Annotated in this window: 51 protein-coding genes, 2 tRNA genes and 3 rRNA genes (2 of these 56 only partly in view); 38 read left to right on the forward strand and 18 right to left on the reverse strand. The window is 55.8% G+C overall.

The features are described from left to right. Both ettA and M2119_RS04975 read left to right on the forward strand, forming a co-directional pair. Positions 1-1497 carry the 3' portion of an energy-dependent translational throttle protein EttA gene (gene ettA / locus M2119_RS04970; protein ID WP_280803846.1) on the forward strand. 186 nt of this gene lie to the left of the window's left edge, so only the last 1497 of its 1683 coding nucleotides appear in the window; its start codon lies off the left edge, out of view; the stop codon is at positions 1495-1497. Positions 1498-1506: 9 nt separating this feature from the next. Beyond that, complete coding sequence (locus M2119_RS04975) at positions 1507-1995, forward strand: acyl-CoA thioesterase (RefSeq protein ID WP_280803847.1); 489 nt, start codon at positions 1507-1509, stop codon at positions 1993-1995. A 69-nt stretch (positions 1996-2064) separates the two neighbouring features. Here M2119_RS04975 and M2119_RS04980 read toward each other — a convergent pair whose 3' ends face one another. Then, entirely contained in the window at positions 2065-2562 is a 498-nt protein-coding gene (locus M2119_RS04980; RefSeq protein WP_280803848.1) for a hypothetical protein, read from the reverse strand. Continuing rightward, positions 2552-2743, reverse strand: coding sequence for a helix-turn-helix transcriptional regulator (locus M2119_RS04985; protein ID WP_280803849.1), 192 nt, complete (start codon positions 2741-2743; stop codon positions 2552-2554). Before M2119_RS04985 ends, M2119_RS04980 begins: the two co-directional genes overlap by 11 nt. Before the next feature lie 225 nt (positions 2744-2968). On the opposite strand from M2119_RS04985, the gene M2119_RS04990 reads away from it, so the two are divergent. After that, positions 2969-3646, forward strand: a complete 678-nt coding sequence (locus M2119_RS04990; RefSeq protein ID WP_280803850.1) for a DUF3800 domain-containing protein — start codon at positions 2969-2971, stop codon at positions 3644-3646. A gap of 32 nt (positions 3647-3678) precedes the next feature. Here the strand turns inward: M2119_RS04990 and M2119_RS04995 are convergent, their stop codons facing one another. Then, entirely contained in the window at positions 3679-4110 is a 432-nt protein-coding gene (locus M2119_RS04995; protein WP_280803851.1) for a Rieske (2Fe-2S) protein, read from the reverse strand. After that, on the reverse strand, positions 4110-5000 hold the full coding sequence (locus M2119_RS05000) for an acyl-CoA thioesterase (RefSeq protein ID WP_280803852.1): 891 nt from the start codon (positions 4998-5000) through the stop codon (positions 4110-4112). The genes M2119_RS04995 and M2119_RS05000 overlap by 1 nt, the downstream gene beginning before the upstream one ends. Positions 5001-5062: 62 nt before the next feature. On the opposite strand from M2119_RS05000, the gene M2119_RS05005 reads away from it, so the two are divergent. Further along, positions 5063-5695: a hypothetical protein gene (locus M2119_RS05005; protein ID WP_280803853.1), complete on the forward strand. Its 633-nt coding sequence runs from the start codon at positions 5063-5065 to the stop codon at positions 5693-5695. On the opposite strand, the gene M2119_RS05010 is transcribed toward M2119_RS05005, so the two are convergent. The 3 genes from M2119_RS05010 to pepN are packed head-to-tail and all read right to left on the reverse strand — an operon-like array spanning position 5696 to position 9324. Further along, positions 5696-6085 (reverse strand): globin, encoded by a 390-nt coding sequence (locus M2119_RS05010; RefSeq protein ID WP_280803854.1) that lies wholly within the window; start codon positions 6083-6085, stop codon positions 5696-5698. Continuing rightward, on the reverse strand, positions 6085-6774 hold the full coding sequence (locus tag M2119_RS05015; protein WP_280803855.1) for a mechanosensitive ion channel family protein: 690 nt from the start codon (positions 6772-6774) through the stop codon (positions 6085-6087). Before M2119_RS05015 ends, M2119_RS05010 begins: the two co-directional genes overlap by 1 nt. A gap of 3 nt (positions 6775-6777) precedes the next feature. Next, positions 6778-9324, reverse strand: a complete 2547-nt coding sequence (gene pepN / locus M2119_RS05020) for an aminopeptidase N (RefSeq protein WP_280803856.1) — start codon at positions 9322-9324, stop codon at positions 6778-6780. 64 nt (positions 9325-9388) lie between these two features. On the opposite strand from pepN, the gene M2119_RS05025 reads away from it, so the two are divergent. From M2119_RS05025 to M2119_RS05035, 3 genes are read left to right on the forward strand one after another with little or no spacing between them, the layout of a single operon-like run. Continuing rightward, a complete protein-coding gene (locus tag M2119_RS05025; RefSeq protein WP_280803857.1) occupies positions 9389-9880 on the forward strand; it encodes a ribose-5-phosphate isomerase in 492 nt (163 codons plus the stop codon). A 9-nt stretch (positions 9881-9889) separates the two neighbouring features. After that, a complete protein-coding gene (locus M2119_RS05030) occupies positions 9890-10864 on the forward strand; it encodes an Fpg/Nei family DNA glycosylase (RefSeq protein WP_280803858.1) in 975 nt (324 codons plus the stop codon). A gap of 3 nt (positions 10865-10867) precedes the next feature. Further along, positions 10868-12352 carry an amidohydrolase gene (locus M2119_RS05035; RefSeq protein ID WP_280803859.1) on the forward strand — a complete coding sequence of 495 codons (1485 nt, stop codon included), beginning with the start codon at positions 10868-10870 and terminating at the stop codon, positions 12350-12352. On the opposite strand, the gene M2119_RS05040 is transcribed toward M2119_RS05035, so the two are convergent. The 3 genes from M2119_RS05040 to M2119_RS05050 form a co-directional block, all read right to left on the reverse strand. Next, a complete protein-coding gene (locus M2119_RS05040; protein ID WP_280803860.1) occupies positions 12349-13638 on the reverse strand; it encodes a Y-family DNA polymerase in 1290 nt (429 codons plus the stop codon). The genes M2119_RS05035 and M2119_RS05040 overlap by 4 nt on opposite strands. Then, positions 13631-14068, reverse strand: coding sequence for a LexA family protein (locus M2119_RS05045; RefSeq protein ID WP_280803861.1), 438 nt, complete (start codon positions 14066-14068; stop codon positions 13631-13633). Before M2119_RS05045 ends, M2119_RS05040 begins: the two co-directional genes overlap by 8 nt. 136 nt (positions 14069-14204) lie before the next feature. Continuing rightward, a tRNA-Gly gene (locus M2119_RS05050) sits at positions 14205-14278 on the reverse strand. Between the two features lie 128 nt (positions 14279-14406). On the opposite strand from M2119_RS05050, the gene M2119_RS05055 reads away from it, so the two are divergent. Together M2119_RS05055 and tig are read left to right on the forward strand one after the other, a co-directional pair. Next, a tRNA-Pro gene (locus M2119_RS05055) sits at positions 14407-14484 on the forward strand. Between the two features lie 40 nt (positions 14485-14524). Further along, on the forward strand, positions 14525-15901 hold the full coding sequence (gene tig / locus M2119_RS05060) for a trigger factor (protein WP_280803862.1): 1377 nt from the start codon (positions 14525-14527) through the stop codon (positions 15899-15901). Positions 15902-15962: 61 nt separating this feature from the next. Here the strand turns inward: tig and M2119_RS05065 are convergent, their stop codons facing one another. Then, positions 15963-16607, reverse strand: coding sequence for a LysE/ArgO family amino acid transporter (locus tag M2119_RS05065; RefSeq protein ID WP_280803863.1), 645 nt, complete (start codon positions 16605-16607; stop codon positions 15963-15965). A gap of 106 nt (positions 16608-16713) precedes the next feature. Here M2119_RS05065 and M2119_RS05070 point away from each other — a divergent pair, with 106 nt between their 5' ends. The 5 genes from M2119_RS05070 to M2119_RS05090 all read left to right on the forward strand — a co-directional run bounded on the left by M2119_RS05070 (position 16714) and on the right by M2119_RS05090 (position 20910). After that, complete coding sequence (locus M2119_RS05070; RefSeq protein ID WP_280804457.1) at positions 16714-16965, forward strand: zf-TFIIB domain-containing protein; 252 nt, start codon at positions 16714-16716, stop codon at positions 16963-16965. A 180-nt stretch (positions 16966-17145) separates the two neighbouring features. Beyond that, complete coding sequence (locus M2119_RS05075) at positions 17146-17733, forward strand: ATP-dependent Clp protease proteolytic subunit (RefSeq protein WP_280803864.1); 588 nt, start codon at positions 17146-17148, stop codon at positions 17731-17733. Positions 17734-17760: 27 nt separating this feature from the next. Next, positions 17761-18393, forward strand: coding sequence for an ATP-dependent Clp protease proteolytic subunit (locus M2119_RS05080; protein WP_280803865.1), 633 nt, complete (start codon positions 17761-17763; stop codon positions 18391-18393). A 147-nt stretch (positions 18394-18540) separates the two neighbouring features. Continuing rightward, a complete protein-coding gene (gene clpX / locus M2119_RS05085) occupies positions 18541-19836 on the forward strand; it encodes an ATP-dependent Clp protease ATP-binding subunit ClpX (protein ID WP_280803866.1) in 1296 nt (431 codons plus the stop codon). A 123-nt stretch (positions 19837-19959) separates the two neighbouring features. Then, entirely contained in the window at positions 19960-20910 is a 951-nt protein-coding gene (locus M2119_RS05090; RefSeq protein WP_280803867.1) for a methylenetetrahydrofolate reductase, read from the forward strand. 61 nt (positions 20911-20971) lie between these two features. Here the strand turns inward: M2119_RS05090 and lexA are convergent, their stop codons facing one another. After that, positions 20972-21646: a transcriptional repressor LexA gene (lexA, locus tag M2119_RS05095; protein ID WP_280803868.1), complete on the reverse strand. Its 675-nt coding sequence runs from the start codon at positions 21644-21646 to the stop codon at positions 20972-20974. Positions 21647-21915: 269 nt separating this feature from the next. Here lexA and M2119_RS05100 point away from each other — a divergent pair, with 269 nt between their 5' ends. The 6 genes from M2119_RS05100 to M2119_RS05125 all read left to right on the forward strand — a co-directional run bounded on the left by M2119_RS05100 (position 21916) and on the right by M2119_RS05125 (position 26389). Then, complete coding sequence (locus tag M2119_RS05100; RefSeq protein WP_348520943.1) at positions 21916-22365, forward strand: hypothetical protein; 450 nt, start codon at positions 21916-21918, stop codon at positions 22363-22365. 82 nt (positions 22366-22447) lie between these two features. Then, positions 22448-23542, forward strand: coding sequence for a histidinol-phosphate transaminase (locus tag M2119_RS05105; RefSeq protein WP_280803869.1), 1095 nt, complete (start codon positions 22448-22450; stop codon positions 23540-23542). Between the two features lie 19 nt (positions 23543-23561). After that, complete coding sequence (gene hisB / locus M2119_RS05110) at positions 23562-24170, forward strand: imidazoleglycerol-phosphate dehydratase HisB (protein ID WP_110233659.1); 609 nt, start codon at positions 23562-23564, stop codon at positions 24168-24170. Then, the gene (hisH, locus tag M2119_RS05115; protein ID WP_280803870.1) at positions 24167-24799 is read left to right on the forward strand and encodes an imidazole glycerol phosphate synthase subunit HisH; all 633 of its coding nucleotides are present in this window, start codon (positions 24167-24169) and stop codon (positions 24797-24799) included. Before hisB ends, hisH begins: the two co-directional genes overlap by 4 nt. Before the next feature lie 27 nt (positions 24800-24826). Beyond that, on the forward strand, positions 24827-25561 hold the full coding sequence (priA, locus tag M2119_RS05120; RefSeq protein WP_280803871.1) for a bifunctional 1-(5-phosphoribosyl)-5-((5-phosphoribosylamino)methylideneamino)imidazole-4-carboxamide isomerase/phosphoribosylanthranilate isomerase PriA: 735 nt from the start codon (positions 24827-24829) through the stop codon (positions 25559-25561). Between the two features lie 9 nt (positions 25562-25570). Beyond that, entirely contained in the window at positions 25571-26389 is an 819-nt protein-coding gene (locus tag M2119_RS05125; RefSeq protein WP_280803872.1) for an SseB family protein, read from the forward strand. Between the two features lie 24 nt (positions 26390-26413). On the opposite strand, the gene M2119_RS05130 is transcribed toward M2119_RS05125, so the two are convergent. Continuing rightward, entirely contained in the window at positions 26414-28081 is a 1668-nt protein-coding gene (locus tag M2119_RS05130; protein ID WP_280803873.1) for a YhgE/Pip family protein, read from the reverse strand. 3 nt (positions 28082-28084) lie between these two features. Next, positions 28085-30835 carry an MMPL family transporter gene (locus M2119_RS05135; RefSeq protein ID WP_280803874.1) on the reverse strand — a complete coding sequence of 917 codons (2751 nt, stop codon included), beginning with the start codon at positions 30833-30835 and terminating at the stop codon, positions 28085-28087. A 100-nt stretch (positions 30836-30935) separates the two neighbouring features. On the opposite strand from M2119_RS05135, the gene M2119_RS05140 reads away from it, so the two are divergent. Further along, a complete protein-coding gene (locus M2119_RS05140) occupies positions 30936-31610 on the forward strand; it encodes a TetR/AcrR family transcriptional regulator (protein ID WP_280803875.1) in 675 nt (224 codons plus the stop codon). Here M2119_RS05140 and M2119_RS05145 read toward each other — a convergent pair. Beyond that, the gene (locus M2119_RS05145) at positions 31607-31921 is read right to left on the reverse strand and encodes a DUF1844 domain-containing protein (protein ID WP_280803876.1); all 315 of its coding nucleotides are present in this window, start codon (positions 31919-31921) and stop codon (positions 31607-31609) included. The genes M2119_RS05140 and M2119_RS05145 overlap by 4 nt on opposite strands. A 285-nt stretch (positions 31922-32206) precedes the next feature. On the opposite strand from M2119_RS05145, the gene infC reads away from it, so the two are divergent. From infC to M2119_RS05230, 17 genes are all read left to right on the forward strand, one after another. Continuing rightward, complete coding sequence (infC, locus tag M2119_RS05150) at positions 32207-32959, forward strand: translation initiation factor IF-3 (protein ID WP_280804459.1); 753 nt, start codon at positions 32207-32209, stop codon at positions 32957-32959. A gap of 49 nt (positions 32960-33008) precedes the next feature. Beyond that, positions 33009-33203, forward strand: coding sequence for a 50S ribosomal protein L35 (gene rpmI, locus M2119_RS05155; RefSeq protein WP_110233635.1), 195 nt, complete (start codon positions 33009-33011; stop codon positions 33201-33203). 31 nt (positions 33204-33234) lie between these two features. Beyond that, entirely contained in the window at positions 33235-33615 is a 381-nt protein-coding gene (rplT, locus tag M2119_RS05160; protein WP_280803877.1) for a 50S ribosomal protein L20, read from the forward strand. A gap of 17 nt (positions 33616-33632) precedes the next feature. Continuing rightward, entirely contained in the window at positions 33633-34436 is an 804-nt protein-coding gene (locus M2119_RS05165; RefSeq protein ID WP_280803878.1) for a TrmH family RNA methyltransferase, read from the forward strand. Between the two features lie 48 nt (positions 34437-34484). Continuing rightward, the gene (gene pheS, locus M2119_RS05170; RefSeq protein ID WP_280803879.1) at positions 34485-35525 is read left to right on the forward strand and encodes a phenylalanine--tRNA ligase subunit alpha; all 1041 of its coding nucleotides are present in this window, start codon (positions 34485-34487) and stop codon (positions 35523-35525) included. Beyond that, positions 35525-38065 carry a phenylalanine--tRNA ligase subunit beta gene (gene pheT / locus M2119_RS05175; RefSeq protein WP_280803880.1) on the forward strand — a complete coding sequence of 847 codons (2541 nt, stop codon included), beginning with the start codon at positions 35525-35527 and terminating at the stop codon, positions 38063-38065. Before pheS ends, pheT begins: the two co-directional genes overlap by 1 nt. A gap of 60 nt (positions 38066-38125) precedes the next feature. Further along, positions 38126-39169, forward strand: a complete 1044-nt coding sequence (gene argC / locus M2119_RS05180; protein WP_280803881.1) for an N-acetyl-gamma-glutamyl-phosphate reductase — start codon at positions 38126-38128, stop codon at positions 39167-39169. Continuing rightward, positions 39166-40335 (forward strand): bifunctional glutamate N-acetyltransferase/amino-acid acetyltransferase ArgJ, encoded by a 1170-nt coding sequence (gene argJ / locus M2119_RS05185; RefSeq protein ID WP_280803882.1) that lies wholly within the window; start codon positions 39166-39168, stop codon positions 40333-40335. Before argC ends, argJ begins: the two co-directional genes overlap by 4 nt. Positions 40336-40356: 21 nt before the next feature. Continuing rightward, positions 40357-41250: an acetylglutamate kinase gene (gene argB / locus M2119_RS05190; RefSeq protein WP_280803883.1), complete on the forward strand. Its 894-nt coding sequence runs from the start codon at positions 40357-40359 to the stop codon at positions 41248-41250. Beyond that, positions 41250-42173 (forward strand): ornithine carbamoyltransferase, encoded by a 924-nt coding sequence (argF, locus tag M2119_RS05195; RefSeq protein WP_280803884.1) that lies wholly within the window; start codon positions 41250-41252, stop codon positions 42171-42173. Before argB ends, argF begins: the two co-directional genes overlap by 1 nt. A 25-nt stretch (positions 42174-42198) precedes the next feature. Then, positions 42199-43638, forward strand: a complete 1440-nt coding sequence (argH, locus tag M2119_RS05200) for an argininosuccinate lyase (protein WP_280803885.1) — start codon at positions 42199-42201, stop codon at positions 43636-43638. Beyond that, positions 43639-44928 (forward strand): tyrosine--tRNA ligase, encoded by a 1290-nt coding sequence (gene tyrS, locus M2119_RS05205; RefSeq protein WP_280803886.1) that lies wholly within the window; start codon positions 43639-43641, stop codon positions 44926-44928. 573 nt (positions 44929-45501) lie between these two features. Then, positions 45502-47022: ribosomal RNA gene (locus M2119_RS05210) — 16S ribosomal RNA — on the forward strand. A 424-nt stretch (positions 47023-47446) separates the two neighbouring features. Further along, positions 47447-50562, forward strand: a 23S ribosomal RNA gene (locus M2119_RS05215). Between the two features lie 131 nt (positions 50563-50693). Next, positions 50694-50810 (forward strand): 5S ribosomal RNA (rrf, locus tag M2119_RS05220). Together the 16S, 23S and 5S rRNA genes form the textbook arrangement of a ribosomal RNA operon. Positions 50811-50917: 107 nt before the next feature. Then, positions 50918-53005, forward strand: a complete 2088-nt coding sequence (locus M2119_RS05225; RefSeq protein ID WP_280803887.1) for a primosomal protein — start codon at positions 50918-50920, stop codon at positions 53003-53005. Then, on the forward strand, positions 53002-54081 hold the full coding sequence (locus M2119_RS05230) for an HAD-IIA family hydrolase (RefSeq protein ID WP_280803888.1): 1080 nt from the start codon (positions 53002-53004) through the stop codon (positions 54079-54081). The genes M2119_RS05225 and M2119_RS05230 overlap by 4 nt, the downstream gene beginning before the upstream one ends. 53 nt (positions 54082-54134) lie before the next feature. Here the strand turns inward: M2119_RS05230 and M2119_RS05235 are convergent, their stop codons facing one another. The 3 genes from M2119_RS05235 to M2119_RS05245 all read right to left on the reverse strand — a co-directional run. Then, the gene (locus tag M2119_RS05235; RefSeq protein WP_280803889.1) at positions 54135-55793 is read right to left on the reverse strand and encodes a solute symporter family protein; all 1659 of its coding nucleotides are present in this window, start codon (positions 55791-55793) and stop codon (positions 54135-54137) included. Continuing rightward, positions 55790-56107 carry a DUF485 domain-containing protein gene (locus M2119_RS05240; RefSeq protein ID WP_432418515.1) on the reverse strand — a complete coding sequence of 106 codons (318 nt, stop codon included), beginning with the start codon at positions 56105-56107 and terminating at the stop codon, positions 55790-55792. The genes M2119_RS05235 and M2119_RS05240 overlap by 4 nt, the downstream gene beginning before the upstream one ends. A gap of 86 nt (positions 56108-56193) precedes the next feature. Further along, positions 56194-57671 carry the 3' portion of a propionyl-CoA synthetase gene (locus tag M2119_RS05245; RefSeq protein WP_280803891.1) on the reverse strand. It continues 457 nt past the right edge of the window, so 1478 of the gene's 1935 nt are visible here — the last part of the coding sequence; its start codon lies beyond the right edge, outside the window; the stop codon is at positions 56194-56196.

Raw genomic sequence — 57671 nt, forward strand, 5'->3', positions numbered from 1 at the left:
AAGCTCAGCCCCGGCTACTCGGTTGGCATCCTCATGCAGGAGCCAGAACTCGATGAAAACAAGACAGTTCTGCAGAACGTGCAGGACGGTGTTGGCGAGATCATGGGCAAAATCAACCGTTTCAATGAGATTTCTGCCGCCATGGGTGAGCCGGATGCAGACTTTGACACTCTTCTGGCCGAGATGGGTACCTTGCAGGAAGATATCGACGCCGCCAACGGTTGGGATCTTGATTCTCAGTTGGACCAGGCCATGGATGCACTGCGTTGTCCTCCAGGCGACTGGCCTGTAGACAAGCTCTCCGGTGGAGAGAAGCGCCGTGTTGCGCTCTGCAAACTGCTCCTGCAGAAGCCTGACCTCTTGTTGCTCGATGAGCCCACAAACCACCTCGATGCGGAGTCAGTGCTCTGGCTCGAACAGCACTTGGCCAAGTATCCCGGTGCTGTCCTGGCCGTCACACACGACCGTTACTTCCTCGACCACGTCGCGGAATGGATCGCAGAAGTCGACCGCGGACACCTGTACCCGTATGAGGGCAACTACTCTACGTACTTGGAGAAGAAGCGCGACCGTTTGGAAGTACAGGGCAAGAAGGACGCCAAGCTCTCGCGTCGTCTCTCTGAAGAGCTCGAGTGGGTCCGCTCCAACGCCAAGGGACGCCAGGCCAAGTCGAAGGCACGTCTTGCTCGTTATGAAGAGATGGCTGCGGAGGCAGAAAAGACGCGCAAACTGGACTTCGAAGAAATTGTGATTCCTGCAGGTCCCCGTCTGGGCGCTGTTGTCCTCGAGGTCAAAAACCTCAAGAAGGGCTTTGGTGACCGCACCCTCATCGACGGTCTGTCCTTCTCGCTTCCTCGTAATGGCATTGTTGGAATTATCGGGCCGAACGGTGCCGGTAAGTCGACCCTGTTCAAGACCATTGTGGGCATGGAAGAACCAGACAGTGGTGAAGTTAAGATCGGTGAAACCGTCAAGATTTCCTACGTTGACCAGAGCCGTGGCGGTATTGACCCTAACCTCAACCTGTGGGAGGTCGTCTCTGATGGTCTCGACTTCATTCAGGTCGGGAACGTCGAAATTCCTAGCCGTGCCTACGTCTCCACTTTTGGCTTCAAGGGTCCAGACCAGCAGAAGAAGGCAGGTGTGCTCTCCGGTGGTGAGCGTAACCGTCTGAACCTCGCGCTGACGCTCAAGCAGGGTGGAAACCTTCTTCTGCTCGATGAGCCCACCAACGACTTGGACGTGGAAACTCTCGGAAGCCTCGAGAACGCACTGCTCGAATTCCCCGGTTGTGCTGTGGTCATCACACACGACCGGTGGTTCCTTGACCGCATTGCCACCCACATTTTGGCTTATGAAGGTACCGACGAAAACCCCAGCTACTGGCACTGGTTTGAGGGTAACTTCGAGTCCTATGAGGCCAACAAGATTGAGCGCCTCGGTGCTGACGCGGCCAAGCCACACAGCAGCACCTACCGCAAGCTCACGCGCGACTAAAGGATTCTGATGCGTTTACACATCCCCACGAACATCCGTTGGTCTGACCTGGATGCCTATGGGCATGTGAATAACGCCGCCATGTTTGGCCTACTCGAAGAAGCGCGTATTCACGCATTCTGGGCAGGGGATTCGGGGCACGGTGACGATCACTTGGCTACCCGCATTCTCGAAGGTGGGCCTACGGCTGACACCTTCACCCTCATTGCACATCAAGAGATTGAATACCTCGCACCTATTCCGTATATGCGTGAGCCCCTGGATTTGCAGATGTGGCTCGGTCACGTCGGGGGAGCAAGCCTCGAAGTGTGTTACGAAATTTACTCGCCGACGCAAACAGCGACTGCAGAGAACCCGCAGCAGCTCTTTGCCAAAGCAACGACGACCATTGTGCTGGTTGATGCGAAGACCACAAAACCACGTCGAATGACGGAAATTGAACGTGAAGCCGTCGCGCCCTATGTGGGCGACACGCTGAGCTTCAAGCGCCGAACATAGTTGATTACCAGCCAGAGAGGTCCCGTGAGTTTTCAAGGGGACCTCTCTGGTTGGAGGTAAACGAAGGAACTACTTCACTTTTCGCGTTACGGCAAACACGCTCGACAAGACAGCGATCACTCCGAAAATAGCTAAAACATAAACGGAGGTGTAGCTGAAGTAATAAAATGCGCTTGGGGAACAGAAATGGTCAGTTGTTCCTTGGGGAACGATACAGCTTGAGAAAGCAATGTCATCTGTGTACCACGCGTATCCGCTGTAGAACAGAATGCTGGCGAATATAGCGAATATCAAGGCTAGGGTTAGTTTGCCAACGAGGCTAAATCCCCACTCGACCTGCTTGGCTTCGCGTTCATCTCTGGGGTTCAACATCAAGATGCGCTCAAAAGGAGTGCTTGATTTTCTTTTTGCGAGAAAGCTGAGCGCCAGCAAGATTATTCCCAGGATGATTGCTGGTATCGAAATATTTGGGGATTCAAAAACGATGAATTCAATCCCGAAAATAATGGCGATAATCCCAAGGAGAACGGGAAATGCTGAACTGTTTATCCGGCGTTTAGTCAACATGGAACACCTCTTCTACATTTGATTCGAAATAGCGTGCTATTCGGATTGCGAGCTCGAGTGAAGGAGAATATTTCTCTGTTTCAATGGCGTTAATCGTTTGGCGTGAGACGCCTAACAGCTCTGCCAGATCGGCCTGAGATAGTTCCGCTTTAGCTCGAAGATCGCGGAGTGAACTTTTCATATGTAAAGCTTGCTTTACATCATCGATTATGTCAAGCAGGCTTTACATATTAATTTCCACAGAAATTGAAAAATCAAAGACAAAGCTTTGAGCGGTGCCTGTTATAGTTATCTCGTTGGGCTGGTCGAGAGACCCGGGTCCACATCAAGGCGAAGGAAGTCCTTCGCTACACAAAAATGACGGTGGATTTTCCTCCGTCATTTTGTTTTGGCGAATGGGGTAGCGGTGTCGACGCTAAGTATTTTCGTCGATGAGTCGGGGGACTTCGGCGAATCAGACATTGGGTACTACGTTGTTTCAATGGTTTTCCATGAACAGAAACAACTACTCCAAAAACATTTGGATCTACTGCAAGAGAAGCTCAGCTACACAGATATGGGTGACCACACTGTTCACAGTGGTGCGGCAATTCGGGGTGAAGCGGAATATCGAAATATTTCACTGAATGTTCGCAAGGCAGTCGTTGATCGACTTTTTTCATTTGTTCGTAGCGCACCCATTTATCACGAGACACTCTTTTTCAGACGGAAAGATGTGAAGGACCGTCTTGCCCTGGAAGCAGCAATTTCGAGAGGTCTGGGTGGTTTTCTTCAAGAACTAAGCACTTATTTTCGCGGTTTTGAAAACGTCATCATTTATTACGACAACGGCCAAGCGGAACTCACCAGAATTCTCAATGTTGTTATGAATGCATATTTTTTGAACGTTGAATTTCGAAATGTTGCACCATCTGAATACCGACTTTTCCAAGCTGCTGATCTTTATTGCACTCTTGAGCTTCTTAGAGGAAAAGACGAAGACAATGCATTGACGAAGTCGGATCTCTATTTCTTTGAGTCTGCTCGAAATCTGCGCCACCAATATCTAAAGAAGATCTCGAGAAAGAGACTTCCTGGAAATTAATCGAGAGCAGAGAGGCTGATTCTCCAGCGTACTTACGCGGTATAAATCACGCCGTCGGTGACAACAACGGCATATTGCTGTAGGAGTTCTTGTGCAGGGCCACCGGTGGGTTTACCTGTGCTCATGTCATAGGTGGCCTGGTGACAGTCGCACACGATTTCTTTATCGCGACAACCCACGAGGCACCCTTGGTGTGTGCAGACGGCACTGAATGCCTTGAATGCACCCTCTCTCTCCTGTGTCACAACCATCGGGGTGCCCTGAACAGTGAAATTTGCACCACCCCCGACGGGGACGTCCCCCGCGGGTCCTACTTCGAGGCCAGATTGAGTGACCATTGTCGAGGTCGCCGTTTGATCTGCCGAGCATCCTGTGAGCACCACCGCGACGCCGGCTGCCCCTAGTGCGCTCAGGCCGAGGAGTTCACGGCGTGTGAGCTGGGGAGTGAGATTACGAGCTGCCATTAGATCTCCATTCCGGGAACGCGAATCATTCCTTCTTGTGCGACAGATGCCAGAAGTATTCCTTCGCGGGAATAGATCCGACCTTGAGTTAAACCGCGGCCGCCTTGCGCACTCGGGGATTCTTGGACATAGAGAACCCACTCGTCGATGCGTCCAAAGCGGTGAAACCACATGGCGTGGTCGAGGCTTGCCGTTTTAAGTCCGGGCGTGGACCACGCAACACCATGCCGACGCAGGATGGGTTCGAGCAGGGTGTAGTCGCTGGCATAGGCGAGGGCAGCTCGGTGGAACGCAGGGTCATCGGGCAGGGCAGACAAGCTGCGCATCCACACCGCTTGGTGGGCCACATGGGAGCCGTTGACAGTGAGGTAAATGGGGGATTCAACGTGACGCAGGTCAATCGGGCGCTGAGTGGCCCAATACTTTGCCACGGGGTGATCAACGTCTCCGAGCACTGATTCCACGGTTGGCAGGGTTTCAGGGTCGGGAATATCGCTGGGCATTTCGATGAAATGATCCAGTCCTGGATCTTCCACTTGGAACGAGGCAATCATGGAGAAGATGGGGGCGCCGTTTTGATAGGCCTGGGTGCGACGAGTCGAGAAAGAGCGACCGTCGTGAATGCGATCCACCGAGAACGTAATGGGTTGGGTGGCATCACCGGCTCGCAAGAAGTAGCCGTGCAGAGAGTGCACGGGGCGTTCTGGGTCAACCGTGTTCGACGCGGCCACGAGGGACTGTGCCATGACCTGGCCGCCATAGACGCGGCCGTGCGGCATGTATTGGCTGGGGGCAGTGAAAACATCCTCCCCGTTGACGCTGGGCTCGGTGGCCAGGCTCAGCGTGGCGAGAAGAGCCTCTGTATTGGGGTGGGATGACACAGGATGCATGAGTCCTCAACGGGTTCGGTGCGAAACGCAGAAGTGATTCATTCGCTAGTTTAGGTTGAGACATGACGAATACGGTGACCCTCGCGAGCGAGCATGATTCTGCAGACCTCAAGACGTTCCTCGAGCGTGCTGATCGGCTCGGGTGTGAACATGTCTGGCTTATCGGTGCCGGCACTGCTCTCGTGGCGTATGTGGCTGTTTTGACACCCCAGGGATTGCTGGATATTGCTCCCACGGTGCTCGGAATGCGCATTTTTGAACGCTCCGAAGATTCCTCCCTAGATACCGTGGTGCACGTCCGCGCGATGCTCGATCGTCTCGCCCACGACGCGCTCGTGATTCCTCTGCCTGTCGGACAAGCGGGAATTGCGTGGACGGGTGTTGCCCCGCCCCGCGGTGGCTGGAAGCCAACCGGTGACATGCTCGAAATCGAGCTTCACCTCACTGCAAAAGCCGGGATTGAAGAAGTGGCCCAAGCCAACGGGCTGGGCACCAACATCGTTACCGCGGTGCGCGAAGAAGTCTGGCGTCGTCCCCTCAACGTGCAGCACACGGAGGCCGCCATTACCGTGCCAGCGGGGATCGCTTTTGCCGGCTTTGGCCTGGGATTCTTTGGAACCGGTATCGCTCAGGTCACGCAATCAGGCGCGTGGACGCGCATCACGACCGAGCGTGGCCACATTCTGGTGAAGTAGTTATTCCTCGAAGGTATTCGTCATGGCATATGCCGCACGCTCGAGATAGCTCAGTAACGTTTCGCGGTGTAAGGGCGAGAGGTGCAGGGTGTCCACGGCATGTTCCATGTGGCCTAACCAGCGATCACGGGCGTCCGGATTGATTCTGTAGGGCATGTGACGCATCCGCAGGCGGGGGTGCCCGCGGGTATCGCTATAGGTGGAGGGGCCGCCCCAGTATTGCTCGAGGAAAAGCTTGAGTCGCTCTTCTGCAGGGCCGAGGTCCTCTTCTGGATACATGGGCTTGAGCACGGGGTCCATGGCTACACCTTTGTAAAACTCGTGAGCGAGCTTGGCAAAGACCGCCTCACCGCCTACCTCCTCATAGAAGGAGACCAGTTCTTCGCTCATTACTCAGAAGCCTGCGTTGCGCTCGTGTCGCGGACGGCTTTCTTTACGGGGGCCTTCTTGGTCACAAGCTTCTTGGCGGGTTGTTTCACAAAAGCGGCAATCGGCTCTGCGGCTTCACCATATGTCATGTTTCCCACACGGGTGATTTCACCGTTACGCACAAACCAGATGGTCCCGTCATCACCCCTGATCGTGGTGATGCGCACACCGACCGACTCCACCACGCCAATGGCGAGCCCCACATCAACGCGGTCACCCACGCCGAGTTGGTCTTCAAAGACCATGAACATTCCGTTGAGGACGTCCTTCACAATGTTCTGGGCACCAAAACCCAAGGCTGCAGCACCGATACCGGCAGAGGCCACAATGGCAGTCACCGAGACACCAATTTCTTGCAACACGATAATGACCGCCACAGAAATTACCAGCCACGAGATCACGTTGCTAAAAACGGTGCCCATGGTTTGGGTGCGCTGAACCTGGCGCAACGCGGTGATGTTGGCCGGAACGCCCGCAAGCGCATGTTTCTGGTTCTTGTTGTGGGCATCGGTCACCATGCGACGAATCACACGGCGGCTCATAGCCAACAAAATCCAGCGAATAATCGCTGCGGTGACAACGGTCACCACAATGTTGATGGGGATAGAAGCTGCGTGATAGATCTCGTAGAGAGTGTCCGTAATGTTCATCGGTTAGCCCTGAGCGTCCCGTGCCTGCGCCTTGAGCGTGCGCTCGGTGCCGGCCAGGTTCTCCACGATCAAACGGCGCAGCGGTGCTGGCGGGTTGTTTGTCGCGAGGTAGTTGCGCGTTGCCTCAGCGAGCGCTTCGTTGGCCAGCGGGGAGGGGTAGTAGCTTTCGACGAGTTCCTCTGCGATGGCATAGCTTCTGTGTGCCCAGATCTTCTCGATCGCGTCGAAGTATTGGGCAATGAAAGGCTCAAGTACCGCGAGGTCCTGTGCTTTATTGAAACCCAGGCCGGTTGCGCGCACGATGAGGTTGGGCTTGTCATCGGCTACCCAGACAGAATCCCAGGCGGCTTGCTTCTGGGAGAGCGTGGGCAGCGCAGCCTTAGCGTGCGCTGCAGACTGTGCACCGGTCGCCGTGTTGTCTTCAGCGAGGTACGCGTCGATGTCTGCTTCGTTCACGCGGCCACCTGCGGCCAGCGAGATGAGCAGTTCCCAGCCCAAGTCAGTGTCGATATCGAGAGAACCGAGTGAAATTGTTCCAGCACGCAATGCCTTGACATTATCGAGCTGTTCTTCGGTGGTCGCCAGGGCTGCAAAGCTGCGCAGGAACTGGAACTGGAGGTCGCTCCCAGCCTCAGCGTCGTTGGCAAGTTTCCACAAGGCGTTAGCTACCCGAATGGTTTGCGCCTCGCGTGTGGCGGGATCCACATAGCTGGTGGCTACCAGGAGCAGCTGGCTCAGCACAGTGCGCACAACGGTGGACTCTGACTCTGTCGCAATGTTGCCCAGCACCAGGTCAATAAAGTCACGCCCAGCAGTCTCGGCATCGCGAGTGGAATCCCACACCGAACCCCACACGAGCGAACGTGCCAGGGGGTCTTCGATGTCTTTGAGGTTAGCAATGGCAACCCTCAAAGACGCTTCATCGAGACGAATCTTGGCGTAGGCAAGGTCGTCATCGTTGATCAGGATCAAATCGGGGCGTGTTAGTCCCACCAGTTCAGTTACGGAGGTACTCACGCCATCGACATCCAGCTCAATACGGTGAACGCGCACCAACTTGCCGTTAGACAGGTTGTAAAAACCAATAGCCATGCGGTGCGGGCGAATGGTGGGCCAGTCAGCAGGCGCAGTCTGCTCAATGCTGAAGCTCGTGATTGTTCCGTCTGTATCGGTAGCCAGGGCGGGACGCAGCGTGTTTACACCGGCTGTTTCCAGCCAGAGCTTGGACCAGGTGGTCAGATCGCGGCCAGAGGTTGCTTCAAGTTCGACGAGAAGGTCGGTGAGTTCGGTGTTGCCGTAGGCGTGCTTTTTGAAGTACTGGCCAACTCCGGCGAGGAACTGGTCTTGACCAACCCAGGCACCCAGTTGCTTGAGTACCGAGCCACCCTTGGCATAGGTGATGCCATCAAAGTTGACACGCACTGCATCGAGGTCTGGAATATCCGCCACGATGGGGTGGGTCGACGGAAGCTGATCCTGGCGATACGCCCAGCTCTTCTCCATCACGGCAAAGGTGGTCCAGGCTTCGTGCCACTCGGTGGCCTCAGCCGTGGCCAAGGTGGATGCGTATTCGGCAAAGCTCTCGTTGAGCCACAGGTCATTCCACCAGCGCATGGTGACGAGGTCGCCAAACCACATGTGCGCTAGTTCGTGCAGAATCGTGACCACACGACGCTCACGAATGGCATCGGTCACCTTGGAGCGGAAGACGTAGCTCTCAGTGAAGGTGACACAGCCAGCGTTTTCCATCGCGCCTGCATTGAATTCAGGCACGAACAGCTGGTCATACTTCTCGAATGGGTAGGCGTAGTCAAACTTGCTCTCAAAATACGCGAAACCCTGACGGGTCTTCTCGAAGACGTAGTCAGCATCCATGTATTCAGACAATGACTTACGGCAGAACACACCCAGTGGAATCACGCGACCGTCGCTGCTGGTCAGTTCACTGCGCACCACGTCGTAAGGGCCGGCAACAAGGGCGGTGATGTAGCTGGAGATGCGGGGAGTGGGAGCAAAGCTCCAGGTGGCGGTGCCGTTGTCTCCCTTGACGGGAGCGGGAGTGGGCTGGTTGCTGGTGAGCACCCAGTAGTCAGGCGCGGTCACGGTGAAAGCGAATGTTGCTTTGAGGTCAGGCTGCTCGAACACGGCAAACATGCGGCGAGAGTCGGGGACTTCGAACTGGGTGTAAAGGTAGACCTCGCCGTCGACAGGGTCAACGAAGCGGTGCAGACCCTCACCAGTGTTGGTGTACTTCGCCTCGGCGACAATCATCAGAGTGTTCTGTGCCGCGAGGTTGTCTAACTGGATACGCACGCCAGTGCTCACTGCTGAAGGGTCCAATTCGACCCCGTTGAGTGTGACACTGTGCACGCTCGAGGTGATGGCATCAATGAAAGTGGAGTAGCCAGCTGCGGCAGAGAAATTGACCGTGGTGGTGGTCCCAAAAACTTCTGCACCTCGCATCAAGTCCAGGTCGACCTGGTAGCTGTGCACGGCAATGTTCTGCGCGCGATCGATGGCTTCTAAGCGGGTGAGGTTCTCTCCGGACACTACTTTTCCTTCCAGCGGTTTATATAAGAGCCTAACCCGGCCACACCGCCCCTAAAATCGAGGAATGCGCATTCATATCGCCACCGACCACGCTGGACTCGAATTCAGCCAGTTCCTGCAGAATCACTTGGCCGAGGCCGGTCACGAGGTCATCGACCACGGACCAGTTGAATATGACGCACTCGATGACTATCCCGCCTTCTGCATCAACGCTGCCGCAGCTGTTGCTGCCGACCAGGCCGCCGGTGTGCAGGCCCTGGGCATCGTCTTTGGCGGTTCCGGTAATGGCGAGCAGATTGCGGCTAACAAGGTCGCAGGCATCCGTGCGGCACTGGTGTGGAGCCTCTCCACGGCAGAGCTCGCCCGTCAACACAACGATGCCAATGTCATCTCGATTGGAGCCCGTCAGCACACTCTTGAGGAAGCAGTGAGTTTCATCGATGCATTTATTGCAGAGCCTTTCTCCGGAGATGAGCGTCACGTCCGTCGTATCGCGCAGCTGGCGGAGTATGAAACCACTGGTGATATCGCCGGCAAGGGTGTCGACAAGTACTAAGGCCTGACCATGCCTGAGGGTCACTCCGTTCACCGCATTGCGCGGCAGTTTGAACGAAATTTTGTAGGACATCGCGTTGCGGTGTCATCGCCCCAAGGACGCTTTGCCGACGGTGCGAAAGCTCTCGATGGTGCCACACTCACCGAAGTGTGGGCAGTGGGCAAGCAGATGTTCATGGGCTTCGATGATGGGGCCTGGTTGCGCATTCACCTCGGCATGTATGGGGCGTGGGATTTCTCCGGAGATATTCAGATGGATGCCACCATCGCCTCGGCGAATGGTCGCATGGGACAAACCAATCAGCGTGGCACCGTCTTTGATGATGCGGGTGAGAACTCCCTCACTTCCATAGGGGCTCCCCGGAAAACTCGCGTGCGGATGGCAGAAGCCGAGAAGGAATCTGATGTCTCGGCCGAATTCCCGCCTGAGCCCATTGGTCAGGTCCGCGTTCGTCTGCTGACCGAGACGGTCTGTGCAGACCTGCGCGGACCCACCGCCTGTGAAGTACTGAGTGCAGAACAAGTCACCGCAGTACTGAACCGACTCGGTCCAGATCCGCAGCGTGATTCCAGCGATGAAGCTGGACAGAAATTTGTGGACACCATCACGAAGAAAAACACCCCGATTGGGTTGTTGCTCATGGATCAGTCAGTGGTGGCTGGCATTGGCAACGTGTACCGTGCCGAGATGCTTTTTCGTGCGGGTATAGACCCTTACCGCCCCGGCAAGAAGATCACCACAGATGAAGCATGGGCACTGTGGCGAGACTGGGTCTATCTGTTGGAGATTGGTGTGCAAACCGGGCAAATGATGACCATTGACGGTTTGGAGGGGGAGGACTGGCGTCAGGCCATGGCGCACCGTGCAGACCGGCACTGGGTTTACAAACGTGAAGGCTTGCCCTGCAAAAAATGTGGCACCAACATTCGACTCGAAGAGATGGCCAACCGCAAGCTCTATTGGTGTCCGTCATGCCAAACTTGAGCCATGCAGCTCACGCTTACTAACGCGAGAATCCCCGGTGAACGTGGCTTGATGGGGAGCCTGATCAATGTGATCATCACCGACGGCATCATCAGCGACATTGAGTTCGTAGGGGCCACCGGCGCCATCACGCTGGAGCCTGATCTCTCCGGTGAAACCATAGATCTGGGTGGTCGTTTCCTTATTCCTGGCTTATGGGATGCACACACGCACTTCACGTCCTGGTCCATGATGCGCAAGCGCCTCAACCTGGAAGGTGTTGAGTCAGCCCGCGAGGTCGCTCAGCGCGTCAAGGAACGTCGAACCACTCAGACCGGCACCATGGTTGGTTTCGGTTGGCGGGGAAGTCTCTGGGAGGAAGCTCCCCACTTCAGTATTTTGGATGACGCGTGCTCGGATGTGGAGGTGTATCTCTTTAGTGGAGATGGCCACAGCGTCTGGCTGAACAGCCTGGCGTTGGAAGCTCGCGGTCATGCCGGACATCCCAATGGTTTGCTCGTCGAAGACGACTGCTTCGCTATTTGGTCCTCGCTGGGGGATTTGTCCCCTGAGGAACTCGACAAGACCGTACTTGAAGCTGCACAAGCAGCCGCTTCGCGGGGTGTGGTGGGCATCGTTGACTTCGAGATGGGCTGGATTCTGCCGGATTGGCGTCGGCGAATCGGGAACGGTAACGACTACCTCCAAGTACAGTTCAATGTCTATACCGAACACCTCGAGCGCGCTATCGAAACAGGCCTGCGCACCGGAGACATCATTGCCTCCACCGAAGGCCTGCTCCGAATGGGGAACTTCAAAGTCATTTCAGATGGCTCACTGAACACCCGCACCGCGTTCTGCCATGACCCATATCCTGGCCTCACGGGCAAGCATGCCCGTGGCATGCTCAACGTCCCCTACGACCAGCTGGTGTCGTTGATGGGCCGGGCCAGTAGTTCGGGTATTACCCCGTCGATTCATGCCATCGGGGATGACGCCAACACGTTCGCTCTCAATGCTTTCGAAGAAGTGGGTTGTGAAGGCACCATCGAACACGCACAGTTGCTGGCCTGGGAAGACATTCAGCGTTTTGCTGATCTTGGCGTGATTGCCTCCGTTCAGCCAGAACATGCCATGGACGACCGAGATGCGGCAGACGTGCTCTGGGCTGGGCGCACCGATCGGTGCTTCCCTTTCGCCTCTCTGTTGGACGCCGGCGTGCAACTGGCCATGGGCTCAGATGCTCCCGTGGCCCCGCTGGATCCGTGGCTTGCCATTGCCTCGGCTGTTGAGCGCACGCGTGATGAGCGTGCACCGTGGCATCCCGAGCAGCGCATTGAACCTCAAGCGGCACTCGATGCCTCAGCACGCACACGCCTCGCTGTTGGTCAACGCGCAGATTTGTGTGTGGTGGATATTGATCCGCTGTATGCCTCAGTGGAGGAACTGCGTTCGATGCCCGTTTCGGCCACGTTTATGGGCGGCCGGGTCACCTATTCTTCGCTTTAACGGGCGTGAACAGTGGCGAGTTCATCCCAGCGGGTGGTGGCGCGCAGGGAGAGCATCTCGCGTTTCATTTCCCAATGCCGGGGAGATTTGAAGCCGGCAGCGCCTAAGCCGATACTGAATGCTCCGTGTTTTTCCATCACCTGATCGAGTACTTCACCGAGCTGCCTGCTTTCGTGCACAGGAGTGAAGAGGTCAAGATACTGGTGGGAGGACTTGGGGCTCACATCGTGCAACATGATGCCTGCGCGCACATACTTCCGGCCATCCTCAATGCGGTCCAGTAGTACCGCACTGGAGGCTTTGAGAATCTCCACTGGGTCATTAGTGGGGACCGAGAACACCGCGTTCATATAGGGGGAGTGGAAGGGTTCGTTGGCAAAGCGGGAGGTTCCGGCAAAGCAGGTGAGCGCTCCGGCCACTGAACCCTGCTTGCGCAGCCGTTTGCTCACGCGCTGGGCATAGACAGCGAGTACTTCTTCCATCTGTTTGCGCGTGGTCACCGGCGTGGCAAAGCTACGGGAATACATCACCTGGTTCTTCACCAGGCGTTCGCCCTCGAGCGTGATGCAGTCGATCCCGCGGAGCTCATAGAGTGAGCGCTGCACCACCACGCCAAACTTCTTCTTGATGCGGACCGGGTCCGCATCTCTGAGGTCTTTGATGGTGTGGATGCCCATGCTGTTCAGGCGTTTGCTCAGGCGCCGCGCAATGCCCCAGATATTGTCCACCGGCAGTGCTGCCATGATCTGATCGATGCGGTCAGGGCCGAACGTCTCGAGATTACACACTCCGTTCAGCCCAGCGGATTTCTTAGCTCCGCTATTGGCGAGCTTGGCTTGGGTCTTCGACCGGCCAATCCCGACGCACACAGGCAAGCCCACGCGGTTGTGTATGGCGGCCTTGATCTGGCGACCCTTCTCCACGAGCTCTTCAGGAGTGCCCTGCAGCTCGAGGAACGCTTCATCGATGCTGTAGACCTCCACGTGGGGAGAGAACTCGTGCAGAATGCTCATCACGCGCGCAGACATATCCCCATAGAGCTCATAGTTCGACGAGCGGGCAACCAGTCCCACCGAGGGGGCCCATGCCGACAGCTTGAACCAGGGCACGCCCATGGCGACACCCAAAGCTTTTGCCTCGTTACTTCTGGCTACGACGCAACCGTCGTTATTGGAGAGCACCACGACAGGTTTGCCTTCGAGCCGGGGATCAAAAATGCGCTCGCAGGAGGCAAAGAAACTATTCACGTCCACCAGGGCGATGCGGCGCTGGGGAGCCTCAGACATGGTGCAGACACCTCGTGACAACACCCCAGATGGTGAGTTCACTGAGGGCAGCCACAGAAATATCGGGATAGTGCGGGTTTTCTGCCTTGAGGAGAACCCGTTCTGACCGAATAAACAAACGTTTGAGAGTGAGTTCTCCATCGAGCACTGCCACCACGACGTCGCCGTCGCGAGGTGTCAGGGCTCGATCCACAATGACCTCGTCCCCGTCGCTGATGCCGGCATTCTTCATGCTGTCACCAGCCACGCGAACAATAAAGGTCGAGTTCACATCTTTGATGAGGTGGGTATTGAGGTCCACGCGGCCGTCAAAATAATCTTGCGCGGGGGAGGGAAATCCAGCCTGAACGGCCGTTGACGCGGCCAAAATGGCCGGAATTGATTCCCCAGACAGCGGTCTGACTGTCCATGGTGAGAGTGGCTGTGCCATCTCGAGTCCCTCCTGCTATTCGAATATATCTTCGAATAGTTGAGCATAACCCACGGACAGGCGGCAGTGCTAGTCGAGATTTCTTAGAGGGTAAAAACAGGAAAATCCCCCGAAAAATCGGGGGATTTCTGTGTAATGGAGGGGATGACGGGAATCGAACCCGCGTGATCAGTTTGGAAGACTGAGGCTCTACCATTGAGCTACATCCCCGTGCTGCCCAAGCCGGTTGGCGCGGGGCACTCGACCTATCTTATACATAGTAGAGTGGTACTCGGTCATTTCGCCTCGGCGAATACCGGCCTTGCGGCGTTGTCTTCGGTACAACGTGGTCGCAGGACCGGGGCGTAGCTCAGCTTGGCTAGAGCGCCCGCTTTGGGAGCGGGAGGTCGCAGGTTCGAATCCTGTCGCCCCGACCACATCCAGATCCATCACCATCACAAGCAGGAGTACCCCTTCGTGAAGACCAAGGTCGAAAAACTGAGCAACACCCGCGCCAAGCTCACCATCACGGTGACGGCTGAGGAGCTCAAGCCAGCAATCAAGCACGCCTACGAGCACATCTCTGAGTCGCTCAACATCCCCGGCTTCCGCAAGGGTAAGGCACCTGCTGCACTCATTGACCAGCGCGTTGGTCGCATGGCCGTGCTTGAGCACGCCGTGAACGAGGGCCTCGAAGGTTACTACCGTCAGGCAGTTGTCGACGAGAAGGTGCGCCCCATGGGTCGCCCCGCTGCAGACATCGTGACCTGGCCCGCCGAGAAGGACTTCTCTGGCGACCTGGTTCTTGAAGTCGAAGTAGACGTTCGTCCCGAGATTACGCTGCCTAAGTTCGAAGACATCACCGTTGAGGTTGAGGCTTCTGCCGTCTCCAAGGATGACGTGCAGAAGGAACTCGATGACCTACGCAGCCGCTTCGGCACGCTTGTCACCGTGGACCGTCCCGCCAAGAAGGGCGACTTTGCTCAGCTTGACCTCGTTGCCACCATCGGTGGTAAGGAAGTAGACACCGCACAGTCCATCTCTTACGAGGTTGGCTCGGGCGAGCTCATCGACGGTATCGATGAAGCCATTGACTCTCTCACCGCGGGTGAGTCCACCACCTTCGAGTCTGACTTGCTCGGTGGCGACCACGAGGGTGAAAAGGCACAGATTGCTGTGACCGTGACCGCTGTCAAGGAGCGCGAGCTTCCCAAGGCTGATGACGACTTCGCTCAGATTGCGTCTGAATTCGACACCATTGCTGAGCTGACCGAGAGCCTCAAGGTTCAGGCAGAGCAACGCAAGGTTGCAGTTCAGGCTCGCGAAGCACAGACCAAGCTCATTGACCAGCTCGTCGACAGTCTCAAGATTGAGGTTCCTCAGGGTGTTATCGATGACGAGGTGAACCGCCACCTCGAGGGTGAAGGTCGCCTTGAAGACGACACACACCGCGCAGAGGTCAACGAAGAGACTCTCAAGATGTTCTCCTCGCAGATCCTGCTCGACTCTGTCGCTGAAGCATCGGGCATCCAGGTCAGCCAGGACGAGCTCACCCAGTACATCGTCCAGGGCGCTATGCAGTACCAGATGGACCCTTCTGAGTTCGCCAAGATCCTCACCGAGAACAACCAGGTTCCTTCGATGGTTGCTGAAGTTGCCCGTAACAAGGCCATCGGTGTTCTCCTGGGCAAGGTCAAGGTTGTCGACACCAAGGGCAAGGCCGTTGACATGGGCGCATTCGCTCTTGTTGAAGAGAAGCCTGCCAAGGCTGAGAAGCCTGCCAAGGCAGATGCAGCTGAGAAGCCTGCAGCTAAGAAGCCCGCCGCTAAGAAGCCTGCAGCAAAGAAGGACTAGTCCTTCACGGGCAGAACAACTTAACCCCCACAGGAAACTGTGGGGGTTTGTTCGTTAAGTCCTAGGCAGCAAAGCTGGCAACGAGGTGCTGCACGAAACTGACCAGCAAGCTGATGCCGATAGTCAGCATGACGACTGCAATGATGGCGTCGAGCACCCGCCAAGCGGTGGGTTTTGTGAACACGGGGGCAAGTGCCCGGGCCCCGAAGCCCAGCACGCTGAACCACAGCAGACTGCCGATCATCGCCCCAATTGCGAAGTACCAGCGGTTGGCTTCATAGGTTCCGGCCACGGATCCCAGAAGCAGAACAGTGTCGAGGTATACGTGGGGGTTCAGATAGGTGAGGGCTAGTGCCGTTCCAACAGCCACTTTGAGGCTGACGGCTTTTCCGCCGGTGTCCGTAGTGAGAACCTCAGGCTTCCAGGCACGCCTGGCTGCCATCACGCCGTAGGTGCATAGGAATACGCCACCGACGAGTTCGATGAGGAGCAGAAGCCATTCAAGCTGTTGAATGATCGCCCCCAGACCAGCTACACCCACGGCAATGAGCAGAGCATCAGAAATGGCACAGATAGCGACAATGACGAAAACATGCTCTTTGCGTAATCCTTGGCGCAGAACGTACGCGTTCTGCGCGCCAATGGCCACGATAAGGGAGAGCCCGAAACCAAAGCCAGCGAGCGCAGCAGTGAACAGCGGGGTCATGCGCTTCAGTCTAGTTCTCAGTCAATTCCAGAAATCCTCCAAGCCCGTTCTCAGCTTGGACTACTTGAATATGAGCACTGGCCACTATTTGTTTGGAGAACTACGCATGAAATGCCCCAATGACGCTGCCACCCTTGTGATGTCTGACCGCGCCGGAGTGGAAATTGATTACTGCCCTGAATGTCGCGGTGTGTGGCTGGATCGCGGTGAACTCGACAAAATCTTGGAGCGTTCTGCAACGGCACCAGCACCAACGGCTTCATCACCTCGAATGGATGCCCCTCAGCCCCGGTATGACAACTACAACCAGGGATACAAAAAGAAGCCCTCAAGCTGGCTGACCGAAATCTTCGACTAGACCCAACGCCTCATTGGGTATGGCAGGCCTCCACAATCGTGGGGGCCTGCCGTATGTCCGGATTGCTGTGGGCGAACGCCACTCCGCCTGAGGCGAACACTGCCGTGTCGGGGGTCTGCGCTCCACTAGATTCGAAACACCGCAAGAGAAATGTCTCGTGGTTGTTGAAATGGAGCTGACATGGCCGAAATGGTAATGCCGAACAATGTGTTTGAGCGTTTGCTGAAGGACCGCATTATTTGGTTGGGTTCTGACGTGCGCGATGACAACGCAAACGAGATCTGCGCGAAGATGCTGCTCCTGGCTGCAGAAGATGCCGAGAAGGACATTTACCTGTACATCAACTCTCCCGGTGGTTCTATCACCGCGGGTATGGCTATCTATGACACCATGCAGTTCGTTCCTAACGACATCGTGACCGTGGGTATCGGTATGGCTGCCTCGATGGGGCAGCTCCTGCTGACCTCAGGCACCAAGGGGAAGCGCTACATCACCCCCAACGCTCGTGTTCTTCTCCACCAGCCACACGGTGGTTTCGGTGGAACTGCATCCGACATTCAGACTCAAGCTGCACTCATCAACTCGATGAAGCAGAGCCTGGCCAAGATCACAGCTGATCAGACCGGTAAGTCAGTCGAGCAGATCAACGCTGATGGTGACCGCGACCGCTGGTTCACCGCTCAGGAAGCTCTCGAGTATGGCTTCGTCGACCACGTCCGTGCTTCTGCCAGCGATGTCGCTGGTGGCGGTGGAACAAAGACTGCCTAAGCGCCGGAATAGATACGAGGACTCATTATGAATATCCCTAACTTTGAGAGCCGCTACGTTCTTCCTACCTTCGAAGAGCGCACTGCCTACGGCTACAAGCGCCAGGACCCCTACGCCAAGCTGTTTGAAGACCGCATTATCTTCCTGGGGGTCCAGGTCGATGACGCCTCTGCAGATGACGTCATGGCGCAGCTGCTCGTTCTGGAAAGCCAGGACCCTGACCGTGACATCGTGATGTACATCAACTCTCCCGGCGGATCCTTCACCGCGATGACGGCCATCTACGACACCATGCAATACATCCGTCCCCAGGTTCAGACGGTCTGCCTCGGCCAGGCAGCCTCCGCCGCTGCCGTGCTGTTGGCAGCTGGTGCTCCAGGTAAGCGCCTTGCCCTTCCTAACGCTCGTGTTCTCATTCACCAGCCATCTGCAGGCGATGGTGGCCGCGGCCAAGCTTCCGACATTGAGATTCAGGCCAAGGAAATCATGCGCATGCGTGAATGGCTGGAAGAGACCTTGTCCAAGCACTCCAACCGCTCGATTGAGCAGGTCAACAAGGACATCGACCGCGACAAGATCCTCTCGGCTGCAGAAGCGCTTGAGTATGGTCTGATCGACCAAGTTCTTACCTCGCGCAAGAACGCGGTTATCCCGGCATAGTCACACACATCGTTCAGAACACCTCGACTTAGGTCGAGGTGTTCTGTTTTCGGCACGCCGAACCAGTGAAGTACTCAGGTGAACAAGAACGTCAGTGCTTCAGGTTAGGCTCAAATATCTAGGAAACAACACTAGAAGGAGTTCCCCATGGCACGCATCGGCGAAAGCGCTGACCTGCTCAAGTGTTCCTTCTGTGGCAAGAGCCAAAAGCAGGTCGCCCAGCTCATTGCCGGGCCCGGTGTCTACATTTGCGACGAGTGTGTTGAACTCTGCAATGAGATCATCGAAGAACGTCTTGCTGAGGCAAATGAAGAATCACAAGTCGAAGACTTTGATCTGCCGAAGCCTCGTGAAATCTTTGCCTTCCTCGAGGAATATGTCATCGGTCAGGAGCCTGCCAAGAAGGCTCTCTCCGTTGCTGTCTATAACCACTACAAACGCGTACGCGCTGGTGAAGGTGTCAAGACTGCAGAGGACAAAGCCAACGAGGTGGAGATTGCCAAGAGCAACATTCTTCTCATTGGTCCCACCGGTTGCGGAAAGACTTACCTCGCTCAGACTCTTGCCCGCCGTTTGAATGTTCCGTTCGCTGTTGCTGACGCAACATCGCTGACGGAAGCCGGCTATGTCGGTGAAGACGTCGAGAACATCCTGCTGAAGCTCTTACAGTCTGCTGACTTCGATGTGAAGCGTGCCGAACAGGGCATCATTTACATCGATGAAATCGACAAGATTTCCCGTAAGGCGGAGAACCCTTCCATCACCCGTGACGTATCTGGTGAAGGTGTGCAGCAGGCTCTGCTGAAGATCTTGGAAGGCACCATCGCGTCCGTGCCGCCACAGGGTGGTCGCAAGCACCCTAACCAGGAATTTATTCAGCTGGACACCACCAACGTACTGTTCATCGTTGCCGGTGCATTCGCAGGACTCGAAGACATCATTCAGTCCCGTGCGGGCAAGACAGGGATTGGCTTCGGCGCTCCACTACAAAGCAAAGACGAAGCGCGCGACTTCTTCGCAGAGGTACTTCCCGAAGATCTGCACAAGTTTGGTCTGATTCCAGAGTTCATCGGTCGTTTGCCTGTGATCGCCACGGTGTCCCCTCTGGATCGCAGTGCTCTCATTGACATCCTCACCGAGCCCAAGAACGCCCTCGTCAAGCAATATCAGCGCATGTTTGCCCTTGATGATGTGGAGCTCGAGTTTGAGCCCGCAGCGCTAGATGCCATCGCCGACTTGGCTGTGCTGCGCCAGACCGGTGCTCGGGGTTTGCGTGCCATCCTCGAGAACGTCCTCGGTCCCATCATGTTCGAGGTCCCCTCGACAGATCAGATCCACAAGGTCATCATCACGGCAGAGTGTGTGAGTGAAAACGCTGCGCCCACCATCATTCCTCGTTTGGCCTCTGCCATCGATGATGAGCCGGAAGAACGCACTGCCTAACCAGCACTGCTAATATTTCTCTATCGCCATCATTGGCGAATAAGCGACTGCCGAGCCCGGCCCACGCTTCGCGGATAACATTCCTGTTTATCCTTCATGCGAATTGTGACCCGAGGACCATCGATGAGTAACGCACCTGCCACTAGCTCTTCTGAGCTCAACATTGGCGTGCCTTTCTCCTTCGAGGTCTATCCACCCCGCAACCCAGAACTCCAAGAAGCACTTCATCGCACCATTCTTGAGTTGGCCGCTTCTGGCCCTGACTTCATCTCGGTCACCTATGGTGCTGGCGGCTCCTCGCGTGACGCAACGCTCGACTGCGTGAAATTCATCCTCGCTAACACCGATGTGGAGCCCATGGCACACCTGACGTGTGTCGCCGAGTCTTACCAAGGCGCCAATGAGCTTGTGCGTACATTCCTCGACGCTGGAGTCCGCTCTTACCTGGCATTGCGCGGCGATCCACCAGAGGGCACCGAAGAGGGCGAGAACTTCCTGGGCGATCTGGGCAGTGCATCTGAGCTCGTTCAGCTCATTCACCGCGTTCAGGCCGAGCGAGAGCCATTCGTCTTCGAGGATGAACCGCGTTGGCATGTCGGGGCAACCCGGTTGAGCCAGAAGCGTGAGTTTGTGCGCATTGGTGTCGCAGCATTCCCCAACGGTCATCCACAGTCACGATCCAAGACGCAAGACATTGATGTGCTGCTGGCTAAGCAAGCAGCTGGTGCCAACCTGGCTATCACCCAGCTCTTCTTCCACGCTGATGACTATCTCTCATTCGCTCACAAGGCGAAAGAAGCAGGCCTCACCATGCCGATCATTCCCGGCATTATGCCTGTCATTAGCCCAGGCCGTCTGCGACGCATGATCGAGATCTCGGGCGAAGAGATGCCGAGTGATCTGGAGATTGCTCTCGAGATTGAGCCGACTGCGGAAGGGCAGCGTGAGATTGGTGTTGACCACGCCGCGAACCTAGCTCGGGAACTCATCGCAGGGGGAGCTCCGGGTGTTCACCTCTATGCGTTCAACCAGAGTGGTCCCGTGCTGGATGTCCTTGGCCGGCTCAAAAACTAAATCAAAACGTAAAAGGCCCCGCACGCTGTATTCAGCATGCGGGGCCTTTAGTTTGTGTGGTCTAGACCGATCGAAGGACGGTCACAACCTTGCCCATGATGGTGGCGTAGTCGCCCAGGATGGGTTCATAGTTACTGTTCCGAGGCAAGAGCCACGTGTGGCCATCGCGTTGACGGAAAACTTTCACAGTGGCCTCCTCGTCGAGGAGCGCAGCAACGATGTCACCGTTTTCTGCTGTTTGCTGTCTGCGGACAACCACAAAGTCTCCGTCGCAGATTGCGGCGTCAATCATGGACTCACCTTTGACTTTGAGCATGAACAGTTCACCCTCGCCTACGAGCTGGCGGGGGAGTGCCATGGTGTCTTCGGTGTTCTGCTCCGCAGTGATGGGGCCACCCGCCGCGATCTGACCGACGAGGGGAACCATCACCGCTTCACCCATAGGCAAGATGTTGTCTGACATCACACTGGGGGTGCGAGCTGCCGTTCCCTGGCCGAGTACTTCGAGAGCGCGGGGGAGTTTGGGGTCACGGCGAATATAGCCACCGAGTTCGAGCTGCTGGAGTTGATAAGTGACGCTGGCAAGCGAGGACAGTCCTACGGCGTCACCGATCTCCTGCATGGAGGGTGGGTAGCTGTTCTCGTCGATATATGCGGTGATGACATCGAGGATGAGCTGCTGTTTAGCGCTCAGACCTTTACGTCTTTTGTGTGTGCCAGCTGGTGACTCAGTCATGGCTTAGTCCGTTTCTGTTGGGGAAGTTCCAAGCCGAAGACCTGAATGTCCGTGGCTCATGATGAACTTTTCTCAATACCGAAAGAGTATTCGAAGATGTGGCATAAAACAAACACATATTCGAAGATTCTTGAAGTATTTCTACAAAAAACTCTCAACATGTACTTGACATTGAAGAAATACGAATATATCTTCGAAACATATCTTCGAATCGGGTCCTCCCGGCCGAGGGCCCGATTCGAGATAAACATCAGGAAAAGGAGAATCACATGAGCGCAGTACTCGCATTCACCGCACCGATCCACCGTCCACTTGAGCCCGACTACATCGATGAGCCTTGTAGCTCGATCGGCAATGTCCGTGGCTCTGGTCACACTAACAATGTGACCTACGTAAACTTCCTCCCCGCTGCTGCTCCCACTCGCCTGCGCATCACGACTCGTGGCCGCCGAGTGCTGATTGGTCTTGTCGCTCTCCCTCTCGTCATTGCAGCACTCGCTGCCGCACTGAACAGCGGTGGAGCTGTCGCAACCGGAGAAGGTGCCTCAAACGACTTCACCTATGTGACCATCTCTGAAGGGGAAAACCTCTGGCAGCTGGCCCAGGAGATTGCACCCAATGCGGATCCCCGCGACGTCGTTGCTGAGATTGTGTCCCTCAACCAGTTGCAAGGCGAAATCCAGGCAGGTCAAAAGATCGCGATTCCTGCCGGGTACTGAACCCCGTTTCCTTTTCTTGGTGGAACGCCGGTGCCTTCGGGTGCCGGCGTTTTGTCTTTCTCGCCGCCCATAAACTAGGTCAGTGACTTCCTTCGACGAACTCCCCATCCGTGACGACTTACGTGGACTCAAGCCCTATGGGGCGCCACAGGCGCATGTCCGGGTCGAACTCAACGTCAATGAAAACACTCACCCGGTTCCAGCTGATGTCGTGGATGACATCATGAGACGTATCCACGTCGCGCTTGGAACCATCAACCGTTATCCCGACCGAGAATTCACCGCACTGCGTGAAGCTTTGGCTGGATACCTCGGCCATGGGTTGACCGCGGAAAACATGTGGGCAGCAAACGGCTCTAATGAAGTCATTCAGCAACTTCTGCAGGCGTTCGGAGGACCAGGCCGTTCCGTCCTTGCTTTTCCTCCCACGTATTCCATGCACTCGATCATTGCCGCGGGGACGGGAACCCAGTGGATTCCTGCTCAGCGAGATGCTGAGTTTGAGATTTCTCCCGCTACTGCCGTGGCGGCGATTCAGGCACATCAGCCCGACATCGTGTTCTTCTGCACTCCCAATAACCCCACCGGGACCCCTGTGTCTGTGGAAACCATCGCTGCAGCATATGACGCAACTGAGGGCATCGTGTTCGTGGACGAGGCCTATGCTGAGTTTGCTCCCGAGGGTGAACCCACGGCACTGACACTCCTGGAAGGGCGTCCACGGCTGGTGATTTCGCGCACAATGAGCAAAGCTTTTGCCTTTGCTGGTGCGCGTGTGGGGTATCTCGCTGCTGATCCTGCTGTTGCCGATGCGTTGCGCTTGGTGCGCCTGCCGTATCACCTCTCTGCGTTGACACAGGCGGCTGCTGAAGGTGCTTTGGCTCACACTCCAGCCATGTTGGCCATGGTCGACGACATTCGTGGACAGCGTGACCGCCTGGTTCGTGAACTTGCTGTGCTTGGCTACACGCCCTATCCCTCGAGTGCGAACTTTGTGCTTTTCGGCGGCGTGCGTGACCCTCAGGACGTTTTTGACAAGTTATTGGCACAAGGAATCATCATCCGAGACATTGGGCTGCCTCACCACTTGCGTGTGACGGCGGGCACGGAAGCTGAGACCACCGAATTCTTAGACGCACTTGCCGCACTCGACGGGTCGATAAACGGCGCCCTTTAAGCCCCACTAAACTGGTCTCATGACTACAGCACCGCGCATTGCGAGCATTTCTCGCACCACGAGCGAGTCGAGCATTGAACTCACGATCAATCTCGACGGCACGGGTGTGAGCAACATCGAGACGACTGTTCCGTTCTTCGACCACATGCTGACTGCGTTTGCTAAGCACTCTCTCTCTGATCTCACCGTTAAAGCTTCCGGTGACATCCACATTGATGTTCACCACACAGTTGAAGACATTGGTATTTCTCTTGGTCTCGCTATTCGCGAAGCACTCGGTGACAAGGCCGGTATTTCACGCTTCGGTGACGCACTTGTCCCTCTTGATGAGGCGCTCGTGCAGGCCGTTGTGGACATATCTGGTCGTCCCTTCTTGGTGCACTCAGGTGAACCTGCAGGTTTTGAATTCCACCTCATCGGTGGCCACTTTACGGGCTCCATGGTTCGCCACGTTTTCGAAGCAATCACCTTCAATGCGGGTCTCACCACTCACATCACGGTGCTGAACGGTCGCGACCCGCACCACATTGCTGAGGCTGAATTCAAGGCGTTTGCTCGCGCGTTCCGTCAGGCCAAGGCTCTTGACCCTCTCGTGCAGGGAATCCCCAGCACTAAGGGTGCTCTGTGACCCCAAAGTCCGTCGTTGTTTTCGACTACGGCACGGGAAACATCCACTCCGCGATCAAAGCTGTGGAGCTCGCAGGAGCAACCGTTGAACTGACGCGCGACAAAACTAAGTGCGCGGAAGCCGACGGCCTGTTGGTTCCTGGCGTGGGAGCTTTTGCTGCGGTCATGGAGGCGCTCAATGCCGTCGATGGCGGCGAGATTATTGAGCGTCGCCTAGCCGGCGGACGCCCGGTCATGGGTATATGTGTGGGCATGCAGGTCATGTTTGCCAACGGCCTCGAAGGCGGCGTGGACACACCGGGCCTCGGCGAGTGGGATGAAACCGTGCACAAACTTGAAGCTCCTGTGTTGCCACACATGGGATGGAACACCGTCGAAGTGGGCGAAGGTTCGAAGCTGTTTAAAGGGATCGAAGACGAGCGTTTTTACTTTGTGCACTCCTACGGTGTGACCGAGTGGAACCTCGATGTCATTCCGCCGTTTCCCAAGCCAGCAGTGACCTGGGCTGAACACGGACAGCGCTTTGTTGCCGCTGTCGAAAATGGCCCACTCGTTGCCACCCAATTCCACCCTGAAAAATCCGGTGAGGCAGGCATTCAACTGCTGCGTAACTGGCTTGCCACACTTTAACAATCTCCAACCAAAGGAACACCTGTCATGACTGCGCCCATTCTTGAGCTGCTGCCCGCCGTTGACGTTGCCGAAGGGAAGGCAGTTCGCCTCACCCAGGGCGCTCTGGGAACTGAAACTGACTTCGGCGACCCGGTCGATGCAGCGGCAGACTGGGCACGTCAGGGTGCCGAATGGATTCACCTCGTCGATCTCGACGCAGCCTTTGGCCGCGGCGAGAACCGAGCACTGCTTCGCCGCGTGATTGTCGAAGTCCCTGGGGTCAAGATTGAACTCTCTGGCGGTATTCGTGATGATGCATCGCTCGAGTCAGCACTCGAAAGTGGTGCAACTCGCGTGAACCTCGGCACTGCAGCTCTGGAAAACCCTGAATGGGCAGCTTCTGCTATTGAACGCTTCGGTGACCAGATCGCTGTTGGTCTGGACGTGCGAGGAGAAACTCTCGCTGCCCGTGGTTGGACCAAAGAAGGCGGAAATCTCTGGGACGTGCTTGCGCGCCTTGAGGATGCTGGATGTGCACGCTACGTTGTCACCGACGTGACCCGCGATGGCATGCTCAATGGCCCAAACCTTGAACTTCTGACAGCTATTACCGAGAAAACAGGAAAGCCTGTCGTCGCCTCTGGCGGTATTGCGAGCTTGGACGATCTCGTGGCATTGCGCTCACTGGTCCCCATCGGAGTGGAGGGTGCCATCGTGGGTAAAGCACTTTATGCTCAGAAGTTCACCCTCGAGCAGGCCATCCAGGTCGCCTACAACTAGGCATTGTTTATGTCCCACGACCATTCTGATGACGGCCACATGTTCGGTTCAACCGATCATGCTGACTCTGCAGGACAGGCGTGGGAAGGTCGCGCCTTTCAAGAGAACCCCTTCGCCCATGATGACGGCAGTGCGCCTGCTGAACTCGTCGCTGCGTTGGATGCTTTCCGGTCCTTAGCTCTGGACCATGAGGAACGCGCTCTGCGTCATATGGATGTTGTCCAGGCAGTACGAGGTGCACGTTTCCTCATCCCACTCATCGCTGAGGCGGGTGATCTAGGGATTACTGACACAGGGCTCACGGTCGATAAGACTCAAGAGTTAGCAATAGTCACGGTTGAAGGTCCTGGTGGGCAACGAGTATTGCCGGTGTTCTCGAGCGTGGAAGCGATGGCTCGCTGGCGTGCTGATGCGCGACCTGTGCCCGCAGATGGACAACGTGTGGCACTTGCGGCAGCCCGTGATGGTGCTCACTGGGTTGTGATTGACCCCACCAGTGCAACGGAGTTTGTCCTCCGACGCCCTGTTGTTGCAGCAGTAGCGCAGGGATTGCCGTGGATTCCCAGTCATGTGGATCCACAATTGCAGGACACTTTTGATCGATCCATCGAGGATGAGTCGTTTGTCCGAGGAATTCGCTTAGTTGCCGGTGACCCAGATGCCCGCGGACATGATGAAGATCTTGTGGTGCAGGTTTCGTTGCCACAAAGCTTGGATGAAATCACGGTTAATCGCGTCGTAGAGGGTCTCATGCAGAAATGGGCTCAAGAGCCCATCTTCTCTCAGCGCGTGGATTCGATGCGCCTTGTTCTGGTACCCGCACTCTAAGCCGGCGGCGGTAGAAACCCAGCCCTAGACGGGCTGGGTTTCTTTACTCAACGCCGTGATGGAGACGTGGCGCTTGCGCGAGATTGCAATACCCGTAACCGCTATGGAGCCTAATGTCCACAGAATCAGAGAAGTCAGTGCTCCGGCAAAACCGGAAACTTCTGCAGAGTTAACTACAGACTGCAATGCTGTGACAGCGTCATTGGCTGGGGTTACACCCAACACAGTGTCAAGAATCTCGGGAACGGTAGAAATAACGCCGGTGACCAGAATGAGGATTCCTACAGCAAGTGAAATCAGTCGACCAAAGCCGCCCAGAACTGCCAGGAGAGCTTGATTCGTGGCAGTAAATGCGACAGAGATAAGCGCAGATACACCGGCTACAGCCAGCCATTCACCCACGTTGAAGCCCTGAGCAATGGCAATCACTGTGGCCACCGCGACTCCCTGCACAATGCCCACGATGGCGGGGAGCACGAAGGATCGTGTGGCCAAGGACAAAGAGGAGCGAGTGGACTCGAGCAAACGTACTGGGAGTGCACGTAAGCCAATGAAGCTGGCCATTGCAGCAATCCAGAGGGCCAGCACAACGTATAACGGTGTGCTGCTGGCACCAAAACTCAGAGTTCCCGCATTGCTCACTGTTACGGGAGCAGTGACGACATCTGCCAGTGCAGTGGTTTGTTCTTTGGTATAGACAGGAATATTTGTCAGTGCTGTATCAAGCCCATTGGCTAAAGAGTTTGAACCCTCGGCCAAAGCAGAACTTCCAGTGGCCAGTCCGGTGACGCCTGTCGCAATATCGGTGCTGCCAGCTGCGAGCTGAGAGATTCCGCCTTGTAGCTGCGTGAGGCCACCGGCGAAAGCATTTGTTCCGGCGCTCAGTCCTGACAATGAGCCACAGAATTGAGCTTGTGCTGCAAGCGGCACAACGCTGCTGCAACTTGAGCTGAGACTGGTCAGGCCATCTGCAATTTGTTGTGTCTGTCCAGGAAGTGCTGCAGATTGACTTTGCAGAGCCCACATTCCGGCAGAGAAGTCCTGTGCTCCGGTGGAGAGCTTCTGTGCGCCATCGGCGAGAGAATACATTCCGGTCGTGAGGTCGTGAGCTCCCTTAGCAGCAGTTCCGAGGCCTTCACTGAGGGTGCTGAAACCGAGCAATACGTTGCCGATGTAGTTTGCACTGAGTTTTTGATTCAACACGTTGACGGCTGTGGAGGTAATTGCGGTGGTGATGGCATCATCTACAAGGCGATTTTTCTCGCTCGTGGTCACATCGATAACCGCCTGAGTGGGGTGTGATGCGTCCGTCATTGACGAGGTCGCGACCTGGGAGAAGTCCTTGGGAATAGTGACCACGGCTACATAGTCGCCAGAGGACAAACCCTTCTTGGCTCCTGCTGTATTAGTGATAACCCAGTCGTAGTTACTGCCACCGTCGACACCATCGACCAGTCCGGCGCTGAGAATGCGGCCTAGCGGGGTCATTTGGCCGTTGATAGTCACTGGCTGGTCATTGTTCACAATCGCTGCCTTGACGGTGTCGAGACGATCGGTTGGATTCCACAGTCCCCACAGCAGCGTTCCCACCACGATGAGGGGAACGCAGAGAAGACCAATCAGCGTGAGGGCACGTGGCTTGCCTTCCGTCTGAGCAGTGTTCAATGAAAGTCGAGTAATGAGGGTATTCATGGTTTATGCCTGCACTTTCTTGCTCGCAGCAGCGACAGAGGTGATGTCGCAGACCGTGGCCTCAACCCGAGGACTCAGGAATGATCCCCATGTTTCGATGGGCAGGTCGCTGGTTGTCCCCACTACGACGGTGAGAAGGCGTCCGGCGGCCTGGGCACTTTCTCGGGCTTCGTTCAGTGCGTCAGCAATCGCATAACATTCCGTCTCAGATGAGAGGAAGTCAATATTGTCCAGCATGATGATGTGAGGTTTCTCCGCATCTGCGTCTTGGATGGCTTCGACGGTGTTGCGATTAGCGTGCATCGCAACATCAATCAGGGCAACTCGAGATCGCACAGCTCCAGAGCGCACAGGAAGCACCATTCCGGCGACTTTGAGTTTGCCTGCGCCAGGATCCAGGCGACCACTTAGCGTGAGCAATAGTGCAGAAATGCCGGTCTTGTCGTTTCCGGTGACGAACAGGGTGTGACCCTCGGTAACCCGAAGGTGCACATTCTTGAAGTACGCAACAGTGTTGGTGGCATTGTTGAGGCTCAGGCCATCAGCTGCGATCACCATCGCCTGTTCTACAGGCCAGTTTTCAAGCTCTAGTTCATGTTGCACACCCTCGCCTTCCACATCGAAGTGGGGGAGGATGCGGTCAAGCCATTTCGGCATGTACCAGGCTTTGTCCCCGAGCAGCTGTAAAACAGCGGGTACAAAAGTCATGCGCACAATAAAGGCATCCACAAAGATTCCCGCAGCCAAAGCCAAGGCAATTGCTTTCAAGCTGCCATCACTTTCGGGTACGAACGCAGCAAACACGGCGAACATGATCACGGCAGCAGCCGTGACAACCTTGGCCGATCCCACAAAACCGGTGACAATGCTCTGCTTTGCTTTGCCGCTGTGAACATAGTCCTCGCGCATGCGGGCCACGAGGAATACTTCATAGTCCATGGCCAAACCGAACAAGATACCCATCACGATGATCGGCATAAAGCTAATCACCGGACCTGGCTTGTCTACGTTGAACAAACTGGCGCCCACCCCGTCCTGCAAGACCAGAGTGACAATTCCGAAGGCAGCTACGACGCTGAAGAGGTAACCGATGGCTGCCTTAACGGGCACCCAAATTGATCTAAACACCATGGTGAGCAGGATGAGTGAGAGACCCACCACGACAATTCCAAAGGGAAGCAATGCGTTACCGAGCTGCTCAGATACATCGATTCCACTGGCGGTGAAACCCGTCACTGAGAGGTCTACCCCATATGTGGACAGGAAGTAGTCGTGCTTCTCGCGAATAGCTTGAACGAGAGCTTTAGTTTCTTCTGAATCCGGAGACCCGGTGGGAACGACCTGAATAATTCCCGTATCTGCTGTCTTATTAGGGGTGGAGAGGGGGACTGCTGCGACACCGGGCAATTTCTCTAACTCGGTTTTGAGGTCTGCCATCAGCCCCAAGGGGTCAGTGCTGGTCACGATGGTGCCGGTGACGAGGAGAGGGCCGTTATAGCCTTCACCAAAGTTTTCTGCCACGAGATCGTAGGTCACCCGCGAGCGATCCTCGAGCGAGTTACTTCCGGCATCGGGCAGTGCTAAACGGAGGTTGAGTGCTGGAAGGGCCACAATCGTGATTGTTGCCACCACGGCAAGGATTGTCACGATGGGGAAACGGGTGACCGCTTTGACCCATCCGGTGAAGAAACGGTTGGGCTTCACCTCTGCAGAAATCTTGTTTTTGCGCGTTTTCGGTCGTAAGCGCTCACCGGCGAAACCGAGGAATGCGGGAATGAGCGTGATGGAAATCAATACGGCAACACCCACGCCGACCGCTGCGGCAATGCCCATTGTTGTGAGGAAGGGGATACCAGCAATCCCCAGACCCAACAGGGCAATCATGACGGTCAATCCGGCAAAGATAACGGCAGAACCCGCTGTGCCCGTAGCGCGGGCTGCTGCTTCTTCGGGACTATCTCCGCGACGAAGTTGGTCTTGGTGTCTGGAGATAATGAAGAGGGCGTAGTCAATCCCGACCGCCAGGCCCAGCATCAGAGCCAGCATTGGGGTGGTCGAGGTGACCTTTGCAAAAGCGGTAGCTAAGAAAATCAGGGCAATAGAGATGCCCACTCCGAGCATTGCCGTCAGCAGAGGCATTCCAGCTGCAATGAATGAGCCGAAGGTGATAATCAACACGATGAGAGCCACGCCAACGCCGATCAGCTCCGTGGCGCTAATGGCTGGCATGCTTTGGCTGTAAATCTGTCCGCCCAGTGACACTGTCGATCCTGTGGGCAACTCTGCCTGGAGCGATTCAGTAGCTTTTTCAAGCTGTGCAAGCGATGATGTCTTGATCGTTGCCGTAGGGCCTGTGAACTGAATACTCATCAGGCCGGCTTTGTCATTGGCGCTGACAGCACCGTGAATGTTTTCACTAAAAGGGGAGCTGGCGGAATCGATTTGAGGAAGGTCGCTGATAGTGGCGGCCGAGCTATCAAGCGCTGTTACATATGCAGGGTCTGTGATGTGTTGGCCGTCTGCTGCGACAACAATGATTTGTGCAGAAGCGCCACTGACCTGGGGGAAGGTGGCCGAGAGCGAATCTAAAGCTTTCTGCGATTCGGTACCGGGGATACTGATGCCGTTATCTAACCCGGTATTGAACACAGCGGCAGAACCGCCAACAAGGACTAGGACAACGATCCACCCGCCGAGGACGAACTTGCGGGCACGAAAAGCCCAGCGACCGAGTGAATACAACGCAGATGACATATCTGTCCTTGGGGGTGTGCGACAGGCGGTCAAGAACCGGTGTCGGGCTGATAACTTTCGATACACCGGTGTATCCAATACATAAGTGTATCCTTAAGTTATGTCCATCACAACCTCAGAGGCGCCCAAGCCCACCGAATCTGCGCGCAGGCAAAAAACCCGTGAACGCTTGATGGATGCGGCGTTCGAAGTGTTTTCTGAAGTGGGCATTCACGCGGCAACGGTCGAGATGATTGCAGAACGGGCTGATTTCACCCGTGGCGCTTTTTACTCCAACTTCGATACAAAGGAAGAACTCTTCCTGGCGCTCGCCGAACGAGGAAATAATCAACGTTTGGCTCTGCTGCGCCAAAGCGTTGAACATATGGATCAGATCCTGCCTGAAATCCTTGGTGCCCCCGGTGCGAAACTTCAGCCCGAGAACCTGGGCCTCCTCGTTACCAGCTTTCTCGATCAACAAAACGAGAACAGCTATTGGTTCCTCTTTCAATCAGAACTTCGTCTGCTTGCCATGCGCGATCCTGCAGTGGGGTCAATTTATCTCGAGCAGAAGGCTGCTGCTGAAACAGAATTTGCCAACATTATCTCGGCAGCCTTGAGGGCCGTTGGACTGAGCTCTGAGCTCAATCCACTGGAGTTGGCCAGCGTATTGACAACAACCTATGAGTCAACACTTCAAGAGGCGATCATGCAAGGTGGGCCTCAGGTGCAGAAAATAGCTCACGAACTTGTGCGCACCAAGCTAGTGGCACTCATTACGCAACTTGCTCGTTAGTTAACTGGGCCAGTCCATTTCTCGCCGGGACCTTTGCCGATTTCGTCGGGGAAAGGGGAGGCTTCGCGGAACGCCAGTTGCAGAGAACGCAGGCCATCACGCAGAGGACGCGCGTGTGAGTCGCTAATGTCTGGCGCTGCAGCAGTGACTAGACCAGCGAGTGCATTGATTAGTTTGCGAGCTTCGTCCAGGTCGGTCAACGCTGCGGCATCTGGTTCATCTGCAAGACCGCACTTGATGGCTGCAGCACTCATGAGGTTCACGGCTACCTCAACGATGACTTCGATGGCGGGTACTTCTGAGATATCCATTACGGCTTTCTGGACTGTCTCAGTTTGGGTGCTTTCGCTCACAATGTATTCCTCTGCTAGGCTTATGCAGGTTTCTTAGCTCATGCCAAGAAATTGAAAGAGGAGTTATCTCCCACCCGTATCCCGCACCATCAGGTTACTGGGTTCTTGCACTCCGCCGGTTCAGTTCGCTGGGCAGGTAGGTCAGGGTGCCACAAGAAATTATTCTTGTGTCGTGTTGTCACAGATGTATGTCCGTGTGCGCGTAAGACTCCTCTTTCTCCCCGCAAGGGTTTCGAGAGAAATATCAAGGAGCACCGCATTAGCGATCCACGTACAAACGACCGTATCCGCGTCCCAGAAGTTCGCCTCGTTGGCCCCAACGGTGAACAGGTTGGTGTCGTGGCGATCGATGTTGCCCTTCGACTTGCACAGGAGGCTGACCTCGATCTCGTTGAGGTTGCTCCCGAGGCCAAGCCGCCAGTGGCCAAGATCATGGACTACGGAAAGTTCAAGTACGAAGCTGCGCAGAAACTCAAGGAAGCTCGTCGTAACCAGGCCAACACCATCCTCAAAGAGGTACGGTTCCGCCTCAAGATTGATGTGCACGACTACGAAACCAAGAAGAAGCGCGCTATTGGCTTCCTCGGCGATGGCGACAAAGTTAAGGCCATGATCCTGTTCCGCGGCCGTGAGCAGTCACGTCCCGAGCAGGGTGTTCGTCTGTTGCAGAAGTTCGCTGAAGAAGTTGCAGAATTCGGAACTGTGGAATCAAGTCCCACCATTGATGGCCGCAACATGGTCATGGTGATTGGTCCGCTGAAGAGCAAGTCTGAAGCCAAAGCAGAACAGAACGCCAAGCGCGAAGCAAACAAGCGCGGCGACAAGAAAGCTGAACCCGCACATTCGGGCGAATCAGTTCTTGCCGTTGAAGACGACAAGGCCAATGCAGCGCAGGTCGTTGAAGCTGAAGTTGTTGCCAAGCCTGTCAAGGCACCCGCTGCGAAAACAGCCCCCAAGAAGTCCACCAAGTCGGTCTCAGACGAGCTCGACGACTAACAGCCCTTACTTTCCCTCACCAGGGAATGTGAAAACCCAAGGAGATCCAATGCCAAAGATGAAGACCCACTCCGGGTCCAAGAAGCGCTTCAAGGTGACCGGTACCGGCAAGCTCAAGAAGCAGCAGGCCGGCATGCGTCACAACCTCGAAGTCAAGTCGGGCAAGCGCAAGCGCAGCCTGAACCAGGACCAGATCCTGTCTCCCGCTGACTCCAAGGTCATCAAGAAGCTTCTCGGTCTGTAATCGGCTGAGCGAAAACTAGAAGGATAAGAAAATGGCAAGAGTAAAAAGAGCCGTTAACGCTCACAAGAAGCGTCGCGTCATCCTCGAGCGCGCCAAGGGTTACCGCGGTCAGCGTTCACGCCTGTACCGCAAGGCAAAAGAGCAGGTCATCCACTCGCTGGTGTACAGCTTCCGCGACCGTCGTGCCCGCAAGGGTGACTTCCGTCGCCTCTGGATTCAGCGCATCAACGCAGCAAGCCGTGCAAACGGCCTGACCTACAACCGTTTCATCCAGGGCCTCGCTTTGGCAGATATCCAGGTTGACCGTCGCATGCTCGCCGAAATCGCTGTCACCGATCCTGCTACCTTCACCAAGCTAGTTGAAGCTGCACGCAAGGCACTGCCTGCTGACACCTCAGCACCAAAGGCCTAGGCCACAGGAGAAATATCATGCTCGACAACCCCCGCGCTCCTCGCGTGAAGGCGGTTGCGAAGCTAGCCACGAGGGGAGCCCGGTCCGAGACCGGGCTCTTCCTCTTGGAAGGCCCGCAAGCCGTCGCTGAGGCTTTGGCCTACCGCCCGCAGCTCATCGTGGAACTTTATGCCACGCCAACTGCACTTGAGCGCTACCAAGACATCGCTGCCACGGCGGTTGATGCCGGGGTTGATGTTGAGTTTGTTTCCGAAGAAGTTTTGGCCGCCATGGCCGACACCGTCACCCCGCAAGGTTTCATTGCGGTCGTGCACCAATTCCCTACCGCGCTGAAGGAAATCTTCGCGGAAGATCCCAAGCTGGTCATCATCCTCGAAGAAGTGCGTGACCCCGGGAACTTGGGCACCATCATTCGCGTTGCAGATGCTGCCGGAGCGGACGCGGTTATTTTGACCGGCCGCTCGGTCGATCTCTACAACCCCAAGGTTGTGCGCTCGACGACCGGTTCGCTGTTCCACCTGCCCATCACGGTAGATGTAGAACTAGAAAATGTTCTTCCCTACGTCCGGGAAGCAGGGCTGCAGCTCCTCGCGGCCGATATCAAGGGGGAAGACCTTGTGCTTGCCCGCACCAATGGTGTGCTGGATGCTCCCACCGCGTGGTTGTTCGGAAACGAAGCACGTGGTCTGAGCGACGAGCACTTTGCTCTGGCAGAGAAGGCCATCACCGTGCCCATTTATGGCGATGCGGAATCCATGAACTTGGCTACAGCTGCTGCTGTGCTCATCTACGAAAGCGCCTTTGCCCACAACAAGGCCTAGTGCCTGTCGAGCAGACGAAAGCCTGCTCCCGACATAAAATTGAGAACTGTGTCTGCACCTACCGAAATCACTGAATCTGCCGTAACAGCCGCGGTTAACGACGCCCTGGCAGCTATCGCTGCTGCCGTCGATTCCGCTGCCCTCAAGGCTGTCCGCACTGCCCATTTAGGGGAATCTTCTTCTCTAGCGCAGCTGAATGCGCTGATGAAGGACGTCCCGGGAGACCAGAAGGCTGCAGCAGGCAAACTTGTGGGGCAGGCCCGGGCAGAGGTCAACCAGGCCTTCACTGCTCGTGAAGAAGCAATCGTTCGCGAGGAGCAGACTGCTCAGCTCGCTGCCGAGAAGGTTGATGTCACCGCCGCCGCGTCGCGCTGGAGCGCGGGTGGACGCCACCCCCTCATGCTCTTGCAAGAGAGCATCTGTGACGCATTTGTTGGAATGGGTTGGGAAATCGCTGAAGGACCTGAGCTCGAGGGTGAGTGGTTTAACTTCGACGCCTTGAACTTTGATGCCGATCACCCGGCTCGTGCAATGCAGGACACGTTCTTTGTGGAGCCTGTCGATTCTCACCTTGTGCTGCGCACTCACACTTCACCCGTGCAGGTGCGTTCCATGCTCGAACGCGAAGTTCCTATCTATGTTTTGGCTCCTGGTCGTGTGTACCGCACCGATGAGCTCGATGCCACCCATACACCCGTCTTTACTCAGGTCGAAGGACTCGCTATCGATAAGGGCCTGACGATGGCACACTTGCGCGGAACTCTCGAACATGCTGCTCGCATCATGTTTGGTGACGGCGCCAAGATTCGTCTGCGCCCCAACTACTTCCCCTTCACTGAGCCTTCTGCAGAGCTTGATGTCTGGCACCCCACCTTCGCCGGTGGCGCTCGCTGGATCGAGTGGGGTGGCTGTGGCATGGTGAACCCCAATGTGTTGCGTTCGGCAGGCATTGATCCTGAGGTGTACTCCGGTTTTGCGTTCGGTGTCGGTGTGGAGCGCACGCTCATGTTCCGTAACGACGTCAGCGATATGCACGACATGGTCGAGGGCGATGTTCGCTTCAGCCAGCAGTTTGGAATGGTGGTCTGATGCGCGTCCCCTTGAGTTGGCTCGGCGAATACGTCGACCTTGCCTCGGATATCACGCCTGAGCAGGTCCAGGCGGACTTGGTTAAGGTCGGTTTCGAAGAAGAAGATATTCACGGTGGAGACATTTCTGGTCCCATCGTGGTGGGTGAAGTACTCGAATTCACCCCGGAAGAGCAGAACAACGGCAAAACCATTCGCTGGTGCCAGGTTCGGGTTGCCCCTGACGGCCAGGTTGCTGCCGATGGTGGAGACGCCATCCACGGCATCGTCTGTGGCGCGGGAAATTTCTTTGTCGGTGACAAGGTCGTGGTGACTCTTCCCGGCGCGGTCCTTCCTGGCCCGTTCCCAATTGCGGCACGTAAGACCTACGGCCACGTCTCGGATGGCATGATGGCTTCTGCCAAGGAGCTGGGCCTGGGTGAAGGCCACGATGGCATCATTCGCCTGGCTGAAATGGGTCTCGACCCTGAGGTCGGCACGGATGCACTGGAACTGCTGGGTTTGTCGGAATCCGCTATTGAAATTAACGTCACTCCTGACCGCGGATATGCCTTTTCCATTCGTGGTGTGGCACGCGAATATGCGCACTCCACCGGTGCTGCTTACCGTGACCCTGCAACCGAAGTTGTTGCTGCTCACGGTGTAACCGACGAAAAGAGCTTCGGGAACGAATTTCCTGTTTCTGTAGACGACCAAGCTCCCATTCGTGGACGCGTGGGCTGTACCGTCTTTGCTACCCGCATTGTGCGCGGCATTGATGCCACGGCACCGACGCCCTCCTGGATGGTTTCCCGCCTGAAATTGGCTGGTATCCGCTCTATTTCTCTGCCCGTCGACATATCGAACTACGTCATGATCGAGTTGGGACAGCCCAACCACGCCTATGACCTGGACAAACTTGCCGGTGACATTGTGGTTCGCCGTGCACACAAGGGCGAGAAGCTCGTCACTTTGGATGACGCAGAGCGCACCTTGGATGTCGAAGATCTCCTCATCACCTCCGGAGGTAGTGCTGTAGGCCTTGCCGGTGTCATGGGTGGAGCGCACTCGGAAATTACCGATGTCACCAGCAATGTCCTTATCGAAGCTGCCAACTTTGACCCCGTCTCCATCGCCCGCTCGGCACGACGTCACAAGCTTCCCTCCGAGGCATCCAAGCGTTTTGAACGTGGCGTAGACCCCGAGGTTGCGGCTGTTGCTGCAGGACGTGTGGCACAGCTCCTGGTTGAACTTGCTGGCGGACAGCTCGTAGATGAAGGCTCCTACTTCAACCATTTCGCTGCTCCAGCTTCCATTGAACTTCCTGCTGGCTTTGTCTCTGGTCTGATTGGTCTTGACTACACCGATGCCCAGATTGAGTCTTCGCTGACGGAAATCGGATGTGCCGTTGTGCCGGCGGGCACCGGTTTCACCGTCACTCCACCCACCTGGCGTCCGGATCTCACTGATAAGTGGACCCTGGCAGAAGAAGTGGCCCGCATTGTCGGATACCACCTCATTCCTGCAGAACTCCCCGTGGCGCCTCCAGGACGCGGTTACACCGTCGCCCAGGACGTGCGCCGTCGTGTGTCCAACACGCTGGCTGCGACCGGTCACACCGAAGTGCTCAGTTACCCCTTCTTCGATGAGGAGACCAACAATCTTTTTGGTTCACCTACCGAGGCACGTGTCCCTCAGGTTCGTTTAGCCAATGCGCTCGATGCAACCCAGGGGTGGATGCGCACCTCGTTGATTCCAGGACTCATCGGAACGGCAGCACGTAACCGCTCACGTGGTTTAAGTGACCTTGCCCTCTTCGAAACTGGACTTGTGTTCCTGCCCGCAGCAGGGGTGAGCTATGGCCAAGATGTTGTAGCCGGGGGAGTGCGACCCACTCCTGAGGTCGAAGCCAAGTTGTACGCCGGTATTCCACCTCAGCCCCGCTACATCTCAGGCCTTTTTGTCGGAGACGCACAGTCTAAGCAGCCAGGCCAAAAGGCGTTGGCCTATAACTGGCAGGACGCGCTCGTCGCTGTGCAGCAGATTGCGCTCGGAGCCGGTGTTGCAATTTCTGTCCGTCAGGGAATGCATAAAGCTTTCCACCCTGGTCGCACCGCTGAATTGCTCGTGGGTGACGTCGTGATCGGCTATGCCGGTGAACTTCTGCCATCCGTGGCTGAAGACGCACACCTTCCCCGCACGGTTGCCGCCTTTGAACTCAATCTCGATGCCATCACTGATGCAGCAGGTGTTCCTCACACTGCCGTCGATATTCGCACGATGCCTGCCGCGACTCAGGATCTCTCGTTAGTGGTCGCAGACAACATTCCTGCCTCCGACGTTCTTGCCGCGGTGGTCGAAGGGGCAGGAGAACTGCTCGAAGAAGGCATTTTGGTAGATGTCTATCAGGGAGCAGGTATTCCAGAGGGACAGCGTTCACTGACTTTTGCTCTTCGGTTCCGTGCGGATGACCGCACGTTGACCGCTGCTGAAGCGACCGCTTCCAAGGAAGCCGGTGTTGCGCTTGCCGCATCACGTTTCGGCGCCACGATTCGCGAGTAAGACCGCCACGCCTTCACTAAAGTTCAATAACTACTTGAAGGTTTTAGGTAGAGTTATCTAATGACGTATTCGGTTGCAATTGCTGGGGCCAGCGGTTATGCCGGTGGCGAGGTATTACGCCTGCTCGCAGGACACCCCGAGTTTGAGGTACGCACCGTCACCGCTCACTCGAACGCTGGACAGCGTCTCGTTGACGTGCAGCCACATTTGCGCAGTTACGGCGATCTCATGTTGGGAGACACCACCGCAGAGAACTTGGCCGGACACGACGTTGTCTTTTTAGCTTTGCCCCACGGATCCTCAGGTGCAATTGCTGCCCAGTTGAGCGAACAGGCCCTCGTTATTGACTGCGGCGCTGATCACCGTCTCGAAGACGAGGAAGACTGGACCACCTTCTATGGTGGTGAATTCAACTCGGCATGGACATACGGCATTCCTGAACTGCCTCTGTCTACTGGTTCACAGCGCGACTATCTCACCGGAACCACGCGCATCGCGGCCCCTGGGTGTAATGCGTCTGCCATTTCCTTGGCGATTGCTCCCGGCGTGAAAGCCGGACTGATCGACGCCATCGACATCGTTTCTGTGCTTTCTGTCGGCCCCTCGGGTGCAGGTAAGAGCCTCAAAGTGAACTTGCTGGCCAGTGAAATCATGGGTTCAGCTTCTGCCTACTCTGTAGGCGGCACACACCGTCACACGCCCGAAATTGAGCAAAATTTGCGTAAAGCAGGGGCAGCCGAGGTCTCCGTCTCCATGACCCCCGTACTCGTGCCGATGGCACGCGGTATTTTGGCCACCACCACAGCACGTGTGAAGCCGGGTGTTTCCCTCGAGCAATTGCATGCAGCATGGACCTCGACCTATGCAGATGAGCCTTTTGTGCAGGTATTACCCGTAGGCGAATTCCCTCGCACTGCAGACACTATCGGGGCAAATACATGCCTCATGGGTATCGCTCTCGATGAGCACACCGGGCGAGTCGTTGTGGTGAGTGCACTGGATAACTTGACCAAAGGGACTGCAGGTGCGGCCATTCAGTCCGCCAACATCGCCTTAGGCTTGCCCGAAACCACTGGTTTGACAACGAATGGAGTTGCACCGTGAGTGTGACCGCTGCTGCAGGCTTTAGTGCCGCTGGTGTTGCGTGTGGACTGAAGTCCACCGGGAAGAAGGATTTCGCCATGGTGCGAAACCTGGGACCGCTCAAGAACGCTGCTGCCGTATTTACGTCCAATCGATGCAAGGCCAACCCCATTTTGTGGAGTCAGCAAGTGATGGCTGACCCCCAGGTGGAAGCCATCGTGCTGAACTCTGGTGGCGCCAACTGTTACACCGGTGCGCGCGGATTCCAGACCACTCATGCCACTGCAGAAGCAGTAGCAGAGCGACTCGAGGTATCAGCGGGAGATGTGCTGGTGTGTTCGACTGGTTTGATCGGGGACCAGCTGGATCTGGACAAACTCAAGACGGGTGTCTGGGACTCCGGTTTGAGTGTTCTCTCAGACGCGGGAACAAGTGAACAAGCTGGTATTGATGCCGCTCACGCCATCATGACCACGGACTCGGTGCCCAAAATGTCTGTGGTTGCTGGTGCTGGGTACACCATCGGCGGAATGGCTAAGGGCGCCGGCATGCTGGCTCCTGGACTTGCAACCATGTTGGTTGTTATCACGACTGATGCAGTTCTTTCTAGCGCACAGTTGGACATTGCTTTGCGTGCCTCGACCCGCGTGACCTTTGACCGTCTTGATTCAGACGGGTGCATGTCGACGAATGATCAAGTCACCCTGATGGCCTCCGGTGCGTCAGGCGTGGAGCCTGAGCTCGAGGAATTCACCGCACGGTTGACCGAGGTGTGCCGTGACCTGGCACTTCAACTCCAGAAGGATGCTGAAGGTGCGAGCCACAACATCCACATCACGGTCTCCGGTGCTGCGACGGAACAAGACGCGGTGGATGTTGCGCGAGCAGTGAGCCGTTCTAACCTGTTCAAAGCTGCCATTTTTGGTAATGACCCCAACTGGGGTCGTGTTCTAGCTGCCGTGGGAACCACGTCTGCTGAATTTGATCCCTACAACATTGACGTCAGCTTCAACGGCGTGCAGGTGTGCACTGCCGGGGAACCCGACCAGTCACGTGACTTGGTTGACCTTACCCCACGTGAAGTAGATATCCAGATTGAGCTGCACGCGGGTACTGAGCAGGCCACGATTTGGACTAATGACCTCACGCACGACTACGTGCACGAAAACAGCGCCTACGCAAGCTAAGAATTTCAAGGATTTATTGACATGACCCACATGCGTGAAGAAGACGCGGCAGCAACCATCAAAGCTGCCACGCTCATTGAGTCACTGACCTGGTTGAAGAAGTTCAACGACCAGATCATTGTGGTGAAGTTTGGTGGCAACGCCATGGTCTCGGAAGAACTCACCACAGCATTCGCAGAAGACATGGTCTACCTCCGCACCGTCGGTATCAAGCCTGTTGTCGTACACGGCGGTGGCCCTCAGATCACCAAGATGCTTGAACGTCTCGGCATTGAAAGTGAATTCCGTGGTGGTTACCGTGTGACGAGTCCTGAAGCGATGGATGTCGTCCGCATGGTGCTCACCGGTCAGGTCTCTCGCGATCTCGTGGGGCACATGAACGAACACGGTCCCTTAGCCGCCTCTATTTCTGGTGAAGACGCTGGGTTGTTTGTGGGGGAACGCCGTGGTGTCGAAATCGACGGTGAAATGGTGGACTTAGGTCTCGTGGGCGATGTGGTTGCCGTGGATCCCGAAGCGGTACACGCTCTCATCGATGCTGGCCGTATTCCTGTGGTGTCCTCGATTGCCCCAGATAAAGACACTCCAGGGCAGTCACTCAATGTCAACGCAGATGCGGCAGCAGCTTCGCTTGCCGTCGCGCTCGGTGCTGCCAAGCTCGTGATCCTCACCGATGTGGCGGGGCTCTACAGCGACTGGCCCAATACGGATTCACTGGTTTCCGAAATCAGTGCAGAGGAACTGCGTGCTTTGCTTCCTTCTCTCGAATCAGGCATGATCCCGAAGATGGCAGCCTGCCTGGAAGCCGTGGACGGGGGAGTCCCGAAGGCGGCCATCATTGACGGTCGTAATCCTCACTCAATCTTGCTCGAAATTTTTACCCAGACTGGCTCTGGTACGGAGGTCACTGCCTAATGGCTACCCACTTCTTACGTGATGACGACATCACCCAGGCTCAACAGGCCGAGATTCTCGATCTTGCGCTGGCATTGAAAGCTGCTCCATATAGCGAAAAGCCCCTCGCGGGACCACAGACTGTTGCTGTGATTTTCGACAAAACTTCCACCCGAACGCGTGTTTCTTTTGCCGTCGGCATTGCTGATCTCGGCGGAGTTCCCCTCATCATGGATTCGGGCTCGAGCCAGCTCGGTGCTAAGGAATCAGTCTCCGATACCGCACGCGTCCTGGAACGCATGGTTGCCGCCATCGTATGGCGCACCTTCTCTCAGGCAGGCCTGGAAGAAATGGCGCTAGGAACCGGTGTTCCTGTTGTTAATGCGCTCAGTGATGACTTCCACCCCTGCCAGCTATTGGCAGACTTGCTCACTATCCGTGAACACAAGGGTGAACTTGCAGGCCTTAAAGTGGCTTTTGTGGGGGACGGCAGTAGCAATATGGCGCATTCCTACCTGCTGGCCTGTGCTACAGCAGGAATGCACGTGCGCATTGCTGCACCTGCCACCTATCAACCGAACCCAGTTTTTGTTGCAGACGCTGAAAAAATCGCTGCCACAACAGGGGGATCCGTCCTTGTGACCGAAGACTGCGCTGCGGCCGTGTCCGGAGCCGATGTCGTGGTGACCGACACCTGGGTGTCGATGGGGCAAGAAGACCAGAAGGCACAACGAGTGAAAGACTTTGGTAGCTACCAGGTCGATGCCGCCCTGATGGCGCAGGCAGATACCGCAGCTATCTTCATGCACTGCCTGCCCGCCTATCGTGGCTATGAAGTTTCCGCAGATGTGCTCGACGGCGAACAGTCCGTGATTTGGGATGAGGCCGAGAACCGCCTACACGCCCAGAAAGCACTGCTCACCTGGCTGCTTCGCCAGAACTAAGACCCGCAACCCTAGGATTGACACCATGACCTCCTCCCACGAATCTGCGAACCGCGCCGGTGAAGCCGGGGCACTGTGGGGTGGTCGCTTTGCGTCAGGACCTTCTCCAGAGCTTCAGCGCCTGAGCAAGTCCACCCACTTTGACTGGGCGCTCGCCGACTACGACATCACAGGCTCTCAGGCACACGCGAAAGCACTCCACGCCGCAGGTTATTTGACGGCAGCGGAGCTCGCAGTCATGACAGATTCACTCGAGAAACTGCGTACAGCTGTTTCGGCGGGGGAGTTCGTAGCACTCGAGAGTGACGAAGACGTGCACTCTGCGTTGGAACGTGGACTGATCGACATCGCAGGAGTCGAGGTGGGCGGAAAGCTTCGCGCGGGCCGGAGTCGGAATGATCAAATAGCCACCCTGGTGCGTATGTATTTACTCGACCACGGGCGGACGATTGCTCATGAACTCATCCAGCTCATCGATGCGATTGCAGGCCAGGCCTCTGCACACCCTGATGCCATCATGCCGGGGCGTACTCACCTGCAGCATGCGCAGCCTGTCTTGCTCGCGCACCACCTTCTGGCGCATGCCTGGCCGTTGGTGCGCGATCTCGAGCGTTTAGCCGACTGGAGCGCACGCGCATCACTGTCTCCCTATGGTTCAGGTGCCCTCGCTGGTGGTTCGCTTGGCTTGGACCCTCAGTTGGTTGCGGCAGAGCTTGGCCTCTCTGGCCCCACTGAAAACTCGATTGATGCCACGGCAAGCCGTGACGTCGTTGCTGAATTCGCTTTTATTACCTCGTTGATTGGAATCAACCTCTCGCGTTTCTCGGAAGAGATCATCATCTGGAATACCAAGGAGTTCAACTTCGTCAAGTTGCACGATGGTTACTCCACGGGGTCCTCGATTATGCCCCAGAAGAAGAACCCGGACATCGCTGAGCTTGCTCGGGGTAAGTCAGGTCGACTGATCGGGAATTTGACCGGGCTCCTGGCCACGCTCAAAGGCTTACCGCTGGCATATAACCGTGATCTCCAAGAAGACAAAGAACCCGTCTTTGACTCTGTGCAGACACTGGAAGTATTACTTCCTGCCTTTACCGGCATGGTTGCCACTCTTTCTTTCAATACCGCGAGGATGGCTGAGCTGGCCCCACAGGGCTTCTCTTTGGCGACTGATGTAGCCGAGTGGCTGGTCAAACAGGGTGTCGCTTTCCGAGATGCCCACGAAATCTCAGGTGAATTGGTGCAGTTCTGTGAAACCCGTGGCATTGAATTGCACGAGCCTAGTGACGCGGAATACCAGAGCGTCAGTGTTCACCTCACGCCTGAAGTTCGCTCAGTACTCACCATCGAGGGTTCAGTGAACAGCCGTAATGGTGCTGGCGGTACTGCGCCGGCGCAAGTGGCCACGCAGCTGAGCCAGCTCACCGCGCGCGTTACCGATGTCAACAAAGTGTTAGGCCTCTAAGTGTTACTCGAGAACCAGTCCAACGACCCCCACTTTGACACTCTCTGGGATGAATTGGTGTGGCGCGGACTTATCCATGTCTCTACCGACGCCGAAGAGTTGAAGAAACTCTTCCAAGGCCCACCGATCACCTACTACTGCGGGTTTGATCCCACGGCACCTTCCCTGCACTTGGGTAACCTCGTGCAGCTTCTCCTGCTTCGCCGTATTCAACTCGCAGGCCATAAGCCGTTGGGCCTGGTGGGTGGATCGACCGGTTTGGTGGGGGATCCTCGTCCCACCGCTGAGCGAACACTGAATACCAAAGAGACAGTCAACGAGTGGGTGGGATACCTCAGCTCTCAGATCTCCAAGTTCTTGAGCTTTGAGGGCGCCAATGCCGCCCGCATGGTGAACAACCTGGACTGGACTGCGCCGATGTCTGCGATCGACTTCCTGCGTGACGTGGGTAAGTACTATCGCGTGGGTACCATGCTCAAGAAGGACGCCGTCTCTGCACGCCTCAATTCTGAGGCGGGGATCAGCTACACCGAGTTCAGCTACCAAATCTTGCAGGGTATGGACTTCTTGGAGCTCTACCGCAATTACGACTGCGTACTCCAGACCGGTGGAAGTGACCAATGGGGCAATCTGACCAGCGGTACTGACCTTATTCACCGCGCTGAAGGTAAGAGCGTGCATGCCATTGGGACGCCGCTGATCACCAACAGTGATGGAACTAAGTTTGGGAAGAGCGAAGGCAATGCAGTCTGGCTCGACGCCTCGATGACCAGTCCCTATGCGTTTTATCAGTTCTGGCTTAACACCGACGACGCCGATGTCATTGACCGGATCAAGGTCTTTACCTTCATGACCAAGGCAGAGATCGATGACGTAGCCCTGCAGGTTGCAGAGGAGCCTTTCAAGCGCGCAGCACAGCGTCGCCTGGCTCTGGAGGTAACCAGCTTGGTCCACGGTATGGAAGCTACGCAGGCGGCCATCGCTGCCGCTGCAGCGTTGTTTGGCCAAGGAGACTTAGCAGAGCTTGATGCCGTAACTCTCGAGGCTGCTTTGCGAGAACTGCCTCATTCCACAACTCCGAGGAATACCCCCGTGGCTCAGCTGCTGGTGGACACTGGTTTGTCTCAAAGTTTGGGCGCTGCGCGCCGTTCTATTGGAGAAGGTGGGGTCTATCTCAACAACGAGAAGATCTCAGCCGAGGATGAAACTCTCGAAAACTATGTACTTCCCAGTGGAATGGCGGTTTTACGCCGCGGAAAGAAGACACTGGCGGGAGTCTTTGTCGAGTAGTAAACCCCTGTTTTCCTGTGAAGTAATGCTGGTCTTCAGTGCGACACGCCCGGGATGCGGGTGAGATTTGCCCGTGTCGTAATAAACCCGTAATGTAATCACTTGTCACCCCAAAGGTGCAGAACGCCTCAGAGCTTCTGACCTCAAGCGGGGACAATCTCAGCTACTTCGAGAAAACGCTTCTGCGCACACTTGGTAGCTGAACAGGATGAAAATCCACCACTGATCGCGATGTTGCGAACGACAGCCTGGGCGTCTACGACACTCCGGTGATGAGTTTGACAAGATCAGATTTAGTGGTAAGTTAGGACAGTTGCCCTAAACCGGTTCCGAAAGGAATTGGAGTAGGAGCGCCCGATCCTTGAGAACTCAACAGCGTGCACAATGTCAAATGCCAAAACCCGGCATCAACTTTTAGTTGATGTACGGATTCCTTTGGATAAAAATTAAAACAACAAAGCAAGTCAGTAATGATTTGTTCTGTCAGTTTCAAACTCGTGACATTCGCCCTTATTCCGGGGAATGTCACATAAATAGATTTGCCACCAGACTTCGGTCAGGTGGCTATCAACTTTTACGGAGAGTTTGATCCTGGCTCAGGACGAACGCTGGCGGCGTGCTTAACACATGCAAGTCGAACGATGAAGCCGGAGCTTGCTCTGGTGAATTAGTGGCGAACGGGTGAGTAACACGTGAGTAACCTGCCCTTGACTCTGGGATAACTGCTAGAAATGGTAGCTAATACCGGATACGACCCTCGGAGGCATCTCCAGGGGGTGGAAAGAATTTCGGTCAAGGATGGACTCGCGGCCTATCAGCTAGTTGGTGAGGTAAAGGCTCACCAAGGCGACGACGGGTAGCCGGCCTGAGAGGGTGACCGGCCACACTGGGACTGAGACACGGCCCAGACTCCTACGGGAGGCAGCAGTGGGGAATATTGCACAATGGGCGAAAGCCTGATGCAGCAACGCCGCGTGAGGGACGACGGCCTTCGGGTTGTAAACCTCTTTTAGTAGGGAAGAAGCGAAAGTGACGGTACCTGCAGAAAAAGCACCGGCTAACTACGTGCCAGCAGCCGCGGTAATACGTAGGGTGCAAGCGTTGTCCGGAATTATTGGGCGTAAAGAGCTCGTAGGCGGTTTGTCGCGTCTGCTGTGAAATCCCGAGGCTCAACCTCGGGCCTGCAGTGGGTACGGGCAAACTAGAGTGTGGTAGGGGAGATTGGAACTCCTGGTGTAGCGGTGGAATGCGCAGATATCAGGAAGAACACCGATGGCGAAGGCAGATCTCTGGGCCATTACTGACGCTGAGGAGCGAAAGCGTGGGGAGCGAACAGGATTAGATACCCTGGTAGTCCACGCCGTAAACGTTGGGAACTAGATGTAGGGTCCATTCCACGGATTCTGTGTCGCAGCTAACGCATTAAGTTCCCCGCCTGGGGAGTACGGCCGCAAGGCTAAAACTCAAAGGAATTGACGGGGGCCCGCACAAGCGGCGGAGCATGCGGATTAATTCGATGCAACGCGAAGAACCTTACCAAGGCTTGACATATACCGGAAAAGCGTAGAAATACGCTCCCCGCAAGGTCGGTATACAGGTGGTGCATGGTTGTCGTCAGCTCGTGTCGTGAGATGTTGGGTTAAGTCCCGCAACGAGCGCAACCCTCGTCCTATGTTGCCAGCACGTAATGGTGGGAACTCATGGGAGACTGCCGGGGTCAACTCGGAGGAAGGTGGGGATGACGTCAAATCATCATGCCCCTTATGTCTTGGGCTTCACGCATGCTACAATGGCCGATACAGAGGGCTGCAATACCGCAAGGTGGAGCGAATCCCAAAAAGTCGGTCTCAGTTCGGATTGAGGTCTGCAACTCGACCTCATGAAGTCGGAGTCGCTAGTAATCGCAGATCAGCAACGCTGCGGTGAATACGTTCCCGGGCCTTGTACACACCGCCCGTCAAGTCATGAAAGTCGGTAACACCCGAAGCCAGTGGCCTAACCGCAAGGAAGGAGCTGTCGAAGGTGGGATCGGTGATTAGGACTAAGTCGTAACAAGGTAGCCGTACCGGAAGGTGCGGCTGGATCACCTCCTTTCTAAGGAGCATTTGGAGACTTCGGTCTTCCAGAGCCTCTAGCCAGACGAATGTTCTGGCGAGGTTAGCTCATGGGTGGAACATTGACATTGATTCAGAACCAAAAGGTTCGCAGTTAGTACGGTCTTCGGACTTGGAACGCAGTGATCCTGGAGGGTCTGAATATGCACGCTGTTGGGTCCTGAGGGACCGGGACACTAGGTTTTACCTAGTGAAACGAACCTCTGGACCTTTCTTTGGTTACATCATTCGTAACGAAGGAGGGGTACCGCCCGTACTTTGAGAACTACACAGTGGACGCGAGCATCTTAGATACAGACTTAAATGTCTGTATCACAAAGATCATATTGAGCGTAAATTTATTTACGTTCCGATAGATCATTGGTCAATTTTTCTAAACGAAGAATCGATTCAAACTCATGTGATTTCAAATTTCTAAGAGCAAACGGTGGATGCCTTGGCATCTGGAGCCGAAGAAGGACGTAGTAATCTGCGATAAGCCTCGGGGAGTTGATAAACGAACTTTGATCCGAGGATTTCCGAATGGGGAAACCCCGCTGGGCCCGCAAGGTGACCCAGTGACTCCCGCCTGAATATATAGGGCGGGTAGAGGGAACGTGGGGAAGTGAAACATCTCAGTACCCACAGGAAGAGAAAACAAAAGTGATTCCGTAAGTAGTGGCGAGCGAACGCGGAAGAGGCTAAACCGATCATGTGTGATATCCGGTAGGAGTTGCATGGTCGGGGTTGCGGGACTTTTCATTTTGTTCTACCGAGCAATGAGCGTTACAACGTTGTATAGACGAATGGTCTTGAAAGGCCAGTCATAGAGGGTGCCAACCCCGTAGTCGAAATGCAGCAATGGCGCGAGAAGTATCCCAAGTAGCACGGGGCCCGAGAAATCCCGTGTGAATCTGTCAGGACCACCTGATAAGCCTAAATACTCCCAGATGACCGATAGCGGACAAGTACCGTGAGGGAAAGGTGAAAAGTACCCCGGGAGGGGAGTGAAATAGTACCTGAAACCGTTTGCTTACAAACCGTTGGAGCACCCTTGTAGGTGTGACAGCGTGCCTTTTGAAGAATGAGCCTGCGAGTTAGTGATATGTGGCGAGGTTAACCCGTGAGGGGAAGCCGTAGCGAAAGCGAGTCTTAATAGGGCGTTTCAGTCGCATGTTCTAGACCCGAAGCGAAGTGATCTATCCATGGCCAGGTTGAAGCGACGGTAAGACGTCGTGGAGGACCGAACCCACTTAGGTTGAAAACTGAGGGGATGAGCTGTGGATAGGGGTGAAAGGCCAATCAAACTTCGTGATAGCTGGTTCTCTCCGAAATGCATTTAGGTGCAGCGTTGCGTGTTTCTTGCCGGAGGTAGAGCTACTGGATGGCCGATGGGCCCCACCGGGTTACTGACGTCAGCCAAACTCCGAATGCCGGTAAGTGAGAGCGCAGCAGTGAGACAGTGGGGGATAAGCTTCATTGTCGAGAGGGAAACAACCCAGACCACCAACTAAGGTCCCAAAGCGCGTGCTAAGTGGAAAAGGATGTGGAGTTGCAGTGACAACCAGGAGGTTGGCTTAGAAGCAGCCACCCTTGAAAGAGTGCGTAATAGCTCACTGGTCAAGTGATTCCGCGCCGACAATGTAACGGGGCTCAAGCACGCCACCGAAGTTGTGGCATTGATATATTTTGGTAGGCCTTCGTGGTCCAGCCATATTGATGGGTAGGAGAGCGTCGTGTGGCCAGCGAAGCGGCGGTGTAAACCAGCCGTGGAGGCCACACGAGTGAGAATGCAGGCATGAGTAGCGAAAGGGGAGTGAGAAACTCCCCCTCCGGAAGACCAAGGGTTCCAGGGTCAAGCTAATCTTCCCTGGGTAAGTCGGGACCTAAGGCGAGGCCGACAGGCGTAGTCGATGGACAACGGGTTGATATTCCCGTACTGACGAAGAACCGCCCAAACTAATCCAGTAATGCTAAGTGTCTGAATCCCCCTGATCTGAGACTTCGGTCAACGACGGGCGGGCCTAGCACACGACCCTATGCTGGTGCGGTTAGCGTATTAACAGGTGTGACGCAGGAAGGTAGTCAAGCCGGGCGATGGTTGTCCCGGTCTAAGGCCGTAGGGCGAGAGATAGGCAAATCCGTCTCTCATTAAGCCTGAGAACCGATGGGTAGCACGCAAGTGCGAAATTGATGATCCTATGCTGCCAAGAAAAGCATCGACGCGAGGTTCCAGTCACCCGTACCCCAAACCGACTCAGGTGGTCAGGTAGAGAATACTAAGGAGATCGAGAGAATCGTGGTTAAGGAACTCGGCAAAATGCCCCCGTAACTTCGGGAGAAGGGGGGCCTGAGGCGTGTAGGGATTTACTCCTGAAGCGTTTGAAGGCCGCAGAGACCAGTGGGAAGCGACTGTTTACTAAAAACACAGGTCCGTGCCAAGTCGCAAGACGATGTATACGGACTGACGCCTGCCCGGTGCTGGAAGGTTAAGAGGAGCGGTTAGCGTAAGCGAAGCTGCGAATTTAAGCCCCAGTAAACGGCGGTGGTAACTATAACCATCCTAAGGTAGCGAAATTCCTTGTCGGGTAAGTTCCGACCTGCACGAATGGCGTAACGACTTCCCAGCTGTCTCAACCGCGAACTCGGCGAAATTGCACTACGAGTAAAGATGCTCGTTACGCGCAGAAGGACGGAAAGACCCCGTGACCTTTACTATAGTTTGGTATTGGTGTTCGGTGTGACTTGTGTAGGATAGGTGGGAGACTTTGAAGCTGGCACGCTAGTGTCGGTGGAGTCATTGTTGAAATACCACTCTGGTCACTCTGGACATCTAACCATGAACCGTAATCCGGTTCTGGGACAGTGCCTGATGGGTAGTTTAACTGGGGCGGTTGCCTCCCAAAAAGTAACGGAGGCGCCCAAAGGTTCCCTCAACCTGGTTGGCAATCAGGTGGCGAGTGTAAGTGCACAAGGGAGCTTGACTGTGAGACTGACAGGTCGAGCAGGGACGAAAGTCGGGACTAGTGATCCGGCAGTGGCTTGTGGAAGCGCTGTCGCTCAACGGATAAAAGGTACCTCGGGGATAACAGGCTGATCTTGCCCAAGAGTCCATATCGACGGCATGGTTTGGCACCTCGATGTCGGCTCGTCGCATCCTGGGGCTGGAGTAGGTCCCAAGGGTTGGGCTGTTCGCCCATTAAAGCGGTACGCGAGCTGGGTTTAGAACGTCGTGAGACAGTTCGGTCCCTATCCTCTGCGCGCGCAGGAAATTTGAGAGGATCTGTCCTTAGTACGAGAGGACCGGGACGGACCAACCTCTGGTGTGTCAGTTGTTCCGCCAGGAGCACCGCTGATTAGCTACGTTGGGAATGGATAACCGCTGAAAGCATCTAAGCGGGAAGCCGGCCTCAAGATGAGATTTCCATCCCTTCGGGGGAGAGGCTCGCAGCTAGACTACTGCGTTGATAGGCCGGATGTGGAAGTGGGGACTAAAGACCCATGGAGCTGACCGGTACTAATAAGCCAATAATTTGATAATCATTACACATAACCCGTTGTAAGGCTGGGTTGTGTGGCCTGATGTTCGCGTCCACTGAGTGGTTCTCGATGTACGGTCGAGAACCTGCACATTTCGTATGTGCTCGTTTCACTTTGATACATCAATAGTGTTTCGGCGGCCATAGCGAGAGGGAAACGCCCGGTTACATTCCGAACCCGGAAGCTAAGACTCTCTGCGCCGATGGTACTGCAGGGGGGACCCTGTGGGAGAGTAGGACACCGCCGGACTTCTTTGTAAGAGAGCCACCCGTTTTCACGGGTGGCTCTTTTGCGTTAAGCTTGTACCAGCGCTTCTGGCATTGCCTAGAGGCGTTTCAATTACACAGAGGACTCTCATGAGCAATTCACAAGATAATTTCGGCACGCCCGAACGCGAAGATCGACCCCGCCGTGACGGCCAGGGCAACCGCGGTAACCGCTCAGAGGGTTCTCGAGACGAACGACCAAATCGTTATGGCGTTCCACGCGATGGTCAATCACGTCCACAGAGAGACGGACGACCTGCTGCAGGTCGTTCAGATCGACCCACCTATGGTGACCGTGCTTCCCGACCTGATCGTGCAGATCGCCCAGGATACGGTGATCGTCCGCAGCGAAGTGAACGCCCACAGCGTTCGGGTGATCGCCCGTCTTATGGCGATCGTCCACAACGACCTTCGGGTGACCGTCCCCGTTACGGTGAACGTGATGCTGCACCACGCGGAGACCGTCCACGCTATGGCGACCGTGACGGTGCACCTCGTGAAGAACGTCCCTACCGTCCATCCGGTGATCGTCCGTCTTACGGGAACCGTGGTGATCGTAATGCCAGTCCCGAACGCGGTAGCTATGGTCGTGGTGGCAGCAATGGTGCTCCTCGAGGTGAACGCCCCGGGGGAGACCGCGGAGGTCGCCCACCTTATGGAGACCGTCCACAGCGCTCTGGGGACCGCCCTACATACGGAGATCGTGGTGCACGACCCGATCGCGGTGATCGTCCGAGCTATGGCGACCGCCCTCGCGGTGATCGTCCCAGCTATGGAGATCGGGGACCTCGGCCTGAACGTTCTGAGCGTCCTACCTATGGCGACCGCCCTCGCGGTAATCGTCCCAGCTATGGAGATCGGGGACCTCGCCCTGAACGTTCTGATCGTTCAGAACGTCCCTCTTTTGGCGACCGCCCCCAGCGTTCAGAACGTCCCTCGTATGGTGATCGTGGTCCTCGTCCGGAACGTTCTGATCGCTCTGAACGTCCGTCCTACGGAGACCGTCCACGTGGAGACCGTCCTACCTATGGTGATCGTGGCCCACGACCCGAACGTGGAGATCGTCCCTCGTATGGAGATCGCGCGGAGCGTCCCCGTTTCGGTGAACGGGGAGGTCGTTCCGACCGTCCTGGCGCTTCCCGCACGGGCGGCCGCGATGGTGGTCGTTCTGATCGTAATCCTCGCTTTGAAGAACCCGAACTTACAGAAGAGCAGCGTATGGCACGTGAGCTTCGCATGGTTCGCCCGCATCACGATGACCCCTGGATCGATGACGATGTTACCGATGACATGCTCGACAAGGGTGCCCGCAACGAGCTGAAGACGCTCACCAAGGAAAATGCAGAACGAGTTGCGAAACATCTTGTGATGGCAGTCCGTTTGATGGACGAGAATCCTGAGCTTGCACACCAACACGTACTCTCTGCCGCACGTCGTGCTGGTCGTATTGCGATTGTGCGCGAAACCCTGGGTATCACTGCATATGCAACAGGAGACTTTGCATTGGCACTGCGTGAACTGCGCACTTATCGTCGAATCTCAGGTTCTAACGAACAGATCGCACTCATGGTTGATGCTGAGCGCGGTGTGGGGCGTCCCGATAAGGGTCTCGAGCTTGGCCGTTCTGTGGAGCGTTCCACGCTGAGTGAGGCCACTCAGGTTGCGCTCTCCATCGCTATGTCTGGTGCTCGTCTGGATCTTGATCAGGTTGATTTAGCGCTGGCAGAATTGGAAATTCCTCAGCTAGATCCCTCTAAGGCCTTTACCTATAGTCCAGCTTTGTTCCACGCGTATGCAGATGTGTTACAGGAACTGGGTCGTCACCAAGAGGCTGCAGAGTGGACGAGCTGCGCAGAAGTTGCTGAACGTGCGCTCGTTGCTGCTGACCTGATGGAATCCACGGATGAAGACGAACAAGACATTGTTGTCTTTGAAGAGGAACTCGAAGGTGACGAGTTTGATGTCGAAGGTGATACTGCAGAAGACAGCGAACTGTCGCTGGCTGATGTTGTGAGCTCAGGAGAATTTGAGGAAGAGCCAGCTCTCGGAGAACTCAGCGCTGCCGGCGAAGAAGAACTCGTTGCTGCTGGCATTAGTCCTGATGATCTTCTCGAGGATGATGTCCGTGCCATTTTGATCGAGACTGCCCACCTGGATGCCGAGGGAGAGAAGGCGTGAGCCTCTTTTCCAAGAAGAAACCCGAACTCGGTCCGAGCCCGCTGGAGGGAACGACCGTGGTTTTGGCTGACTTGGATGGAGTTGTCTATGCAGGGCCTGGGGCAATTCCATATGCTGTGGAATCTCTCAATGAGGTTCAGCAGAGTATCCGGGTCGGTTACATCACGAACAATGCCTCGCGCACTGCCGCAAGTGTCGCAGGTCACCTTCGTGAACTGGGTTTGAGCTGCCTTGAGGAAGACGTCGTCTCGTCACCGCAGGCAGCAATGCATCTCCTTGCTGGGCTTGTTCCTTCAGGATCCACAATCCTGGTTGTCGGGGGAGAGGGGTTGACATCTGAGCTGGAAAAAAATGGCTATGTTGTGACTTTCTCCGCCGAGGATAAGCCCGCCGCAGTCATTCAAGGCTTCTCGCCAGATTTAGGTTGGCGTCAATTAGCCGAGGCCTCTTTTGCACTCAATGAGCGACCCACAGCAGATGCATTTGGTGGCACAGCAACCGGTGCAGGTCTGTCTGAAGGCATTCCCTGGGTCGCAACCAACATGGACTGGACTATTCCCGTTGATCGCGGTGTTGCACCCGGTAATGGAACACTCGTTTCAGCCGTTCACACTGCCGTGGGGCGCCTCCCCGTCGTTGCAGGCAAGCCGGAACTTCCCATTTTCGAAGAGGCAGCCCGGCGCTTTGGCACCGCCTCCGCGCCAGAGACTGCTCTGTTCATCGGTGATCGTCTCGATACTGATGTGATGGGCGGCAATCGTGCGGGAATGAAGACCGTCTTGGTCCTCACGGGTATTGATCAGGCCAAGCAATTGCTGGCTGCACCGGCAGGATCACGACCAGACTTCATTCTGGGCGATCTGAGGGAGTTATCAGAACCATATCCAGTTGTGAAGACCAACAAAGATGGCTCAGTCGCTGTTCGTGGTGCCACAGTAAAAAAGGTGGGCATGGATCTTGAGATTGTCTCGCGCGGCGAGAACAAACTCGATTTACTCCGTGCCGCCTGTCAGGTCATTTGGGACAGCGGGCTCGCCATCTTTGGTTTCACTGTTCCGGAAGAACTGTATTCCTAGGCTTAACGCAAGAACGCCCCTGGTTCCCCAGGGGCGTTCTTGCGTTGTTGTACTTAGTGGTGGACTTCCTTCTCTGCACCGTGACCGGTGAGTGAACGAACTTCCATCTCAGCGCCAATCCACGAGTTCTCCTTGCGGCCTCCGGAGTAGGTACCGATAATTCCGAGCAAGAATGCCAGGGGAATCGAGACAATACCGGGGTTCTCGAGGGGGAACCAGTGGAAATCCACTCCCTTGATCATGGACAGGGTCAGCGCGCCGGTGGGGTCTGCCTTTCCTGAAACCACAGGGGAGAAGATAATGAGCACGATCGAGGAGATCAGACCGCCATACATCGACCACAGTGCACCGCGCGTGTTGAAACGACGCCAGTACAGCGAGTAGATGATGGTAGGTAGGTTGGCCGAGGCGGCGACGGCGAATGCCAACGCAACCAAGAACGCAATGTTCTGACCTTGAACAGCGATACCACCGATAATCGCCAGTGCACCAATCACCACAATGGTAATACGTGCAATGCGAACTTCAGCGTTGGGGCGGACTTCACCGCGCTTGATTACGTTCGCGTAGATGTCGTGCGCAAACGAGGTGGCGGCGGTGATGGTCAGACCAGCAACCACAGCCAAGATTGTTGCAAACGCAATCGCCGAAACGATACCCAACAGAATCGGACCACCCAATGCTGCAGCCAACAGGGGAGCAGCAGAGTTAGGTCCACCCGGAGCAGCGGCGATAGTTGCAGGTCCCACGAGGACCAGTGCACCGAACCCGAGTACCAGGGTGAAGAGGTAGAACGCACCGATCAGCCAAATCGCCCAGACCACAGACTTACGAGCTTCCTTCGCGGTAGGAACCGTGTAGAAACGCATGAGGACGTGAGGAAGACCAGCGGTACCGAGTACGAGAGCCATACCGAGAGAGATGAAGTCAATCGGGTTCTTTCCGTACTTGTTACCTGGCTTGAGTGCATCGAAGGGAACCTCGAGTGCTGCCGCTGCATCCTGTCCACGCTGGAGCAAGGTACCGAGGTCAAAGCCATTGAGTGCGAGCACCCAAACGGTCATGATCAGTGCGCCAGCGATCAGCAGGCCAGCTTTGATGATCTGAACCCAGGTCGTACCTTTCATGCCACCGACGAGGACGTAGATCACCATGAGGATACCTACGACGGCAACAACCAGAGAGGTTGCGAGGGTATCGGTTGCAGGGATACCCAGCAAGAGCGATACAAGACCACCAGCACCTGCCATTTGGGCAAGCAGGTAGAAGAAGCAGACAACCAGGGTCGAGATGGCTGCGGCCAGACGCACAGGGCGCTGGTGCAAGCGGAAAGAAAGAACATCCGCCATCGTGAACTTACCGGTGTTTCGCATGAGTTCAGCCACAAGCAGCAAGGCGACAAGCCATGCAACCAGGAAGCCGATTGAGTAGAGGAAGCCGTCGTAACCGCTGAGAGCGATAGCGCCGGTAATTCCCAAGAACGATGCGGCAGAAAGGTAGTCACCTGCGATAGCCATACCGTTTTGACCACCGGTGAACGAGCGTCCACCTGCATAGAAGTCATTCGCGGACTTGTTGTTACGGCCAGCGCGAATAACGATGATCATGGTGACAACGACGAAAGCGCCGAAAATCGCAATGTTGAGAACGGGGTTATTCGCACCCGCACTCGTTGTTACAGCGTCGGCTGCGTGTATCAGGATGTTACTCATGCTGCACCTGCCTTTTGCTTAGCTTCGAGTTCGCCACGCAGTTCCGTAGCCAGAGGGTCCAGACGCCTATTGGCGTAGCTGACGTACCACTGCGTAATAGCGAAGGTTGTCACGAACTGGAGTAGGCCCAAGATCAGGCCGATATTGACCGCGCCAAACACGGGTGTTGCCATCCATGCTGATGCGTAGGTAGCAAGAATCACGTAGAGGAAATACCACGCAAGGGCTGCGACTAATAGGGGAATGACGAATCCACGCTGACGTTTGCGCAGTTCTTTGTATTTGGGTGTTTCTTCGAAGGCAGGATAGTCAATCCTGTGATGACCCTTCTCAGTCTCTTCAGTACTCACACGGCCTCCTTGCCGAAATGGATATGGGTAGTGCTTACCAATTTTTCTCGCTAGGGAGCGGGAATCATTGGTTCAGGGTGGACCATGAGGGCCACCGTGAGATCTTCGAGGACAGTGACATCCTCAATAGTGGGAGGGACGACGAAGTCTTCCCCATCCACAATCTGACGCATGGTTCTGCGCAGAATCTTTCCGGAACGAGTCTTCGGTAGACGCTCCAAAATCAAGACATCGCGGAAAGCGGCAACGGGGCCTACCTTCTCGCGGACAAGTGCAACGAGTTCGCCGCAAATCACCTCATGTGGGCGGTCTACACCTGCCTTCAGTGTGACAAATCCGCTGGCACGTTGGCCTTTGAGTTCATCTTTCACGCCGATGACGGCACACTCAGCCACGTTCGGGTGTTGGGCTAGTGCTTCCTCGAGTTGACCGGTGGACAGGCGGTGTCCAGCGACGTTAATCACGTCATCAGTGCGGCCCATCACGAAGACATAGCCGTCCTCATCGAGGTAACCCGAGTCGCCCGTGGCGTAGTAGCCAGGGAAAGCATCCAAATATGCCTTCTGATACCCCTCGGGCCGGCCCCAGAGTCCAGCGAGTGTCCCAGGAGGCATCGGCAACTTGATTACGATGTTGCCCTCTTCGCCCTGCGTCACGTGACGACCCTTACTGTCTACAATCTCTACCTGGTAACCGGGCACAGGAACCGTAGATGACCCAGGCTTAATGGGCAGTGTCTCAATGCCCCGAGGGTTTGCGGTGATAGGCCAGCCCGTTTCGGTTTGCCACCAGTGATCCACGACGGGGATACCGAGACCTTCACTTGCCCATTCCAGAGTTTCAGTATCTAGGCGCTCGCCGGCCATGAACAACGTATGCATAGAGCTCAGGTCATAGCGAGCACGTTCCGTCAGACCTGGGTCTACCCGTCGAATGGCGCGCAGTGCCGTGGGAGCAGTAAACAGTGCACGTACTTTGTAGTTGTCCACGATGCGCCAGAATGCACCCGCATCGGGGGTGCCCACGGGCTTACCTTCGTAAATGACAGTCGTGGCACCTGCAAAAAGTGGAGCGTAAACGATGTAGGAGTGTCCCACCACCCACCCGACATCAGAGGCAGCCCACATCACTTCACCGGGCTTGATGTTGTAGATATTGTGCATTGACCAGGTCAGGGCCACGGCATGACCGCCGTTATCCCGAACAATGCCTTTGGGGTTACCGGTTGTTCCGGAGGTGTAGAGAACGTAGAGCGGGTCTGTTGCGAGAACAGGAACGCAATCAGCTGGAGTAGTGCGCTCCACTGCATCATCCCAGTCCAGCCAGGCGACGCCGTTGACGCCATCGTGGTGCTTAATCGTGCCTGGAACGTTTCTCCGCTCCTTCACGATCACGGTGTGAATAGAGCCGTGAGAAAGTTCTAGTGCTTCCGCGACGAGAGGGAGGTATTCCACGGTGCGACCCGGTTCCAGTCCACCGGAGGCAGTCACCAGAACTGTGGGCTTCGCATCGTCGATGCGAACGGCAA

Origin of the sequence: Aurantimicrobium minutum, from assembly GCF_029894165.1 — a bacterium.
Classification (GTDB): domain Bacteria; phylum Actinomycetota; class Actinomycetes; order Actinomycetales; family Microbacteriaceae; genus Aurantimicrobium; species Aurantimicrobium minutum_A.

What these genes read in the sequence shown, in the direction of transcription:
- M2119_RS05145 (WP_280803876.1), bottom strand. Translation starts at nt 31,921, where the DNA reads ATGGATATCTCAGAAGTACCCGCCATCGAAGTCATCGTTGAGGTAGCC.
- pheT (WP_280803880.1), top strand. Translation starts at nt 35,525, where the DNA reads ATGCGCGTCCCCTTGAGTTGGCTCGGCGAATACGTCGACCTTGCCTCG.
- M2119_RS04985 (WP_280803849.1), bottom strand. Translation starts at nt 2,743, where the DNA reads ATGAAAAGTTCACTCCGCGATCTTCGAGCTAAAGCGGAACTATCTCAG.
- M2119_RS05090 (WP_280803867.1), top strand. Translation starts at nt 19,960, where the DNA reads ATGAGTAACGCACCTGCCACTAGCTCTTCTGAGCTCAACATTGGCGTG.
- priA (WP_280803871.1), top strand. Translation starts at nt 24,827, where the DNA reads ATGACTGCGCCCATTCTTGAGCTGCTGCCCGCCGTTGACGTTGCCGAA.
- M2119_RS05035 (WP_280803859.1), top strand. Translation starts at nt 10,868, where the DNA reads ATGCAGCTCACGCTTACTAACGCGAGAATCCCCGGTGAACGTGGCTTG.
- M2119_RS05235 (WP_280803889.1), bottom strand. Translation starts at nt 55,793, where the DNA reads ATGAGTAACATCCTGATACACGCAGCCGACGCTGTAACAACGAGTGCG.
- argB (WP_280803883.1), top strand. Translation starts at nt 40,357, where the DNA reads ATGACCCACATGCGTGAAGAAGACGCGGCAGCAACCATCAAAGCTGCC.
- M2119_RS05080 (WP_280803865.1), top strand. Translation starts at nt 17,761, where the DNA reads ATGAATATCCCTAACTTTGAGAGCCGCTACGTTCTTCCTACCTTCGAA.
- M2119_RS04975 (WP_280803847.1), top strand. Translation starts at nt 1,507, where the DNA reads ATGCGTTTACACATCCCCACGAACATCCGTTGGTCTGACCTGGATGCC.
- M2119_RS05010 (WP_280803854.1), bottom strand. Translation starts at nt 6,085, where the DNA reads ATGAGCGAAGAACTGGTCTCCTTCTATGAGGAGGTAGGCGGTGAGGCG.
- M2119_RS05040 (WP_280803860.1), bottom strand. Translation starts at nt 13,638, where the DNA reads ATGTCTGAGGCTCCCCAGCGCCGCATCGCCCTGGTGGACGTGAATAGT.
- M2119_RS05005 (WP_280803853.1), top strand. Translation starts at nt 5,063, where the DNA reads ATGACGAATACGGTGACCCTCGCGAGCGAGCATGATTCTGCAGACCTC.
- rpmI (WP_110233635.1), top strand. Translation starts at nt 33,009, where the DNA reads ATGCCAAAGATGAAGACCCACTCCGGGTCCAAGAAGCGCTTCAAGGTG.
- M2119_RS05165 (WP_280803878.1), top strand. Translation starts at nt 33,633, where the DNA reads ATGCTCGACAACCCCCGCGCTCCTCGCGTGAAGGCGGTTGCGAAGCTA.
- argH (WP_280803885.1), top strand. Translation starts at nt 42,199, where the DNA reads ATGACCTCCTCCCACGAATCTGCGAACCGCGCCGGTGAAGCCGGGGCA.
- M2119_RS05130 (WP_280803873.1), bottom strand. Translation starts at nt 28,081, where the DNA reads ATGAATACCCTCATTACTCGACTTTCATTGAACACTGCTCAGACGGAA.
- M2119_RS05015 (WP_280803855.1), bottom strand. Translation starts at nt 6,774, where the DNA reads ATGAACATTACGGACACTCTCTACGAGATCTATCACGCAGCTTCTATC.
- argF (WP_280803884.1), top strand. Translation starts at nt 41,250, where the DNA reads ATGGCTACCCACTTCTTACGTGATGACGACATCACCCAGGCTCAACAG.
- M2119_RS04995 (WP_280803851.1), bottom strand. Translation starts at nt 4,110, where the DNA reads ATGGCAGCTCGTAATCTCACTCCCCAGCTCACACGCCGTGAACTCCTC.
- argC (WP_280803881.1), top strand. Translation starts at nt 38,126, where the DNA reads ATGACGTATTCGGTTGCAATTGCTGGGGCCAGCGGTTATGCCGGTGGC.
- M2119_RS05065 (WP_280803863.1), bottom strand. Translation starts at nt 16,607, where the DNA reads ATGACCCCGCTGTTCACTGCTGCGCTCGCTGGCTTTGGTTTCGGGCTC.
- M2119_RS05030 (WP_280803858.1), top strand. Translation starts at nt 9,890, where the DNA reads ATGCCTGAGGGTCACTCCGTTCACCGCATTGCGCGGCAGTTTGAACGA.
- lexA (WP_280803868.1), bottom strand. Translation starts at nt 21,646, where the DNA reads ATGACTGAGTCACCAGCTGGCACACACAAAAGACGTAAAGGTCTGAGC.
- M2119_RS05070 (WP_280804457.1), top strand. Translation starts at nt 16,714, where the DNA reads ATGAAATGCCCCAATGACGCTGCCACCCTTGTGATGTCTGACCGCGCC.
- M2119_RS05135 (WP_280803874.1), bottom strand. Translation starts at nt 30,835, where the DNA reads ATGTCATCTGCGTTGTATTCACTCGGTCGCTGGGCTTTTCGTGCCCGC.
- clpX (WP_280803866.1), top strand. Translation starts at nt 18,541, where the DNA reads ATGGCACGCATCGGCGAAAGCGCTGACCTGCTCAAGTGTTCCTTCTGT.
- M2119_RS05075 (WP_280803864.1), top strand. Translation starts at nt 17,146, where the DNA reads ATGGCCGAAATGGTAATGCCGAACAATGTGTTTGAGCGTTTGCTGAAG.
- M2119_RS04980 (WP_280803848.1), bottom strand. Translation starts at nt 2,562, where the DNA reads ATGTTGACTAAACGCCGGATAAACAGTTCAGCATTTCCCGTTCTCCTT.
- M2119_RS05025 (WP_280803857.1), top strand. Translation starts at nt 9,389, where the DNA reads ATGCGCATTCATATCGCCACCGACCACGCTGGACTCGAATTCAGCCAG.
- rplT (WP_280803877.1), top strand. Translation starts at nt 33,235, where the DNA reads ATGGCAAGAGTAAAAAGAGCCGTTAACGCTCACAAGAAGCGTCGCGTC.
- M2119_RS05045 (WP_280803861.1), bottom strand. Translation starts at nt 14,068, where the DNA reads ATGGCACAGCCACTCTCACCATGGACAGTCAGACCGCTGTCTGGGGAA.
- M2119_RS05125 (WP_280803872.1), top strand. Translation starts at nt 25,571, where the DNA reads ATGTCCCACGACCATTCTGATGACGGCCACATGTTCGGTTCAACCGAT.
- M2119_RS05100 (WP_348520943.1), top strand. Translation starts at nt 21,916, where the DNA reads ATGAGCGCAGTACTCGCATTCACCGCACCGATCCACCGTCCACTTGAG.
- M2119_RS05000 (WP_280803852.1), bottom strand. Translation starts at nt 5,000, where the DNA reads ATGCATCCTGTGTCATCCCACCCCAATACAGAGGCTCTTCTCGCCACG.
- hisB (WP_110233659.1), top strand. Translation starts at nt 23,562, where the DNA reads ATGACTACAGCACCGCGCATTGCGAGCATTTCTCGCACCACGAGCGAG.
- M2119_RS05140 (WP_280803875.1), top strand. Translation starts at nt 30,936, where the DNA reads ATGTCCATCACAACCTCAGAGGCGCCCAAGCCCACCGAATCTGCGCGC.
- M2119_RS05225 (WP_280803887.1), top strand. Translation starts at nt 50,918, where the DNA reads ATGAGCAATTCACAAGATAATTTCGGCACGCCCGAACGCGAAGATCGA.